This is a genomic window from Shewanella sp. ANA-3, assembly GCF_000203935.1.
Taxonomy (GTDB): Bacteria; Pseudomonadota; Gammaproteobacteria; order Enterobacterales; family Shewanellaceae; genus Shewanella.
The window spans coordinates 1381796-1437203 of the sequence record NC_008577.1 but is presented as its reverse complement, the minus strand read 5'-3'; the positions used below and the strand labels follow the sequence as shown (position 1 = coordinate 1437203).

Here is a 55408-nt window from a genome sequence, read left to right as displayed (position 1 = left end):
TCGATACCGCCGGTATCCACCACGATAAACTCATAGCCGGATAGGAATGCTCGACCATATTTACGGTCACGTGTTAGGCCAGGAAAGTCAGCAACCAGCGCATCACGCGTACGCGTAAGGCGGTTAAATAAAGTGGATTTACCGACGTTCGGCCGACCAACAAGGGCCACTACAGGGATCATGATTTTGCCTCTAAAAAACTTTTCAATAAAAAGCCCCCGGAACACACTTCCAGGGGCTCTACAAGGATAACACTTTTAACTAAGGAAGTGTTACAACAGCTAACTTTCCGCTGCGACCTTGCACGTAGATTTTATCATCCACCACTAATGGCTGGCTGAATAATCCAGAGCTGTCCACTTGGATACGACCGACAATACTGCCTGTGCTGCGGTCAATAAAGTGCAGATAACCTTCAAAATCGCCCACGACCAGATAGTCGCGATATACGGCTGGTGACGTGAGTGTACGGTTTGCCAGCTCAGAGTTGCTCCACAATTCTAAGCCGTTACGTCTGTCCACAGAGTAGATACGGCTGTGATCATCGACTAGGAATAAGCTTAAACCTGCAGACGCTAACTCATTGAAGCTGGAGTACTTACGCGTCCAAATCACACGTCCGGTACGCAGTTCCATCGACACCAAGTTACCGTTGTAGCTCACCGCATAAAGGTTGTCACCTAAGATCAGCGGCGTCATATCCACATCGGCCATACGAGTAAACTCATTGCCGCCAGTTGGATTATAAATCGCTTGTTCCCATGCGGCTTGTCCATTGTTTTTCACCACAACTGCGACTTTGCCATCGGCGGTCCCGATAAAGAAACCACCCGCTTCATAGGCCGCAGAACCTGTGCCACGTAAGGTCAGATTAGGCAACTGCATCTCATAGGCCCACAGCTTAGCGCCCGTATCGACGTTAAAGGCTTCGAGGGCGCCAGAGCTCGTGCTCACCACCACCACATCGTCAGCAACGGTTGGCTTAGAGAGTAACTCCCCCCCAGTCACGACATGCCACAGCACTTGACCATCTTCGGCATTCAGCGCGGCCAAAAGACCACTCTCTCCACCGACAAAGATTTTATTGCGCGCGGCAGTAACACCTGCGGCTAAGCGTGCGCCCTTGTTTTTGGCTAAGGCGTTATCGCGAAACTCTTCACTAAAATCTTTCTTCCAAACGCGCTCACCCGTGGCTTCATCAAAGGCCACGACTTCGCCGTAGCGGTCGGCTGCAAAAATTTTACCGTAACGAACTGCAGGAGTGAGGCGAGAGTAATAATCACCGACACCGTCACCTACAGAGGCGCTCCAACTTACTTCAGGAAACACTGTCGCCTGAATCGCAGTTAACTCACTTACCGGTTCTTCTTCTACATCGCTAGAAGAACAGGCGGATAACATGGCTAGGCTTAACCCAGCGGCTAGCAGGTTCTTGCACCAAGACTTCATCAAGGGATCCCTTATGCTTGATTTAGGTTATCAAGTTTGATTTTAAGTGCAGGGCTGGTCACAACACCGCCATTGTCCATTGCCGCTTGGTAAGCGGTTTTCGCTTTATCCGCTTCACCTTGGCGTACAAAGAAATCGCCTTTGAGTTCTTCACGTTGTGCTAAGAATGCTTTATCCGTCACTTGATCTAAGGTCGCCAGCGCAGTGCCGATTTGGCCTTGCTCTGCTTGAATGCGTGCTAAACGCAGTGTTGCCACTGTGTCTAATCCAGCACCTGGCTTAGCGGCAATCACCTTCTTCAGCGCTTCTTCGGCCTTAGCAAAATCTTTCGCTTCAACTGCGGTTTTCGCAACGATCAGATCCAGCAGGGCTTGATAGCCCTTTTGGTCGTGATTTTTGGAAAACTCAGCAACGCCAGCCAGCATGGCCGCTTCGTCACTTGATTTGGTGGTTAAGGTTTGGAAAGCCTGTGATGCTTCTTCGGCCTTCACGATTTTCATGTCGGAGTAATAGTTCCAACCGTACAGGCCGCCTAAACCAACGACCGCCCCGATAACAATCGAGGTTCCATAGTCTTTCCAGAACTGCTTGATAGCATCAACTTGTTGTTCTTCTGTGCTATAAATTTCCACGCGCACGTCCCCTTATTTGGTAAGTTCAGCTAAAAATGCGCTTAATGCATTTCGAGCGACCCGTTGTTGTTCGTTGTCATTGCGTAAATATTTAACGGTAACCACACCTTCGGCGAGTTCTTCTTCACCGATGAGTAAGGCTACTTGTGCGCCGCTTTTATCGGCACGCTTAATTTGCTTCTTGAAGTTACCGCCGCCACAGTGGCTCATAACACGCAGTGTCGGTAAGGTTGAGCGTAACTCCTGCGCCACTTTAATGGCTTCAACCAAGCAGCTATCCCCCATCGCCGCGACGTAAACATCAACAGCCGCAGGGATATCTTGGGTCAGCTCTAAGGTTTCAAGCAGCAGAACGATGCGCTCTAATCCCATCGCAAAACCGACGGCTGGCGTATCTTTACCGCCCAATTGAGCGACTAAACCATCGTAGCGACCGCCCGCAAGTACAGTGCCTTGAGAGCCTAAGCTATTGGTAACCCATTCAAAAACCGTACGATTATAATAATCCAAACCACGGACTAAGCGCGGGTTAACTCGGTATTGGATGCCAACCGCGTCGAGGAGTTCACGCAATTGTGCAAAATGTTGTGAAGATTCTTCACCTAAGTAATCCATCAGCGCAGGCGCATCAGCTAAAATGCTTTGCACTTGAGGATCTTTTGAGTCCAGTACGCGCAGCGGATTGCTGTACATACGGCGCTGGCTATCTTCGTCTAATTTGTCTTTGTGTTGCTCTAAGAAGGCAATCAAGGCTTCACGGTAAGCGGCGCGCTCAGCAGGGTCACCTAAGGTGTTCAGCTCAAGCGTCACATGCTCGCTAATGCCGAGTTTTTCCCATAGACGTGCCGATAACATCAACACTTCAGCGTCGATATCGGCGCTACCAATGCCGTAAACTTCCACACCGAACTGGTGGAATTGACGATAACGACCTTTTTGAGGACGTTCGTGGCGGAACATTGGGCCCATGTACCACAGGCGTTGTTCTTGGTTATAGAGCAGACCATGCTCATTACCCGCACGCACGGTTGAGGCGGTGCCTTCAGGACGTAGGGTTAAACTGTCACCGTTACGGTCCTCGAAGGTATACATTTCTTTTTCAACAATATCAGTCACTTCACCGATAGAGCGTTTAAAAAGATCGGTATTTTCCACTATTGGAGTGCGGATCTCACTGTAACCATAAGCAGCCACGCTCGCACGTAGTACCGCTTCCACTTTTTGCCATAGAGGACTTTGAGTTGGCAGAATGTCGTTCATTCCGCGAATCGCTTGGATCTGTTTTGCCACTGTATCGACTCGTCCGATTTTCGCTAAATTAATAAAAAATGTCAGGCATTATAGGCTGTTCAACACTAAACGTAAAATGACCCCGTCGGTTTCGGGGTCTAGCTCAAGGCTTGAGTGTTTTTATAACGCTTAACCTATGGGTTGATTCGGCTGTGTCTGTTACTCAGTCGTGTCTTTCACTTGGATGCGATTGGCCATTTGGCTCGCCTTAGCGCGAATTTTCGCCTCGAGGGAATCGACTAAGTTGTCATTGTCGAAACGCTCTTTTTGACGCTCGCCTTCATCGTAGTAACCACTCTTACGATGTCCACCCGTTAAGCCAATGTGTGACACTAAGGCTTCGCCTGGACCATTGACCACACAGCCGATGATAGACACATCCATCGCGGTCGTCACATCTTCGAGGCGGCGCTCTAATTCATTTACCGTGCTGATCACATCGAACTCTTGGCGCGAGCAAGAAGGACAGGCAATAAAGTTAATACCACGGCTACGGATACGCAGTGACTTTAGGATATCAAAGCCAACTTTGATTTCTTCCACCGGGTCGGCCGCCAAGGAAATACGCAGCGTATCACCAATGCCTTCAGCAAGCAGCATACCTAAGCCAACGGCTGATTTCACCGCCCCCGCACGGGCACCACCCGCTTCGGTAATACCTAAATGCAATGGTTGGCGAATTTGTTTGGCCAATAAACGATAAGATTCTACAGCTAAGAACACATCGGAGGCTTTTACGCTGACCTTAAATTGGTCGAAGTTCAAACGGTCGAGAATATCCACATGGCGCATGGCCGATTCGAGTAAGGCTTCTGGCGTGGGCTCTTTGTATTTGTCCATCAGATCTTTTTCTAATGAACCGCCGTTCACCCCAATACGGATAGGAATGTTTTTGTCGCGGGCGCACTCCACCACACTGCGGATACGCTCTTCGTTACCAATATTGCCGGGGTTGATACGCAAACAGTCCACACCATATTCCGCCACTTTTAAGGCGATACGGTAATCGAAATGGATATCCGCAACCAAGGGCACAGATACCGATTGCTTAATCACTTTAAAAGCTTCGGCGGCGTCCATGGTCGGCACAGAGACACGCACAATATCGGCACCCACTTTTTCTAGGGCACGGATTTGGGCAACGGTTGCCTCAACATCTGTGGTCTTAGTGTTAGTCATCGACTGTACGGCAATCGGCGCACCATCACCAATCGGCACATTGCCCACATAAATGCGAGTTGAAGGACGTCTCTTTATGGGTGTTTCGTTATACATACTCAATACGCTCTTTTCGGTACTCTGCGTCAGGCGCCAGACTTAAACCTGTGGGATAGTCAAACGCGCAACACGACCCTTAGGAAATTCAGCAAGGCTGATGGCTTTACCATCGACCGTAAACGTGGACACAACAGTGGGAGCGCCTAGGATCACTTTAAACGGAGGCACACCACTGGCTTGAATATTCGCACCAGCCCCACGGACACCGTCGACAATCGCTTTGCCCTTGGCATCGACTATGTTGATCCAGCAATCGCCCGTGAGCTCAATAGTAATGCTCGACTGCCCTGCGGCTACTGGCATGGCTTGCGCTGTCGACGCAGTATTGGTTGCTGGTGCATTCGATGCGGATGGGTTCTGCTCTGGGGCGGTATTGGTCGCTGCGTTTTGTGTAACGTTTGGAATCGCAACGGCATTACTCGCTGCAGAGCTCGGTGCTGTGTTAGAAGCATTGTTCGTCAGAGCGTTGTTAGATCCGCTCGGATTCACAGCCGAATTGGCAGGCGTCTGCTCTACTTCCATCGCCGCCGTATCGTTCATATTCGGGTCGATAGTGCTCTCATCGGTATCTTTTATCGGACCATCGGTCGCCATTGAGCCATTGACCGCAATCTCGCTTAAGCGCTCGCTCGCGTCAGTTTCCGTCAGCAAAACATCCCCCGGCAAGGTTTGATTCGCCGCAGCTAACTCTTCCGCCGTCGGTTGAGACACATCAACATGGGTCACTAGCGTGGTTCGTTGCATCCACCACAGGACGAACAGGCCCAATAACACGATGACAATAAAAAAGCTCAGCCACTTTAATTTAGTGTCACGAGCTTGATAGGTCGTCTTGCGGGAAAAGCTTTGCATGGCAGGCTGCGTCACTAACGGCACCTGCCGCGCTAGGCATGCCTCAATCAGGGCGTTATCCACCCCCAGCATGCGGGCATAGTTTTTGACGTATCCGCGAACATAAGTCGAAGAAGAAATATTGGAAAAATCGTCGGCTTCGAGATTTTCAACAATCCCTGGGCGCAGATGTAACTTCACCGCGGTATCCGCAATGCTTAAGCCCATCTGCTCACGAGCCGTTCTGAGTACAGTGCCGAGCGTTACATCAGGCGTCGATTCAGCTTCACTCGCGGCTACTGGTTCTACTGACGCGTTTATTTCGTTATCTTTCATTGATGCAAATTAACTCTGTATTGCTTGGCTTGAGGCGATGCTGGGAATTTGGCGAGCAATAAAATGCCAAATCGCTTCATAGCAGCATCATCATTCAACGCCTGCTCAATTTTTATTCCGAGCGTTAAACTCTCTGGAGTTTGGGCTGCCACTTGGTGATAACGCGCTAATTGGTTTTGCGCATCGACATAATCACCTTTCTCTACCCCAAGCTCAGCCAGCTCCAGTAAAGACACCGAGCGTCTCGGGTCATACTTTAACGCCATCTGAAAATACTGTCGTGCCTTTTCTGTTTGTCCCGCGTCTCGGCTGCAAATGCCTAAGTTTTCATAACTGGACGCGGTACGCGTATATTTGGGCATTTCTATCGCGGCCAAAAACATTTTTTCAGCTTTGTCGTATCGCTTTTGTTGGCACAAAAACACCCCAAAGTTGTTCATGGAATCGCCAGAGGCGTCCTTAGTATTGATAGCGTCTTGATACGCCTGTTCGGTACGTACTAAATCGCCAACGGTTTGATAGTAATAGGCCATGGCCACATGCACATCTTCGAGCTCTGGCGCATATTCAACGGCTTTATCAAGATTGTATTTGGCTTGTTCCGAGTTACCTCGATTAAGGTAGGTTAAACCGAGCTGCATACGCTCCCGTGCGGCGGCAACTTTATCGAGTTTTCGCTCCGACACGGGAATATCAGTCCCTGAATAGGTACGCTCAGTTACGCATCCTGTCACTAATAATGACAGGGCAATTGCTAATGATAACCCTGACAATCCATGCTTCATGGGCAAGCCTATAAATCTGTGCAAACAAAGAGTTAATTCATTGTGACCGAAATCTGATTTTCTTGCATGCGTTTTTTTGCTAAACGCTTGGTTCGATCGCGAATATCACCCGCTAACTGTCCACAGGCCGCGTCAATATCATCACCACGGGTTTTGCGTACAATCACGGTTAAGCCATATTCCATCAATACCTTAGAAAAACGGTCGATGCGCGAGTTTGACGAGCGACCATAGGGCGAGCCTGGGTATGGGTTGAACGGGATCAGGTTAACCTTGCAGGGCGTATCCTTCATTAATTGTGCTAATTCATGGGCTTGTTCAGTACTGTCGTTGATGTGATCGAGCATCACATACTCCACAGTCACGCGGCCACGGTTAGCGTTAGATTTAGCGATATAACGGCGAATTCCCGCGAGGAATTCCTGCAGCGGATACTTTTTATTTACGGGAACCAGAATATCGCGCAGTTCATCGTTTGGCGCATGGATACTCACGGCCAGCGCCACATCGAGGGCATCACCGAGTTTATCTAATGCTGGCACTACGCCCGAAGTTGACAGGGTCACACGGCGTTTTGACAGGCTAAAGCCGAAGTCGTCCAGCATGATATCCATCGCAGGGATCACGTTGGCAAGGTTAAGCAGCGGTTCACCCATGCCCATCATCACCACGTTGGTGATTGGGCGCTCGCCGGTTTCTTTGGCGAACCCTAAGAAGTGGGAAACACGCCAAATTTGACCGACAATTTCAGAGACAGTTAAGTTGCGGTTAAAGCCTTGCTGTGCGGTCGAGCAGAAAGTACATTCGAGGGCGCAGCCCACTTGAGACGACACACACAGGGTGGCGCGGTCATCTTCAGGAATATATACGGTTTCAACTTCTTGGCCTTCGCCGACATGGATGGCGAACTTAATTGTGCCATCGGTGGATTTTTGATAGCTAGAAATCTCAGGCGCCACAATCTCACAGCGCGCCGCCAGTTTTTGGCGTAACACTTTGTTGATGTTAGTCATCTCTTCGAAGTCACTGACACCGAAATGATAGATCCATTTCATCAGCTGATCGGCACGGAAAGGCTTCTCACCCAGATCCGCAAATAATGCGCGCATCGCCTTACGATCAAGGTCTAATAAATTGATCTTTTTTTCACTCATAGGACTAACCTCAACACCAAAACCTGCAACAGGGCGGCGAATTATACAGACGCAGAAAAATTTTAGCCAGCAACTCCACACTCCTATGCTAGAATCGGCGTGGGTCAATGTTGGCCTAAATTATGGAGTTGTAATACCACCTATATGTTAACCCTCATCATTATAGTGCTTGTCGCTGTCGGAGTTTCTTTTCTGTGCAGTGTATTCGAAGCAGTGTTGCTCTCGGTTACCCCTAGTTATATCGCCTCGCTCGAACAAACTGACAGTGCCGCGGCCGCCCGGTTGCGTAAACTAAAAGAAAACATCGAAGCGCCTCTCGTGTCTATTTTGACCCTAAACACCATTGCCCACACTGTGGGTGCCGCCGTTGCAGGTGCGCAAGCGGCCAAGGTCTTTGGTGATGACATGCTCGGCGTGTTCTCCGGAGTGTTAACTTTTATCATCCTATTCTTCTCAGAGATTATTCCGAAATCTGTGGGAGCCAATCACTGGCGCCGTTTAGCCCCGAGTGTATCGATTGCCATCACTTGGATGAAGCGTGTCACTAAGCCGCTGATTTGGATGTCGCAACAGGTGACTCGCCTGCTAGGTAAAGGGGAAGAAGGTCAGTACATTCGCCAAGAAATGAGCGCCATGGCCAAGATTGGTCACGAATCCGGTGAGTTAGACGAGCAAGAGTCTAAAATTTTGACCCAAATGCTCAAGGTGCGTGACGTGCCTGTGACGGCGATTATGACGCCGCGTACCGTGATGTTCTCGTTACCCGTTTCACTGACGCAAAATGAGTTTGTGCAAGAATATCGCGACAAACCTTTTACCCGTATTCCGGTATACGATCAGGACCACGACGACATTATCGGTTACATCACCCGTACCGATGTTTTGCTGGCTGAGCGTTACACCCCTGATGCACCGATTGGTGAACTCAAGCGCAGCCTATTTGTGGTGCCCGAGACGGCTAAAATCCTGCCGTTATTCGAGCGGATGATTAAACGCAATACCCAAATTGCGATGGTGGTTGACGAATACGGCAGTAGCCAAGGTATTGTGACCCAAGAAGACATTATCGAATCGCTACTTGGCTTAGAGATTGTCGATGTGAATGACCCTGCGACCGATATGCAGCAATTGGCCCGTAAACTCTGGACCAAACGCATGAAGCAAAAAGGCATTCGTCTCTCCGATGATGGCGACTTCGAAGCCGCCGCCGAAGATGACGAGGCGCGCTCGGGTTAATGACATTATTTAGTCATTGTTAAAGTAAAGGGAGCTTGGCTCCCTTTCTTGTTTTTGGGGAGAAGGTTATAATCTCCCGCCGTAAAAGAGGTAGGTTATGACACAGGGATACACACTCTCACTCGCGCACATCAACGATACCCATTCGAATTTTGAGCCCAGCCGCGTACAATTTTCCTTCAATCTCGGGCTTAAAGCCTTAGATATCACCAGTCACAGCGGTGGCTATGCGCGCCTGGGGTATCAGATTAGTCAGGCACGTGACCGAGCCGCACAAAGCCAAATGCCGTTTTTATTTTTGCATGGGGGTGACAGTTTCCAAGGCACGCTGTATTTCAGCCATTTTAAGGGTAAGGCCAACGCCCATTTGCTGAATTTACTCTCACCCGATGCCATGGTGATTGGTAATCACGATATTGATGAAGGCAATGCGCGGCTCGCCGAATTTGCTAAGCAAATCGATTTTCCGCTGCTGGCAGGCAATATGGACTTAAGCCAAGAGGATATCCGCAAGCCGGGTAACCTGCGTACTGTGGCGAATATTCTGGCCTATGATGAAAAAAACCAACTTGCCAGCTACCTCGAAAAGCCCTTCTACGACAAAAAGCTCGCTATCATCGGCATTACTCTGGATCAGATGAAAAACATCGCCAGACCCGATCCCGACACTCACTTTGTCGATGCGATTGCGACCACGGCGCGCACAGTCGCGCATCTGCATGCCAAAGGCATCAAGCACATTATCGTACTGAGTCACTTAGGTTTAGATCAGGACAAAAGGCTTGCAGAACAAGTCGATGGCATCAGCCTTATCGTCGGTGGCCATACCCATACATTGCAGGGCGATTTTAGTGCCTTGGGGTTAAGCAATATACCCTATGGTGAAACCATCCATGGCACTCCTATCGTTCATGCGGGGAAATACGCCGAAACCTTAGGCTTGGCCGAGATTGAATTTGATGCAGCGGGCCGCGCGATAAGCCTAAAAGGTGGCAACTATTTTATGCTCGATAAGCAGTTTATGTTGAGTTCGAGTGAGCAAGTGGATGACACTGACTATCGAGCCGTGCAGCAACGCTTTAATGAGCATCCCTATGTATTGTGGGATGATGCCGATGAAGACATTCACGGTGTGATCCAAGATATCTATCGCCCCGCGATTGCCGAGATGGAAAACAAAGTCTTAGCCCTTGTGCCTAAGAATCTAGTGCATACCAGGCTGCCTTCTAAGGCATTACCCCATGGCAGCGAAATCGCCCCTTGGGTGAGCCGCAGTATGTTCCAAGAGGCCAAACTTGAAGATCCTCGCATCCACTTTGCCCTGCATAACGCGGGCGGAGTGAGACAATCTGTCGCCCAAGGCAGGCTCACCCTCGCCGATGTGTTGGGCCAATTGCTCCCCTTCGAATTGCCATTAGTCAAATACGAAATCCAAGGCCAGTATTTATACCAAGCGCTGGAATCGGCGATTAACGCCGCGACAAACAACAGTGTGCGCGGCACCGGTGCGGGCAGCTTCCCCTATACCTACGGATTGCGTTATTACTACGATGGTAGACGCCCATTAGGGGAGCGTTTGTTCAAGCTTGAAATGATGCAGCAGGATGGCTTATCGCTCTGGTATCCAGTGCAACCCAATGCACTCTATGTGGGGGTTTCTACCTCTTATACCGCTGCGGGGAAAGAAGGCTATCACCCACTGTTACAGGCGCGCTGGCAGGAATCGATTGAGACGCTCACCCTACCCCAGGCCTTTATTCGCTTCCTCAATCGAGCGCCCAACCCCAATTTAGCGGATTTGCTCTCGCCCCATGTGCATTACACCAGCCATGTAAAGCGCTCGGTGTAAGCGCACTGCCGCGAAGCTCTGTCCTCTTAACTCTGTCCTCTTAATTAATCACAGTACTTAGCCAATGGGTTAAGTACTGTGATTAATTCAATCCACATCAACATGTGCTCTTTACATCTCACTAAAACAACCAGTCGCAATGGGGTAAACGTTCGGCAAACCACGCCTGCGCTTTGCCTTGATTTCCCTTGCGCCACGCGAGAAACACTGGCTGCGCCGGTCTTGGGATCTCAACCTTGCACGCAACTAATGCGCCTGAAGCGAGTTCTTCGCGGATCAAATGCTTGGGAAGATAACCCACACCCAGTCCAAGTTGCTGGGCTTTAATCTTGGTCTGCATGTTCGGCACACGAATAACTTGGCGACTATCAAATAATCCACTGGAGCGCTGCGCGAGCGCCGTCGAGCTATCGGCCACCACCACGGAGGGAAATTGCAACAAGGCTTCGGTCGGGATGGGATGGTCAAACTGTGCTAAGGGATGGTGAGGCGCTAGGGCAAACACGAATTCAAGCATGCCGATTTCGACTAAGTGATATTGCCCCTTTGGTAACTCTCCGGTGACCCCAATGGCAATATCGGCGCGGCCCGAATACAGCGCATCCCAACCGCCACCTAATGACTCCTCAGTGATATTAATAGTCACCTGTTTACCTAACTCGGTAAATTCAGCAATCAGTTTTAACAGTGGCAAATCGGGCACCACAGTATCAATCGCTAAGGTTAACGCCGACTCCCAGCCCGTTTCGAGTTGCCGAACCGCCTCTTCAAGCCTTGCGGTGGCGGCTAAAATCTCCCGCCCTTGGCGTAATACCAACTGGCCAACTAAGGTTAGCTCGGCGCGCTGGCCCTTACGTTCAAATAATTTTACCCCTAAGTCGCTCTCTAATTTCTGCACTGTGTAGGTCAACGCCGATGGTACTCGGAATAAGGACTCGGCCGCTGCCGAAAAACTGCCTTTCTTATCAATAGCATCGAGCACTATCAATCCATCGAGACTCATCACAGGTAACATAGCCACCTCTTGTTCAATTTTTTTGAAATAAACCTTGAAAAGGTTCCGATTTTCTTTCAGCAAGGTCAAGACTAAACTTTAAACCAATGGAGAAATTAACGCTAAGCCTCCACCGACTAACCCATTAACGACATAGTTAAAAAATTTGAATTAAGGAACATCCCATGAAAGCACTTATCACAAAATTACTGACCTCTGCCCCAAGCTTCGCCCCATTGGCCCTGCGTATTCCTATCGGGATCATCCTCATGGCCCACGGTTCACAAAAACTCTTCGGCTGGTTTGGTGGCTACGGCCTAGAAGGCACAGGACAATGGATGGCCTCCATCGGCTTAACCCCTGGCTACTTAATGGCACTGATGGCGGGCTCGAGCGAATTCTTTGGTGGCTTGCTGATCATTATCGGTTTACTGACTCGCCCAACGGCACTGGTATTGTCCTTTACTATGGTGGTCGCGATTTTCTCGGTCCACATTGGTAACGGTCTGTTCCTCAGCAATAACGGTTATGAGTTTGGTTTAGCCCTGTTAGCTGCCACTGTGTCTCTGGCTGTATCAGGTGCAGGTAAACTGAGCGCCGACAACCTATTAGCCGCACGCTTAAAATAAGGAGGAAATGATGATCCGTATACGTAAAGCGCAGGACCGTGGGCAGGCTGATTTAGGCTGGTTAAAGAGCCAACATACCTTCTCGTTTGCCAGCTACTACGATCCACAGCATATGGGCGTGTCTTCCCTACGAGTGATTAACGATGACAGAGTCGCGCCGGGCGCTGGGTTTGAAACCCATGGTCATAAAGACATGGAAATCATCAGTTATGTGATTTCAGGCACCATAGCCCATAAGGACAGCTTTGGTAATGTTAAGACCTTACCAGCGGGAGAGTTCCAGCTAATGTCCGCCGGTAAAGGGATTTACCACAGCGAGTTTAATGCATCAAACACTGAGTCACTGCACTTTTTGCAGGTCTGGATCCAACCAGATACCTTAGGCATTGATGCGGGTTATCAGCAAAAGGCCTTCGAGCAAACCTCGGCGCTGACCGCAGTAGTCACCCCAACGGGTGAAAATGGCACCTTAAAAGTGCAGCAAGATGCAACCTTGTATCGCTTAATGCTGACACCGCAAGAGCAAGTGCATATGCCGCAGCTTAAGCCACAGCGTCAGCTCTATGTGCAATTGGTGGAAGGTACACTTAAGGTCAATGACCAAGTGCTCACCCCAGGGGATGGCGCACATATCACCGCCGAAGAAGTGGTTCGATTTAGCGCCGCCGACAGCTATGTCACCGCACTGGTGTTTGACTTAGCCTGATGAATATTGTGACCAATAAAAAAACCGCCGAGGAAACGAGGCGGTTTTTTTATTGGTCTGCGTATGCCTAAAGGGATCCCCTTCGAGCGCAAACCTATGTTAAGGACATAATCAAACTAAAGTTCACTAACACCTGCGCCCTGTCGTTTTGTTTATCTTCGGCGGTCAGATAGCGACGTAGTTCATTACGGCGAATGCAATTAAAACCCTGTTTCTCAAAGAAAGGACGCGCCTGGTAGGAGGCCTCAACGGTAAGCCGTTTAAGATTACGGCTTTTAGCCTCTTCGAGTAAGGCTAAATAGAGATGCGTCGCCACTCCGGCACGGCTGTATTCTGGGTGGACAAACAGACAATCGACTTCGCCGACCATACAATTGAGTTCTTTATCGGGACAGAGCCTTAAGTTGGTAAAGCCAACCAACTTACTGCCTTCCTGCGCCACCCAAGTAGTGGTGTCTTCTAACTTAGCCAGCCAGTAGGCATCACTTCGCGCCTCACCTTGGTTTTGCGCCCAAGCTAAACGTTCGGTAAGCGAGTAATATTCCTGCGCGCCCTCCATAACACTGGCATTAAATACCGCCGCCACCTGTGCCACATCCGGAGGTGAAAATAAGCGTATCTGCATTGGAGTCCACTCCTATGGGTTAATCATGACCAATGGGCACACAGGCAATGTATTCCCATTCAGTTACAGTTTTTTAGTCATATAAAAACTCGGCAACACTTGGCCCAGTTTTTGTTGATAGCTGCGCTGCTGTTGGACAAATCCGAGCTTAATAAACAGCCCGCGGGAAAGATAAGATGCATCGGCACTCAATTGACAATAGCCCTGCTCTTTTGCCCACTGTTCGAGCTGTCGATAAGCTCGCTCCCCCAGCCCTTGCCGTTGCCAATCTGGATGAATATAGAGGCTATCTATATATCCTCTATGGTGAAAATCCGTTTCGACATTGATAAAACCTGCACAAATCTTAGATAAGCTCGCGGCATCTGTCACCAAAATAATCCAAGCTTGGGAACGACTTAAGCGTAAATGCCAATGCTGACTCGAGCGGGGCGCCTGCGACCAAGCCTTGAGCTGCGCGGCGTTATAACGCTCATGTTGTATTTGATGCACGCACTGATGAAAGAGTTCACTCACCGCACGCGCATAACAGCGCTGATAGGGGACGACTTCGACTGGCTTTTCGATTGAATTAGCGGCGAACACGAGTAATCAACCAAGAGTGTAAATAATCGCTATATTCTGCCGTGATTTAGATTCGAGCGATAGCATCAGAACGATAAGAAAAGGTTTGCCGCTGTAAACAAAACCGCCTCGAACAAGGCGAGGCGGTTTAGGAACTCATCGCAACATGAATGTTGCTAAGACATCGATTATTTCTTCTCGATTTGGCCAACAAACAGCAGCTTGTCGAAGGTGCGGTTTAAGGTTTTGCTGGTGAATTGATTCATCCACATTTGCTCAACCACGGCCACTTTGTCGCCTTTCTTGACTTCAGCTTCTGGGCCGGCTGCCCAAAACGTGTTGTCAGCTTCTTTAATTTGAACATAGGTGTAGCCGCCACCATTCATGGTATCCACAACTGTACCTTCATGAACGACGCCCTGTGCCCAAGCACTTGACATACCTAACGCTAATGTTGCTACAGCCGCTAATTTTACCAATTTTGCCATCATGCCTTTTGTTCCTTGTGTTTTACTAATATGCGGCATTAAAACATGCCATAGGTAATAAATCGCCAATCTCTATCACGAAATACAACACTTATCGCAAAAGTAGGATTTTTATCGCTCACTGGGGAACTCATTTCAACAGTGGTTTTAACATGCCCTCGAGGCCGTTGAGTTTGACCTCATAAATCAGCGCTAACTGCTCCCCTAACTTTCCCTTCGGAAAACCCTGTTGATGAAACCACACTAGATAGGGTTCGGGCAATTCGAGTAAGCGGCGACCGGCATATTTACCAAAGGGCATCACCTGATTCACGGCATCGATAAACTGTTGTTGATCCATTGCATTACCACTTCAAACAAAAAACACACTAATAGGTGGATGCTACGCTATTGACAGACAAATGCCTAAAGTTAACGAGTTGATTTAATCATGAGGTCATACTGCAAGCTAAGTGACTTGTGAAGCAAAACGATATGACTATTATCCTGCAAGTATCCGGCAAGCGTACTCAGGATAAGCCATCCACTTACCCTGAGTCAGGAAATAAAGATTAAGAATAGATTTTACGCATGTTCGGCCCAAGGTTGGCGCAGGGAGAATAGACAAAACCATAATCGCCGCAGAGTCGCTCCTCTTCGCCATGCACATTGATGCTGACACAGGTGCCTGGGGCGGCATGTTCATCAATATAAGTCATCACCCGCTCTAACATGATGCTAGCCAAGCCTAAATGACGATACTCAGGTAAAACAATAAAGTCCTCAATCGCCAAATGGTTAGCCTTATCGCCATACACGCAGCTGGTCGCGATGATTGACGGCGAGTTTTTTTCTTGTTCCCCCGTCACCCGAATCGACACCCAATATAAAGGCTGTAACGGATGACCCTCCCCCATTTCCACACCGATAGAGGGATGCCCCGCAGCATCACGTAGATTCAGCAGCTCATGAAATAAAGGTGCAGATTCAACCAACTCAAATTCAATAGGCATAAGCATTTTAATATCCATTTTGGCATCCCTTCACGAATGGTAGAAAAATCAAGGTGATTAGACGGCATAATAGGAAAATCCTAACTGAATTAGGTGGCAATTTGATGACATACAGAACAGAGACAAGACAACTTTCGACTGAAAATCATAAAGCAAACAACAAGGTTTCAATAATATTTAAGAATAAATACCAAAAATTATATTCATAAAAGAAATATAAGAATTAAGACTGAGGCAATCGTTGCACTCGACTCAAGTAGTGACGCTGACTTAAATACGCCCAAAAGAATCACAAAAGCATTTTAAATCATGTAATTAATCACAAATCAGCCTCATTTATCTTTGCTCGATATAAGAGTCAAATAAACGGCACACGTCACTGTAACGTCAAATAATAATCGCGCGACATTTTATAAAAAAACGTCAAAAATCAGCTAATTGACCTCAATTAACATAGGGTTTACATTCATTTATGACAACAAGGTGCGGTAAAAGCTCGACACTTATAACAGCCGCCCAAGTGATACCCTAAGCATTGAGGAATTCGTCATGATAGTGTTAGTCGGCGGCGAAAAAGGCGGCAGCGGTAAGAGTTGCCTCGCACAAAATATCGCAGTATTTCTCACCACTGAATGTGGTGCCTCTGTCATCATGGTGGATTGCGATCCACAACGCACCACATCCGATTGGATCCAAGCCAGAAACAACAATCCAAAACTTGCTAGCATCAACTGTGTGCAACTTTATGGCAAAATCCGTAATGACTTGCTGAGTTTAGAGCAGCACTATGACTTCGTTCTCGTAGATTGTGGTGGACAGGATAACCTCGCATTAAGGGCGACTATGTCAGTGGCATCCCATATTTTAATGCCACTGCGACCAAAACGCCGCGACTTAAAAACCGTGAGTCATATGGATGATATCGTCGCAACTTGTAAGATGATTAACCCCAAGCTGCACGCCTCCTTCGTTATCACCCAATGCCCTAACCTGCCGAATCAAGCGAACCGTATTTTAGAGGCCAAAGAGGTCTGCAAAACCTACGATATCAATGTATTAGATGCGATTACCTATAGCCGTAATATCTATGATGACAGCGAAGAGTCAGGGTTATCTGTTATCGAGATAGAACCTAAGGGTAAAGCCGCCACCGAAATTCGTGCTATCGCCTGTGAAATGTTCCAAGTGGACTGCGCCGCCTCATTAACGGCCTTACTCAGACCAAGCACACCAATGGCCGCGCATCGTGCCGCGATGAATCAACCTCAGCCGAATCATCTGAGAGGACAATATGGGACTCAGCGACCTCAAGAAAAACGCTATGCCATCTAGGGGAGGCGCACAGCCCCTCTCCCTCGATGAGTTTATTGACGCCGCGACCCTCTATGCCATGGGAGAAAACCGTCTCCCAAGTACCGGCGGCTCATTGGCGGCGATGGAATTAGTGAAAGAATTACCGCTTCAAGCGGCGCCGCTTGAAGTCGCACCACTTGAAGTCGCACCATTTGAAGTCAAGTTAGATACTTCCAATGTGGTGACTTTGCATCGGCCTAAAACGGCATCGATGCAGCAGGATGCGAACCATGAAGAGGAAAGGCCGCATTATCGTAAAGCCACGTTTTCGTTGAGTGAAGCGGCAATCAGCCATTTAGCCAAGCTCTCTGAAGAAAGTGACATTTCCAAATCTAAATTGATCCGTTTTTTAATTGAACAACACTATGCTTTGCCAACCGCCTTGCGGCAGATGCGCGAGCAACAGATAAAAAAATCTTAGTACCGCGCCATCTCCCACCCTTTTCCGGTGATCCACATTGATTAGGTCACCGGTTTTTTTTGCCTCAAAAAAACCTTACAAAAATTAAGTTATAATTTGTATCAAGCCTATCCTTAATGTACAGCTAAGTTTATTAATGCTATTTATTAGCATGTTAACCCTTGTATCTGAGGAGTCATTCTTGTTTAGACCTTTATCGCTCCTATTTATTGGACTTGGATTAACGCTAACAAAACCCTCTTTAGCGGAATTTTCCTTGGCTCAAATTCCCCCGCTATCGAATAAAACCCCCATCACCTTAGTCGCCGAAAAAGGCTTTTGGACCGACTATCTGACCCGCGAAATGCTGCCTAAATTCACCGAAAAAACCGGTGTCAAAGTCAATGTGGTTAGCACCGAGCTTGAGAGCATGTTTGAGCTTCAGACCCAAGCGTTGCTGCAAGGTGAAGGTAAGTACGATTTGCTCACTATGGAGGCGGGTTGGGCCAAAGAGTGGGCTGCCAATGGCTATACCGTGCCGCTACCAGAATTAGCCAAACTATACGATCCCGATGGCGAAAAAGCGATGGAAAGGTATCTCGAACCTTACTATCCATCACTTCTTAACATTTTGTCTTATCACGGCGAGTTACACGCCATCCCCTACAATAACTATGTGATGGGCAGCCACTACCGTGCCGATCTGTTTGAAAATAAGACCGAGCAAACCCACTTTCAGCAACGTTTCGGTTATCCACTCAAACCTGCGACCAATTTTGATGAACTGCAGGATCAAGCGGTATTTTTTACTCGAAAGAGCGGTGAACTCCTCGCCGATAAACAGCTAAGCCACAACTTTTATGGTCTTGCCTTAATGTCAGGCAATAAGCCCCATATTAACGATGAGTTTTCTAGCATTATCTGGAGCTTAGGTGGTGCTTGGATGTGGCCCATCTATAATCAACAAAAACAGTTGACGCATTTTGAGGTGCCCGCTGTCAATCAAGAGGCGCTAAAAGCGGCCATTATTTACCGTAAGCTGATGCCCTACGCTATCCCTGCGGATGACAAATTTGCCTTTAACGAAGCGGCCAATGCAATGGCTTCAGGGCAAGTGGCTATTTGGCCTTTTGCTTACAACAATCTATGGTCGGCCTCCTTTAAAGTCGAGGCCAATGTGCCGGGTGCTCGACTTGGCGTAGCTCAAGTGCCAGGCGGTACCCCCTATAACGGCGCCTACGCCTTTGCAGTGAGCTACGACAGTAAAAATCCGCAAGCCGCCTATTGGTTACTTAAATACATGGGCACCTATGAAGCCCAATACGCCTATGCCCTCGGTGGCGGCAATCCCTGCAGAATGGACGTAGTAACGGCGCCCGAATTTAACCAAGCCTCAAAAAGAGCCATTGCTGGCGCATTCGAGGCGAGCCATATCGCAAATTTATTTTGGTCAACTAAAGTCTTGGATGTCGGGCACTTTACCACGACCGCCATGGGACAAATTTACCCAGAATTAAGCCATGCGTGTTACGCCGCAAGCCGGCATGAAGCGGACAGCGCCGATATTTTTATTGAATTGAGTGCCAAAATTAAGCATCTGCAGAATACCTATGGGGAAGTGCCTGCAATTGATAAGAACAATAGCCAATGAATGCTAAACGACTCACAAGTCTAAAACATAAAATTACGCTGGCCTTTTATATCATTCTGGGCATGGCGTTGCTTAATGGCGTTATCGCTATCCTATTGTCACAACAGCTAAGGTCGGAAATCGAACTCTTGGTTAATAGCGATGTGGTGAAAGTGACAACCGCGCTGCAACTGGCAAAAAACAGTGAAAGACTGCAAATCATCACCACTGAGTTAAACCATTATGATACCGAGGAGCAGCGCCTACGTTTGTTGCAAGAACTCACAAGCCAATGGGAACACTTGCTTAGGGATACCAAAACCCTCGCCAGCATGGAAACCTCGCCGCATATGCATGAGGCGCTTAACCACGCCATAGACACTCAACTTTATTATCAGCAGCAATTACCCCTGCTCAACACTTTGACCGACACAGCGCTGCAAGCCAAATTCCAAGCCCAGAATATTCAGGCGAATCTCTCGGGGATGGCAATAGCATTTTCCGATAGCATGCAAACTCAGTTGCAGCAAATTCATGGCCACTATAACCGCTTAATCGCCCAAAAGCAGTTGAATGCAATTGCAGAGAATCTATCAGAAGATCAAAAACTTTCAGCATTTCTTCATCAGGGCGAGCATCTGTTTGTGCTCCTCGATAACGTAAAAAATGTGACAAGCCTTGTCGAGCTTAACCAATTACAACGGGATGGGATGCGCCGACTGATAACCATGGACAACATCTCGCGCTCCTTTAATCAAGACAGCGCCATTTATATCGACTGGTTATCGCAAATCAGGCAAAACATGGTGGGTAAAGACAACCTTTTTGACCTCTCCCGTAACGCGCTAAAAAGCACCCAAATTGCCAATGCACATTTTGGCTATCAAGCTGGTGCGGCGCAGGAAATCGCCTCCTTTACCCAAGAATTAGTCAACCATGTAGAAGAAGAAATTCAACTCGCGGGCGCAAATCTTAAGAGTGACAGCACATCCTTCGTGATTTTGATCTTTTGTGGCGGCATTCTCTATTGCTTCTTTATCTGGCTCACCAGTTGGCATTTTATCGCTAAAGGCATCATTAAGCCTGTTATCGCCACCCGTGATGCCATGAATGCCATCGCCAATGAAAAACTCGACACCCAAATGCCCATTACCGATAACCTCGAGCTACAACAGATGGTGAGCTCGCTCGAAACCCTTAAAACCTATGCGGCTCAGGTTAAAGCCATGGCCGAAACCGACGGATTAACCGGCTGTTATAATCGCCGCTATTTAGACAGCCAAATTCAGAAGGAATTGATTTACGCTAACGATCATAATATGCCCCTCAGCATTGTGATGTTCGATATCGATAACTTTAAGCAATTTAACGACAGATACGGCCATGTACTGGGCGATCAATGCTTAAAGCAAATCGTCAATGCCGCCAAATCGATTCTGCAACGGCCGACGGATATTCTTGCCCGCTATGGGGGGGAGGAATTTATGCTGTTACTGCCCTCAAGCCATCTAGAGGATGCCTACAAAATTGCCGAACGTTTGCGCAAAGCCATCATCGCCCTGCACATTCCCCATGAGGACTCCTCCCATTCGGGATTAGTGACCATCAGCTTAGGTGTAGCCTGCTGGCAACCGTCACAATTAATCGACACCAATAGACTCCTTTGCCAGGCCGATGAAGCACTTTATCAAGCCAAACAACAGGGCCGAAACCGCACCGAAGTTTTGCTCAACACCCCCTCACTTTATCCGTAAGAAGCACATCCTAGAGCGTTTTATTTTTAGCCAAAGCATTGAGTTAGCCTCGCTGAATCCCCATTAGCTAATATACCTAAGGAAATAGTGCACTGAGGAATTCATGCTCGCAGTTTTCATTACCCTAACGCTTGGCCTCGGTGCGATCGCTTGGTTAGCGTCGAGCCGCTGGCGCAAGACGCTCCACCGCAAGCGCGTAATGGCCAGCGCCTTTCCTAAGGCTTGGCGAACAATTTTGAAGAAAAGATTGCCTTATTTCCACGCCTTGCCAGCGGATCTTCAGCTGCAACTCAAACGCCATATCCAAGTCTTTTTGGATGAGAAACGATTCGTCGGCTGCGACGGTTTGCAAATAACCGACGAAATTCGCGTCACCATCGCCGCCCAAGCATGCTTGCTTCTGCTAAACCGCAATACCGATTTTTACCCCAATCTAAGGCAGATATTGGTCTATCCCGATGCTTTTATTGTCGATAGCCAACACCAAGATCCCGCGGGTTTGATCTGGGAGCAACGCAATGTGCTGGCAGGGGAATCCTGGGAGCAAGGCCAAGTGATACTGTCGTGGAAGAATACTTTAGAGGGCGCTGCCAATCCCCACGATGGCAACAACGTGGTGATCCACGAGTTTGCCCATCAATTAGATCAAGAAGATGGCCACGCCAATGGCGCGCCGATTTTACAGCGCCGCCAAGATTATCTGTCGTGGTCGAGCGTATTTAGTCAGGCCTTTAATGAGTTAGTTCAAGCTGCCGCCCTTGGCCGCCCGTCCCTGTTTAATTACTATGGTGCCACCAATCCAGCAGAATTTTTTGCCGTAGTGACTGAGGTCTTTTTTGAAAAGCCAGAAGCACTTAATCTAGAGCATCCAGCCCTTTACCGCGAGTTGAGCCATTTTTATCAACTCGATCCGATAAACTGGCATTGATCTAATTAGCATCTGTTCTAGAAACCATCAGACCGAATAACCATAACGATAAGGAATCCACGATGACAATTTTCACTCGCACGGAGCGTAGCTCCAATTTGGCTCGCACTCGCCAACGTCTTGCACTGTTCAGCGCTAGCCTGTTAATGCTTGGCGCCCTATGTTTTCATCCACAAACCGTCATTGCTAACGAACAAGTTGCAACAACGCTTAGCGATGAGCAAGCGGCCGCTCAAGTGCTGGATAAATTGAATCAATATTCGAGTAGTGCCGATTGGGACAAGTATTTTGCCCTCTATCGTCAGGATGGTATTTTTATTGGAACCGATGCGACAGAGCGTTGGGGCATGGCCGAGTTTGAACGCTATTCACGCCCGACCAAAGGTTGGCGCTACGATTTAACCAGCCGCCATTTAGTGCAGCATGGTGATGTGATCCTGTTCGATGAACTGCTCAACAGCCCTAGTTATGGCGTGAGTCGAGGGACAGGCACCCTAATTAAAACCAATGGGGAATGGAAAATTGCCCAATATCATTTGAGCTTTCCCATCCCAAATTCGATTGCCAAACAGATTACCGCTGAAATTAAAAACGCTCAGTAAACTATTTTAACGACACGGTAAAACACACATTGGCCAGCTGCGAGAAGTGGATAAAAGCTTGAAAGTCCACTTCGCTAAAACTTCTTTCCGATGGCCCGCGGTCAGCATAATAAAAGCCTATCACTTTGCTATCGACCAAGAGTGGCGCCATCAAAAAACCCGACTCAGGCAGCTGAGTCTTGAGTTCTTTGCATTGCTCGAGCCACTTTTTAGCATTGGGGTTATCAATCCACTGGCATTCCTTATGCTCCATCGCCAGTGAAAATAAGCCCTTTTTATCGCCAAGATCGATAATAAACAGTTGCTTCATCTCTTCAGCATCTCGACCGAGCATAATCCTAGGTTGCAGCTGTTTACGACTGGGCGACAGGAGTAACACCCCACAGCGATCCACGCCGACGCCTTCTAAAATCCCTTCGAGCACGGTCTGCATGATTTGGTTAAAATCGGCTTTATTGATCGCAAAGGCGGTGAGCTCACGCAGTTTGGCCAGTTGCACATTCAAGTTGGCCTCAAATACGGGCAGCTCAACCGCAGGTACGCTGGGCTCAAGCTTATTAATGCGCTTAGGATCGGGCAGATAATCAATCAACACTTTAGCGCCATAGGCTTCGGCTAGTTTATGGGTCGCCTTAGTGCAGCGCTGCATTCTCAGGGTTAATTCTTTCTCATCCAGCCCAGTAAAATTAGCGGCTTGGCTGATACGCTTATCCAGCTCGCTTTTATCAATCACCTCTTGGGAGAGAATCTCACAGAGCTTATCGGCGAGAAAGATAGAGCGAATTTCAGGGCGTTGATCATCGGGATAATTCACCGCTTGGATCAATAACTCCCCTAATCCCCAGTGGCGCGCAATACTCTGCGTCAGTTGCGAGAATGAGGTACCTAAAGCTTCACGAATGACGCTACGCTCCTCGACGGAGTTTTCACACTCGGTTAATTGGCTGTCTAAGGTTTCGGTAAACTCACCGCCAATACTCCAAAATGCACTCTCACCAATGTGATAAAGCAAAGAGGCGATAAAGGCTTCTTCTTGAATATCATCATCGTAATCACTGAGCATCATCCGCGCTAACATGGCGGCTTGGAATGCCTTCGCCATTAATTTGATGAGGCGCTGATAAACGGCGGGGGCAAGATTTTTGCTCTCTAACAGACTCGATAACAACTGAGCCGTGATACAAATATTACGCACCGCATCAAACCCTAGCACAATGGCGGCTCGGCTGACGGTCGAAATTTGGGTACTGCCCTTATGGTAAATCGCGCTGTTAGCGACACGTAAGATACGGGATGTGAGGGCGTTATCGTGCATCACGCTTCGCCCGAGTAAGGCGAGAGACGATACGTCATCCTTGGCAAGCTTTTCTAACGTTTGGACGGTGGAACAGAGCGCTGGCATTTCCAATTCACTGATCCGTTTTGTCCAATAATCGACCCCTTTATTAGTATTATTGTTAGGTTTCAACCCTGCTCGACCTCAATGATGTGAACTTATTGTTTTTAGTATAGATAGGCTTAAAAAAATTCGCCTAGCATCTGGCTCACAATTCGACTTTTGATTTTAAAATCGGCGATATAGTAAGCAAGATGTATAAAAAAGCCCAAGTTTTCACTTGGGCTCAACGCCGATTATGCCTGCAAATGTAATTTAAACACTTGTAGCACTTTATCAATATCCTGACGCGACACATCTTTATGGGTCACAAAGCGTAGCGTGCGGCCAGGGCTGATGATAATGCCCGCCTCACGGCAACGTTTCGCCAGCGCTTTCTCATCGACATTGGTCGCGAGGTTTGCAAACACCATATTGGTTTGAACGGCGGCTAAATCGATTTCAAACTCACTCAACTGACTCAATTGCTGGGCAAGATACGCAGCATTTTCATGGTCTTCCCCAAGTCTCTCAACCTGCTCTATGAGCGCTAATTTACCCGCCGCCGCTAAAATCCCCGCCTGGCGCATGCCGCCGCCAAGCATTTTACGCCAGCGCGTGGCCTTTTTAATTAGGCGCTCATCACCTAGGAGCAGCGAGCCAACAGGCGCGCATAATCCCTTGGATAAACAGATGGAGACCGAATCAAAATGCCCCGCAATATCGGCAATCCCTATCCCCTGCGCCACGGCGGCATTGGCCACCCTAGCGCCATCTAAATGAATTTTTAAGCCACGCTGAAATGCCAGTGCCTGCGCATTGGCAAGATAAGTCTGGGGCAAGACTTTACCGCCGATAGTGTTTTCTAGGCTCAGTAAGCGCGTGCGCGCAAAGTGAATGTCATCGGGTTTAATCGCCGCTTCAATATCGGTCAAGGCGATAGTGCCATCCAGCTGATTGGTCAGCGGTTGTGGCTGAATGCTGCCGAGAACCGCAGCGCCACCGCCCTCAAATTTATAGTTATGCGCCTGCTGGCCGCACAGGTATTCATCCCCGCGCTCACAATGTGCCATCAATGCGAGTAAATTGGCCTGAGTGCCCGATGCCGTAAACAGCGCACTCTCAAAACCAAACATCTCTGCGGCCATATCTTGCAAACTGTTGACGGTCGGATCATCACCATAAACATCATCACCCACTTCAGCCCTCGACATGGCTAAGCGCATCGCCTCTGTTGGCTGGGTCACGGTATCACTGCGTAAATCTATCATCTTGTCCTCGACTTCTTCTGCCTATCCCCGACGCGGATATTCATCGCGTAAGTGCGACTCTAGCCTCAAAGGAAAAATTTGTATAGTTTGCCTTTATGTCTGCCGATAAAATCAACAAGGAGCCGATGTTATCTATGCTGATGCAATTGATTTGCATCAAATAACGGGCAAAACTTGGCGTTAGGCCGATAAAAAAGATAGAATACCAGACTAAGATGCTCATGCTAATGCAGTGCAAATCTCTTAGTGGTTTTAGCTACTCAAGATAAAATACAAGGTGATTTGTGGTGAAAATATCCGTAATGCAATGGATTAAATTAACGTGTTTAGCGCTGAGCCTAAGCCAGATGTTACCAGCGTATGCATGGCAAGATACAGATCAAGACGGCGTCCCGGATATTAAAGATGCCTGTCCAAACACACCAGCAAACACCACTGTGATGGCCAATGGCTGTGTTTACCAAGCCGAAGTAAAATCCAGCAGTATTCAATGTGATCTCAATGACCCCAGTACTTATTCAGCCGCTGATTGTCATAATATTGAGACCGCGATTGTGTATTTTGAGTTTGCGATTGCCGAAGTAGATTTATCGCAATGGAAAGCTTTAGCCTTAGTGAAAGCTTTTTTAGACGCGAATACTGAGACTCGATTAACTTTAGTTGGGCATACGGACATTGTCGGTACGCCAGAGTTTAATTATCAGTTATCACTACGACGGGCTCAAAATGTGAAACGTATTTTGGTTGAAGACTATGGCTTCAATCCAAATCGCTTTACCGTTGTCGGTAAAGGTATATCTGAACCTGTTGCGGATAATCATTCCAGCGAAGGTCGCAGATTAAATCGACGAGTACAATTTATCGTCAATAATAACTAGTTTTGTTAGCGTATTTTTAGGGAGTAATTTAATGGAAAACCTCGAAGGTTTATTAAAGCAGGCGCCTGATTTGGTCATGACCTATGGCTTAAAAATCTTATTTGCCCTCATTATTTTCTTCGTCGGTAAATATTTTTCTGGCGTCGCACAAAAGTTAGTACGTAAGGTACTCAACAGCCGCAAGATTGACCCAACAGTGGTGTCTTTTGTGGCTAACTTAGCTTGGGCAGTGGTGTTTGTGTTCACCATTATCGCCACCTTAGGCCAAATTGGCGTACAAACCGCCTCTTTAGTCGCCGTTATCGGTGCCGCGGGTTTAGCCGTTGGTTTAGCACTACAAGGTTCTCTGTCTAACTTTGCCTCAGGCGTATTAATGGTGCTATTCCGTCCATGCCGCGTAGGTGATTATATTGAAGCGGCGGGTATTGCCGGTACTGTTGATGAAATCACCATTTTCTCAACCAAATTACGCACCCCAGATAATAAAGTGATTGTGGCGCCAAACTCTTCAATCATGAATGGCACTATCACAAACTACTCTGCCTCTGAAAATCGTCGTATCGATTTAGTGATTGGTGTGTCTTATTCTGCGGATATTGCGCAAACCAAAAAAGTATTAACAGAGATTTTAGATAACAACCAATACGTGCTGAAAGAGCCTGGTTACACCATAGGTCTTTCTGAATTGGCAAACTCTTCAATCAACTTTGTGGTTCGTCCTTGGGTTAAAACCGCCGATTACTGGACTGCGCGTTTCCAAATTTTAGAACAAATCAAAAATGCACTCGATGCAGCGAACATTGAAATTCCATTCCCACAAATGGATATTCATGTGAAGCAATTGCCTGAGAGCAAATAATCAGCAAGCATATTAAAAGGCCGGTGAATACCGGCCTTTTTTATGGTGATAGTTTAGGTTTTGTCGTACCTTAAGCCAATGTGCACAACATACCTGAGTAAGGGAGAGAAAATGCAAAAGTATGTTTCATTTCTAGCCGCTGGCTGTGTTTTTAGTTTAATGGTTCTCAGCCCCACCGCTATCGCCAATGATAAAACCCAAGTGATGATGGGCGACAAGACTGTCACTCTCGCAGGGAAATTACCCAAGCTTGAGCAAATGGCGCCACGGTTTAAAGTTGTCGACGAAAAATTTACCCCTATCAGCCTGAGTGACTTTAAAGGCAAAACCGTGCTGATCAGTGCCGTGCCCAGCTTAGATACGGGTGTCTGTGCGCTGCAAACTAAGCGCTTTAACAGTGAAGTCAGTCACTTCTCCGATGATGTCGTCATGCTGACCATCAGTACAGATTTGCCCTTCGCGCAAAAACGCTTCTGTAAGGTGGAGAACGTCGACAAAATCAAAGTGCTTTCCGACTCAGTGTGGCGTGATTTTGGTGAGAAATACGGTTTATTGATTGAGGATTACGGCTTACTCGCTCGGGCCATCTTTATTATCGATGCCGAAGGTCAGCTTAAGTACCAGGAGCTAGTCCCCAATATTACCGAACACCCCAATTACGACGCCGCGCTTGAAGCGTTAAAAACCATTCAAGCACAGCAATAAGCATAAAAAATGGGGCATTAAATGCCCCATTTTTATTAGTGCGTATGTTGGTCGCCATTGGCTTGATAGTCAAAGGTCGGCATAGACCAATGATAACGCAGCGCTAACATTCGTAAGCTAAAGCCAAGCGTTAAACAGACCACTAGGTTTATCCACTCAGCCAATTGATAAGCGTTGAGGGTGATATATAAGCCTGCGGTAAAGAGCGAAATCACCGCATAGAGTTCTTTCTTAAAAATCAAAGGCACTTGATTACAGAGAATATCGCGGATCACCCCGCCAAAGACCCCTGTGACGAGCCCCATCACCACCGCAATCGTTGGACTAAAGCCTAACATTAGGGTTTTTTGGGCGCCAACAATCGAGAATACGGCTAGGCCTAAGGCATCAATGGCCAAGAATAACTTAGACAGGTAACGCATCACAGGCGCAATGGCGACCGTTAGTAAAGACGCAAATGCAATCGCGAGCAGGTAATGGACATTCTCGACCCAAATCAAAGGGTAATTTCCGAGCAGCATGTCTCTTAGGGTGCCACCACCAATTGCCGTCGCGCAGCCAATGATAACCACGCCGAATAGGTCCATCTGCTTACGACCCGCCGCTAATGCCCCTGTCATGGCCTCGGCTAAAATCCCAATCAGCCATAATAATCCGATAAATTGCGCTTCTTGCATTTAAACTACTTATTACCCATGCATAAAGAACGGATTTTGCCTGATAATGCACGGACTGGATAATGAGATTATTTAAATTTTGTCATTAGAATATTTCATCTATTGATAGTTTTTGCGCATTAGCTATTTCTACTTTTCTATATTACGTTACACTACAGCCCTTCAATAACAATGCATTAACCAACAGACGACAGTTCCTCTCATTCAATTAAGCTTATTTTTTGATAAGTTTTAATAAAGCATAATCAATTAAAATTTTAAAATTTTTAGAAAATTCATCTTAATACCACTCAAGCCTAAATTTTAGCCACAAAAAAGCGGCCAAAGGGCCGCTTTTTTAGACTAAAAGTAAATTATTTGTTTTCAGGCTTTGGCGGGAAATTCGCCATCAGACTGCCGACCGCTTCGTTGATCAGCTGTACTCTTTCCGAAGGGGTATTTTTATCACGGATAGTGTCAGCCACTGAGCCGCGCCAAATTAACTTAGCGGTTTTATTATCAACTAAATCAATGATCAGGGTGCCGACTTCATATTCTCTGACTGTGGTCTGGGTTTGCATGTTACCGCCCCAGCCCCAACCTGGGCCATAGTAAGGGTTATAACCAAAATTGGTATTGAAGGTATCTACATTAATCTTCTTATCGATTTTGGTCAGATAGTTCACTAATACATCGGCATCCTTTGCATCGACCAAGGTCATGCCCTTAGATGAAAGCTGAGAATTCACCGCATCCCGCACGCGCTGATCCATTAAACCATCGAGGTGATAACCCGAAGCATCGGTCTTTTGCGCGACCCACGCATAGGTCTTGTACTGAGTAAAATTGGCGCTTGGGTCAAAATCCCAACCCGACTTAAGGGAACTACAGGCACTCAATGCCAGTACGGCTAAACCTACAATTATATTTTTCATGGTGATTTCCTTGGTCGTTCTTATCGAACACAAATAAGCCGAAAATAAATTTAGCTTACAGAGCAATGGACGGTTCTACAACTCAATATGATGAAAAAGCAGTGTGTTATTCAGCTTGACTTCAGCAATCGCTTTAAATGATAATGATTATCACTTAAAGCGATTAAGGGATAACTAACATGTACTGGTTCATTAGCGCATTGATTGTGGCATCGGCGATTTTCTGGTTCGCACCGCAAAAAGTCTCTGCTGATACCCATAACAGTAAGCTCACACCTCATCTCCCCATGATGTTGCTGTTTTTACCTTTAGTCGTATTGAGTTGGCTCGTGTTTGAGACTGTGTCGAACGGGGTGAATTACACCACGGTTGCCGCCTTTGGGTTTGTTGCCACCGCTTGCTTAATCGCCCTCCCTAAATTGCATCGTTTTATCATGCCCTGCGCCCTACTCACCGCATTGGCATTAATCGCTATGGTATTGCAGCATCTCTAAGTCTGCTTTTTAAACATGCTACTTCCCTGCAAAGAGCTAGCATTGACCTTCGGCCACTTTCAGTCTCTGTCAGTGGCCTTTTTTTACCTCCCCGAAAGACGTTGAGTTTGGTAAACTTAAGCGGCGTATATTCAGATAAAAGATGACTTATGAGAGTAGATCCCAACGTTTCCTTAGTGTACAGCACAGATAAAGGCCGCATTACTGCCGAGCCAGAAGCCAAAGCTATCCCCGCATCCGATGGGATTGTGCGTATCCACAGAGACAGCAAAGGCCGCAAAGGTAAAGGTGTCTCGGTCATTTCAGGCCTAGGGCTTGATGAAGCGGGCTTAAAAGCCCTGGCACAAACCCTTAAAAAACAATGTGGTTGTGGTGGCACAGTCAAAGATTTCACTATCGAAGTGCAAACCGATAATCGTGAACAACTAAAACAACTGCTTGAAAAACAAAACTACAAAGTCAAATTAGCCGGCGGTTGATACGCCACCAGCCTAAGCCGCTGGATTTAATCTATTGGTCAACGCCTGTGGGCTGAACGGAGCATTTAATGGAGAGTTTGCAGAACCATTTTTTAATCGCCATGCCGTCGCTCGATGACACTTTTTTTGAACGCACCGTCATCTATCTATGCGAACACGATGAAAAAGGCGCCATGGGGCTCGTGATTAATAAACCATTGGGCATTGAAGTGAACTCATTGCTCGAACAGATGGATTTGCCCGCTGAGCAAGTGTCGACCGACCTCGCATTAGGCGCGCAGGTTTTAATGGGCGGCCCCGTGTCCCAAGATAGAGGCTTTGTCTTGCATACATCCCAGCCCTATTGGGCCAACAGTACAGAATTAAGCTCTGGCCTCATGCTCACCACCTCAAGGGATGTATTAACGGCGATTGGCAGCGAGCGCTCGCCAGAAAAATTTATCGTGGCATTAGGTTATGCGGGTTGGAGCAAAAACCAGCTGGAGCAAGAACTGGCCGATAACTCATGGCTGACTATCCCTGCCGATCAGGCCCTACTCTTCGATGTCAAACACGAGGATAGATGGCAACAAGCGAGCCGCGCGCTCGGCTTTGATGCTTGGCAATTGTCATCACAGGCGGGCCACGCCTAGCCGATTTTATTGTGACGAGTGAATATAGATGAACGCAAAAACCGTTTTAGGTTTTGATTTTGGAACAAAAAGTATTGGTGTCGCCATAGGGCAACAAATCACCGCCAGCGCCACGCCACTATTATCCCTAAAAGCCGTCGATGGTATTCCCAATTGGGATGAAATCGGCAAGCTCATTAAAGAGTGGCAACCCGATTTAGTCGTCGTAGGTTTACCGCTCAATATGGATGGTACAGAGCAAGAGATGACCCACAGGGCGAGAAAATTTGCCAACCGCCTGAACGCTAAGTTTGGGGTTAAAATTGTCACTCAAGATGAAAGACTGACCACCACAGATGCAAAAGCTCGGTTATTTGAACTCGGTGGCTTTAAAGCCCTCACCAAAGGTCAAGTCGATGCCGTGTCTGCCGTATTGATTGTCGAAAGCTATTTTGAAAATCATTTCGGTGAATGATAAGTCGTAAAAACAAAAGGATAGCCTGAGCTATCCTTTTTTATTTCTACGGTTATAAAGCTTACAGATGGGGCTTAACCAAGTTAGCCATCATGCTGATATGGTCATCATTATCGTTCAGCGCAGGAATGTAACGGAACTTCTCCCCGCCGGCATTAGCAAAGATATGACCGTTTTCACCGACAATCTCTTCTAAGGTCTCTAAGCAATCGGCACTAAACGCTGGGCACACAATCGCCACGTCACGTACACCTTCACTCGGCAACGCATGCATAGTGGCATCCGTATAAGGTTGTAACCATTTAGCCTTACCAAACCGTGATTGAAATGTCATCACAAACTCATCCGCTGTAAGCCCTAATTGCTCAGCCACCAGACGGGTCGTCTTCATGCAAAAGCAATAGTAAGGATCGCCTAAGTGCAGATTACGCTCGGGCATACCATGGTAAGAAAGCACTAACTTTTGTGGCTTACCGTGTTGCTCAAAGTCGGCGCGAATCGAGTTCACCAATGCGGTAATAAAGTCGGGGTTATCATGATAAGTGTGAATAAAATGCAGCGATGGCAGAAAGCGCCACTGGGTTAATTCCCTTGCAATAGCGTCAAAAGCCGAGCCCGTTGTCGGCGCCGCATATTGCGGATAGAGCGGTAACACCACCAACTTATCAATCCCCTGCTGATGCATCGTTTGTAAGGTGCTCGCCACCGAAGGATTGCCATAACGCATGGCTAAATGTACTGATACTTGATGCCCACCGGCTGTTAACTTGTCCGATAATTTAGCGGTTTGGCGCAAGCTGATATCCATCAGCGGTGAACCCGCCTCAGTCCAGACCTTCTGATAGAGCGCCGCAGACTTAGCCGGGCGAACGCGCAGCACTATGCCATGTAAAATCAGCATCCACAGGAGTTTTGGAATTTCGACCACCCGAGGGTCGGATAAAAACTCAGCAAGGTAACGCCTTACCGCCGATGCCGTTGGCGCATCTGGAGTGCCAAGGTTGAGTAGCAACACGCCCACTTTGCCACGCTTTGCGTGACCCATCTCTTTTGATAATCCTGAAAACCTAGCCAAAGTAGCCTCTTAACATGAGTAAAATGAATAAATTGGGCATTAAAGCACTGATTCTATTGCCTGCTTAAGCTCGGCGCTATCGGGTTTAACCTTAGAATTAAACTGCTGCACAGTATTGCCATCGCCACTGACGACATACTTGTAGAAGTTCCACTTAGGCGAGTCGGCTTTATCTCCTAAGTATTTGAAGACACTGTTAGCATCGCTGCCTCTCACGGGCGATGTAGCGAGCATAGTAAAGGTGACACCATAGTTGATGTAGCACACCTTAGCCGTGTCTTTTTCATCATTTTCTTCTTGGAAAAAGTCATCGGAAGGGAAACCAATCACCACTAAGCCTTTGTCTTTGTATTCTTTATGGAGCGCTTCGAGGGCCTTAAATTGCGGAGTGTAACCACAGTTACTCGCGGTGTTGACCAGTAACACTGGCTTGCCCTGAGTCAATTCACACAGATTAATCTTCTCATCCGAGTGTAATTTACGCACTTCAACATCAAGATAACTCGGGCAAGTTGCCGCAAATGCGCTAGTGCTTAACAGGCTGGCAAAGATAACTAAGGGGAGTTTCATCATAATGTCCTTCTCATTGGGCGCGCCAAGATTGGCAAACTCGTTATTCTCTATTACGTCACTCACTAATATAGAGATCATATTGAATAAAAAAATAAAAGCTACAGCGAGTTATCGATTGTCTTAAGCGATAAAAAAAGCAGCTCAAGGGAGCTGCTTTCACATCACCGCGGACAGGATTAATCCATATCCAAGGTCACGCCTTCCATAAAGCTTGAACTGGTAGGCTCTTTATTTTGCAATTTGATCATTAAACGTAAGTCGTTTGGCGAGTCAGCATGGTGAAGCGCATCGGCATAGCTGATTTCCCCATCGATATAGAGTTGCAGCAAGGCTTGGTCGAAGGTCTGCATCCCCTGCTCATTCGATTTAGCCATAGTTTCTTTAAGCAAATGCAGCTCGTTTTTAGCAATCAAGCTCGCGACACGTGGCGTATTGATCAAGACTTCAATCGCTGCCCGTCGTCCTGTACCATCAACCTTAGGCACCAGTTGCTGCGCCACAATGCCGCGCAGGTTGAGTGACAAGTCGAATAGCAACTGCTGGTGTTTACTCTCAGGCACTAAGTGCATGATCCGGTCTAACGCTTGGTTAGCGTTGTTTGCGTGCAATGTCGCCATACAGAGGTGACCCGTTTCGGCGAAGGAGAGCGCAAACTCCATGGTTTCTTGAGTACGGATCTCACCAATCAAAATCACATCGGGCGCCTGACGCAGCGAACTCTTCAACGCCGCATCAAAGGATTCTGTATCTATACCCACTTCGCGTTGAGTGATGATACTTTTGCGATGATCGTGCACAAATTCCACTGGGTCTTCGATGGTGAGGATATGACCACGGGCATGGGCGTTACGATAACCCACTAACGCCGCCAAGGAGGTCGACTTACCGGTTCCCGTCCCCCCGACCATGATGATAAGACCCCGTTTACTCATCACCAGATCTTTTAAAATCGGTGGCAGTTTTAAGTCCTCTACCTCAGGGATCTTGGTCTCAATCCGGCGCATAACGCATCCCGGAGATTCACGCTGCCAGAATGCGCTGACGCGGAAACGCCCTAAATCCTTAACCGCAAAAGCAAAGTTACACTCGCGAGTGCTGTGAAACTCCTTCTTTTGCGCCTCAGTCATTACAGATTCGACAAAATCCAAAGACTGCGCGGGCGTGAAGGCACTCTCGGCTAATGGGCGTAACTCGCCATCGATTTTGGCGCTTGGCGGAAAACCTGCGGTAATAAACAAGTCCGAGGCTTTACGCTCCACCATGACTTTTAAAAACGGACGGACATCCATCATAAATCCTTAAAACGTCGCTTGTTTGTTTGAACTCTTCGACATGGCATCCTCACGGGTGATGAGGCCACGGTTCACTAAGTTTTGCAGACACTGTTCGAGCGTTTGCATGCCATGGGCCATCCCCGTTTGAATGGCCGAGTACATCTGCGCTACTTTATCTTCACGGATAAGGTTACGGATAGCGGGCGTACCCATCATGATTTCGTGGGCAGCCACACGGCCACCACCGATTTTCTTAATCAGGGTTTGCGAAATAACCGCCTGTAATGATTCAGATAACATGGTACGCACCATGTCCTTTTCACCGGCAGGGAAAACGTCAACCACACGGTCGATGGTCTTAGCCGCCGAGGTGGTATGCAAGGTACCAAAAACTAAGTGACCCGTTTCAGCCGCCGTCATAGCCAGACGAATGGTTTCAAGGTCACGCATCTCACCGACGAGAATAACGTCAGGGTCTTCACGCAGTGCGCTACGTAGCGCCGCGTTAAAGCTGTGGGTATGGCGATGCACTTCCCGTTGGTTAATCAAACATTGCTTATTCTGGTGAACGAATTCAATAGGATCTTCAATGGTTAAGATATGGTCGTGGCGGTTCTCATTGATGTAATCCACCATGGCCGCAAGTGTGGTACTCTTACCCGAACCAGTAGGCCCAGTAACAAGCACTAAGCCGCGGGGAAAGCTGGAAATTTTTTTAAAAATCTCTGGCGCCCCTAACTGCTCGAGTGACAAAATTTCGCTGGGAATGGTACGAAATACCGCCGCCGCGCCGCGGGATTGGTTAAAGGCGTTCACACGGAAACGCGCTAAATTAGGGACTTCGAACGAAAAGTCGATTTCTAAATGCTCTTCAAAGTCCTTACGCTGTTTATCATTCATAATGTCGTACACAAGGCTGTGTACACCCTGATGATCGAGCGCGGGCAGGTTAATTTTTCTCACTTCACCGTCGACACGGATCATGGGAGATATCCCTGCAGAGAGGTGTAGATCCGAGGCTTTGTGTTTTACACTAAAGGCTAATAACTCAGTGATTTCCATAGTTTGGGATATCCTTGCAACCAGATAATTACATCATGACAACAATAGCAGACAGACTCGCAGTCGCCCAGAGCAGGATCGCGCAAGCGGCGCAAAAATGCGCACGCCTACCTCACAGTATTCGCTTACTTGCCGTCAGTAAGACTAAACCCATGGAAGATATTATAGCAGCCTATAATGCGGGCCAGCGTTGCTTTGGCGAGAACTATGTTCAAGAAGGTGTGACAAAAATTGAGGCGCTAAAGGCCACGCACCCTGATATTGAATGGCATTTTATTGGGCCACTGCAATCCAATAAAACCGCTTTAGTCGCCCAGCACTTCGATTGGATGCATACCCTCTCGCGGGAGAAAATTGCCCAGCGCCTCAATGAGCAGCGCCCAGCACACCTTGCGCCGCTCAAGGTGTGTATTCAAATCAACATCAGTGATGAATACACAAAATCCGGTATCGATGCCGAGCAGATGCTGCCACTGGCCGATAGCATCAGCCAATTACCCCATTTACAACTGCGGGGCTTAATGGCGATTCCCAGTGCCACCAATGACATCGCGCAGCAGACCGACGAACTCAGCAAGCTTAAGCAGTTATTCGATACATTAAAACAGCATTATCCCGCGGTAGATACTCTCTCCATGGGCATGAGTAATGACTTAGACGTCGCTGTTGAGTGCGGCTCAACCATGGTGCGTATCGGCAGCGCCATCTTTGGTGAACGGGATTATGGTGTAAAAGACACCACCAGCAATTAATCGGTACGGATTAAACCGTCATCACTGATGCTAAGGGAAATGACAGAGATAGCCAAAGGTGCGCCAGCAAAATCGGCTTTAGCCTTGTTTTTAGTGGCTAAAGCCCAAATACTGTTAGAGAACATTAAATAGAAATTTTTATCCGGCCTAATAACGCTAATTCAATGATATTAATGCTGAATGTTATCCACTCAGCCTAGGCCAGACATTATGGGGTACACATGAGTCAACAAAAAATCTGCTTTATCGGTGCGGGCAATATGACCCGTAGTATTATCAGCGGCTTAATTCGTAGCGGCTATCCTGCTGCGCTAGTGCAAGCTACCAATCCTAGCCAAGGTAAACTCGATGCCCTCGCCGCCGACTTTGGTGTGCGTGTATCCCAAGACAATTTCAGCGCCGCCCAAGATGCCGATGTCATCGTATTATCCGTCAAGCCGCAGTTGATGGAGCAAGTCTGCCAAGCACTGCAAGGCATTGATATGTCTAACAAGCTGGTCATTACCATTGCCGCAGGGATTAAAGCAGAGCGCTACAGCCAATATTTAGCGCAATCCATTACACTGGTTCGCACTATGCCAAACACGCCCATGCAAATCGGTGTTGGTATGACAGGTCTCTACGCGCCGCAGCCCCTCTCTGATGCCCAACAAGCCATTGCCGAACGCTTGATGTCCAGCGGCGGAGAAATTGTGTGGGTGAATGAGGAGTCAGAGATTAATCAAGTGATTGCCCTTGCGGGTAGTTCACCTGCCTATTTCTTCCTGCTGATGGAATCTATGATTGATGCTGGCAAGCAAATGGGCATGGATGAAGCCAAAGCCAGAAGCTTAGTACAGCAAGCGGCCCTCGGTGCTGCTATGATGGCAAAGCAAAATCCTGAGCTTACGCTGGGTAATTTACGGGAGAATGTCACCTCGAAGGGCGGCACAACAGCGCAAGCCATCGCCACATTTGAAGCGGCGGATCTCCGTGGTGTGGTCAAAAATGCGATGGAAAACTGCATCAAACGTGCAGAGGAAATGGCCAATACTTTTTGATCCAGCAATGGCTGGGTGACTCACTCACTTTTAACGCGGGCGTTTTTAATCGGACTCATATAGGCAGAAATCTCGATGAATGCATTAACCTTTTTGATCAGCACACTCTTCGATTTGTATTTGATGGTGGTGATATTACGGATCTGGCTCCCCTTGGCCCGTGCCGATTTTTATAATCCCTTCAGTCAGTTTGTGGTCAAAGCCACTCACCCGTTGATCGCACCTATGCGTCGATTAATTCCTTCAATGGGAAGATTCGACACTTCTTCATTTGTGCTCGCCCTATTAGTGGTGATGGTCAAAGTGCTGCTGATAAGTCTTATTGCCGGCGGCGGTATTGATATAGTGCTGTTCTTTGTGTTTGCGCTTGTTACTGTCATCAAGCAGGCGGGCATTTTGCTCTTCTGGATGCTGATCATTCGTGCAATTTTAAGCTGGTTCAATCAAGGCTATAACCCCATTGTGATGATCATGGGACAACTAACAGAGCCCATTTTAGCACCAGTGCGCCGCATTATTCCGCCCATTGGTGGCTTAGATCTGTCGGTGATGTTAGTGATTATCGGCATGAACTTTATCAACATGCTGTTGGCGCAATACGTACCATTTTGGGCCGTGATTTAATGAGCGCAGTCATTATGCAGCAAGGTGACTTGCTGCTTAATTTGTATATTCAACCCAAAGCGAGTCGCGATCAGATAGTTGGGCTACACGGTGATGAGTTAAAAGTCGCCATCACAGCACCGCCTATCGATGGCAAGGCCAACGCCCATTTAAGCAAGTATTTAGCCAAGGCCTTTAAAGTCCCTAAAAGCGATGTTCACATCCTTAAGGGCGAATTAGGACGTCATAAGCAGGTACGCATTAGCCCCCCCAAAAACGTCCCCGCAGAAATCGCGACACTGCTCGAATAAACACAGCGTTGGAAGTCTCCTTCCTGCGACCTATACTCAAGTAATCCCTCATATGAAGGTACAACATCATGTTACGTAATCTCCTTATTATGCTCGCCTTAACCGCAAGCCTGTGCGGTATCGCTAATGCCGAGCAAAAAGAAACCGTCGGTAATTTCGACATTCATTACATGGCGCTGGGCAGCACTTTTTTAACGCCTAGTATTGCGAAATCCTATGGCATCGAACGCAGTAGCTACAGAGGCATCATTAACATTGCCGTATTAGATATGAGTGAAGAAGGCTCACCCGCAGTGCCCGTGGAAATCACTGGCGTAGCCAATAACCTACTCGATGCACGTATCGATTTGAAATTTAGAGAGATCCGTGAGGGTAAGGCGATTTACTACATCGCCGAAGTACCTTACCGCGACGATCAAGAAATCAATTTCAACATCGCCATCAAACACGGCAACCAACTCAACACCAATCTGCAGTTTAAGCAAAAGTTCTACGTCGAATAATCTCAACCTCACAAGGCAGGACGATACTAAGGATACTAAGTTTCGTCCTGCCTTTTTCTGTCCTTTACCGCCAAGCTTGGGTATCATTGCCGCATACAGTCCAATGACATCGCTCAATGTTCACACTCAGTGACATACAGCCAAGAGCGCCCAATCCAATAGGTATTCCATGCAACAAATCGTCCTCGCCAGTGGCAATAAAGGTAAACTTGCCGAATTCGATCAAATGCTCGCCGCCTATGGCGTAAAAGTGCTGCCACAAAGCCAATTTAACGTTAGCGAAGTGGCTGAAACGGGCACCACCTTTGTCGAAAACGCCATTATCAAAGCCAGACATGCGGCGCAAATTACCGGACTTGCCGCCATTGCCGATGACTCGGGATTAGAAGTCGATTTACTCCAAGGTGCACCGGGCATCTACTCTGCGCGCTATGCGGGGGAAAATGCCAAGGATCAAGACAATGTGTTAAAACTCTTAGACACATTAAAGGATAATCCTGCGCCGCGTACGGCCAGATTCCAATGCGTTTTAGTCTATATGCGCCATGCGAAGGACCCAACGCCCATCATTTGCCAAGCCTCTTGGGAAGGCCAGATCGATTTCGTGCAACGGGGTGACAACGGCCATGGTTACGATCCGATTTTTATTCCAGAGCACCACGATTGCAGCGCCGCGCAAATGAGCAGTGACGAAAAAAATGCCTTGAGTCACCGTGGTAAAGCTTTAGTGCAACTGATTGCTGCCATGCAGGAAAAAGGCGTATTTACCGACGGGAACGCCCAATAATGTCAGTGAATGTGTCACCTCAGTTAACCCTGCCGCCGTTGAGCCTGTACATCCATATCCCTTGGTGTGTACAAAAATGCCCTTACTGCGACTTTAACTCCCATGGGCAAAACGGTGAATTACCCCAAAAGGCCTATGTGGATACGCTGCTAGCGGACTTACGCCAAGACTTGCACTTAGTACAAGGCCGTAAGTTACACACCATTTTTATTGGTGGTGGAACGCCGTCTCTGTTTGATGCTAATCAAATCAAACGGATATTGGATGGCGCCAATGCGCTCATTCCCTTCAGTGACGATATTGAAATCACCATGGAGGCCAACCCTGGCACCCTAGAGCACGATGACTTTAGTGCCTACCGCGCCGCAGGGGTCACCCGATTATCCATTGGGGTGCAGAGTTTCTCTAAGGATAAGCTCAATCTGCTGGGGCGGATCCACGATCAAAACGAAGCCCAAACCGCCGCCCAAAAAGCCAGCCAAGCGGGTTATTTAAGTTTTAACTTGGATTTGATGCACGGACTTCCGAATCAAAGTTTTGCTGAGGCCATGGCGGATATAGATACCGCTGCGGCGCTCAATCCGCCGCATTTGTCTTGGTACCAACTGACGATTGAGCCCAATACCCTGTTCCACTCAAAACCGCCGCAGCTGCCCGACGATGAAGATCTCTGGCAGATCTACGAACAAGGGCAACAAAAGTTAGCGGCACTCGGTTATGAACAGTATGAAATCTCGGCCTATGCCAAACCCGGTTATCAATGCAGGCATAACCTTAACTATTGGCAGTTTGGTGATTACTTAGGCATTGGCTGTGGCGCCCATGGCAAAGTGACCTTGCCCGAAGAAAATCGCATTATTCGCACGGTAAAAATCAAACACCCTAAGGGGTATTTAGCTGCCGACAACTATCACTTCGAGCAGACTGAGGTCGCCGAAGAAGATCGCGCCCTCGAATACTTGATGAATCGTCTGCGCTTAATGACACCTATCCCTAAGCAAGAGTTTGAAGACAGAACCGGTTTACACCGAGATTCTTTGAAAGAGGGAATGGAAAAGGCCAAACAACGGGGTTTACTCACCGAATCTGCTGAACATTGGCAATTAACCAGTAAAGGTCACATGTTTGTGAACGATTTACTGACGCAATTTTGTTAATTCACCAATTAAATTTCCCATATAAATAATGTGTTAGCCTAGGTTTCTCGATGAGACATCTTTTATGGCTAACACATTTTCTAACATTTATATTCATACATTTTCCCCCTGCTTCTTTAGAATTACCTGAACATTGTTAAGGAAGCCTGATCATGCCAATAAAAACGAACATCAGCTTAGTCGCATTTACCCTCTCCGCCCTGCTAGCACTGCCTTCCTATGCGGTGCCGACCTTAAGTGACTCACATAATGTGGCCAGTGCAAGTGTTGCAGCCCAAAGCGAGTCAGAAAAAGCCAACGCCTTGTTTGAAGCCATCTTCATGGAAAACATCATGGCAAGCCCCATTGCGCAAACCTATATGGGCATTAAGCAGGACTATGATAAGTGGGACGACATTGGCGATGAAGCGGATGCCCGTGAGTTGGCGCGTACCAAGAAACAGCTAACCGAAGTGAATCAACTGGATGCGAGTAAGCTTGATCCACAAACTCGCCTAAGCCTGACGTTACTCACTCAAAACCTGAATAACGATATCAAAGACTATCAGTGGCGTTACCATAACTACCCAGTAAATCAGATGCATGGTGGCCACTCGATGATCGCCTCCTTCCTGATTAATCAGCACCAGATCACCGATGTCAGCGATGCTAAGGCCTATATCAGCCGCTTAAATGGCGTGCCCAAACGCCTAAGCCAACTGCAACAGGCGCTAGAAGTGCGCGCTGATAAAGGCATTATTGCCCCTAAATTTGTGTTTGGTTACGTGATATCTGACAGCCAAAACATCATTAAAGGCGCCCCCTTCGATAAAGGCGAAGACAGTGCCTTGTTAGCGGATTTTCGCAAAAAAGTGAGCGCACTCAGCATCACTGAAGCAGAAAAAGCCCAACTTATTGCCGATGCAGAAAAAGCACTGGTTTCGCAAGTTGAGCCTGCATACAAGACGCTTATCGCCTATATCAAAACCTTAGAAGCCAAGGCCGATACCCGCGATGGGGTTTGGAAACTCCCCGACGGCGAGGCGTTTTATAACAATGCCCTTGCGCGCACCACGACTACCCAAATGACGGCGGATGAAATCCATCAACTTGGTCTTGCCGAAGTGGAGCGCATCCATAATGAAATGCGCGCCATCATGAAAAAGGTGAATTTTAACGGCACCTTGCAAGAGTTCTTCGCCTTTATGCGCGATGATCCGCAGTTCTATTATCCAAATACCGCCGAAGGCAAAGCGGCATATTTAGCAGATGCAACCAAGCTTATCGATAATATGCGCTCACGCTTGGATGAAGTCTTTAAGGTCAAGCCTAAGGCGGCCATGATAGTCAAACAGGTTGAAGCCTTTAGGGAAAAATCCGCGGGTAAAGCCTTCTATGAGCAACCTGCGCCCGATGGATCTCGCCCTGGTAGCTACTATGCCAACCTCTACGATATGAAAGCCATGCCCAAATACCAGATGGAAGCACTGGCTTACCATGAGGGGATCCCAGGCCACCATATGCAAATCGCTATCTCGCAGGAGCTAAAGGATATTCCTAAGTTCCGTAAGTTTGGTGGCTATACCGCTTATATCGAAGGTTGGGGGCTCTACAGTGAGTCTTTCCCGAAGGAGATGGGCTTATATGCTGACCCTTACTCCGATTTTGGTCGACTGGCGATGGAGTTATGGCGAGCTTGTCGTTTAGTGGTCGATACAGGGATCCACGCCAAGAAATGGACCCGCGAACAAGGGATAGCTTATTACGTCGATAATACCCCTAACGCAAAATCCGATGCGAAGAAAATGGTCGAACGTCATATCGTTATGCCATCGCAAGCTACTGCCTATAAAGTTGGGATGATTAAGTTACTCGAACTGAGACACAAGGCGGAAAAACAACTGGGTGATAAGTTTGATATCCGGGATTTCCATACTTTAGTCTTGGCAAATGGCGCGCTGCCTTTAGATGTACTGGAAGAGCAAGTCGATCAATGGATTGCTAGTGTTAACAAAGCCTAAGCTTGAAACCGTGGGAGGCTAACGCTAGCCTCCCTTGAACGCCTTGCCAATAAAATCGTTAAATCGCAGCCAATAAAAAAGCCACTATTAAGTGGCTTTTTTATTGGATTTATCACCGGCTAGGTCATAAAACCCTATCTCACTGTGGGTCACTATATTTGATGTATTAAGCAAGTAGCTAACACTCGGTGTGACTTTAGGGTACAGAGAGACAAAACTCGTTTCCCGCACTCAACCATCAGAAAAAAATTACCTCAGCCTAATGAGCTGAGGTAAACCAAAAACTAGGATGATGGTTTAAAAGCCAACATTGTTTTAGTTCGCAAACTTCTGCTGGCTGTGATCCGAAACTGCATTGCTGCCAACCTGTACGCTAATACCAAAAGGGGTCATTTCCAGTAAAAGTGTAGGACTCAGGTCATTCCGAATCATCTGGCAACCATTGTATTCATTTAAGAACAGACTTCAATACGCCTACTAAAAAGCTGTTTTAGATAACCCTAAAAAACCAAACTAAAATACAAACTAATCTCGACGCAAATAATTGATTTTAAATGAATTTCAAAACCATCAAACTCTCTAGAAATGCATTAACCGCATTTTAAGAACAATGTTTCCAAAATTACTGACGTTCACTGAAGAGTTCCGCATAGGGAATGTCCCAATAAGGCGGATTACCAATGTGGTCTTTAATAAACTCAATGAAAGCACTCACCTTAGGCGCTAAGTGTTTACGGCGTGGGTAAACGGCCTGTAGCGGTAAATGATGAGTCAGTTGCCAATCCCTCAGCAGCGGCACTAAGGTGCCCTTAGCGATTTCATCTTCCATCAAGTAGCTGGCAAGATATACAACCCCTAAGCCACTGATTGCGGCTGATTTTAAAGCAGGAGCGTTATCCACTCTAAAGTTACCAGAGACACCTATCTCACAGTAATCATCGCCCTTTTTAAACTGCCACATGCTGTGCTCATGCCACTCGCCTTGATACACCAAGCAGTTATGGTCGACCAATTGTTCAGGGCGCGACGGTTCGCCATGTTTCGCAATGTAATCGGGGGAGGCAACGAGGAGGAACTGACACTTCATCAAAGGGCGCGCCACCATACCGAGAGGAAGCTGCTCAGACATAGTCAACAATAGGTCTAAACCTTCGCTGACCACATCCACCTTATGATCTAATAAGCTGACTTGCAGCTCTAGCTCAGGGTGTTTTGCCATAAATGATGGCAGTGCGGGAATGATATGCATAGCGCCAAAGGACTGGGAAATCCCCACCTTTAACACGCCGCGGGTGGCATCGTTTAAGTTATGCACGCTAGCAATGGCCTGTTCGGCATCGCGGAGCAACTCTTCACCTTGCAGATATAACAAATGTCCAGCTTCAGTCAGACTTAAGCTTCGGGTGGTACGCTGGATCAGTTGAACACCGAGTCTATGCTCGAGATCGGCGACCTGCGTACTGACCTTAGATTTAGAGATCCCAAGCCTTCTTGCGGCGGCACTAAAACTACCAGCTCTGGCCACATGAGTAAAAATCGCAATAGGTTCTAACAGTTCTAACATGGAAAGTCGCCTTAAGCAGTTTCGACAGTGATATTAACTTTCGGAATAGCATAGGAATGCAGCACAAATGCCTCAAAGCATCCCTCAATGCCTTAATATCTCACAGCAATTGGGTTAGTTGTAGAGATTTAGCCCGAAAAAGTCCGCTAAAGTAGAGTGTTCTATCTGACTGAATTGCCAGCTTTTCATTATATTTTAAGAGTATACCAAACATTAGTCTTTAGAATGTAATATTCCATAGTAAATAGCCGCAAGCAATCAGATTAATATCAATCCGTTTGGCTAAAATGAATCAAGAAAAAGCCCCAGACACTTAACGTACTGGGGCTTTTTCATTTATATCACGGCATTGATAGTGTCAGTTAGGTCGACTTTACCTGGTTCAAACCCGTTTAGGCCTTAACTACCCTTGCGAGCATTATTCACGTAATTCACGGTGCGTGTTTTGCGTCAACACATAGGGTGCTAACTCAGGCACTTCTTTACGCAGTTGATTTTCAAGCACGAGCAGGTTTTCAAAACGGTCACACAAACGGTCGGCTTTCGCTTCAATCCCCTTAGACTGGGACTCAATTTGCTGCTCAATATCGTCGCCTAATCTATCCATTTTTTGTGAGAATGCGTCCATCTTGGCTTCGAAGGATTCACCGTCGCCGGCAAGAATTTGGCCGCCGATATTCATCATCAGAGTGCCAATGGAGTTTTGCACGATTTGCTCCATTTCCCGTTCAAATTCATCGTTAAAGGTGTTTTGCATCGACTCTTCGGTCGCGCCAAGGTAAAAACTATCGCCTTGCTTGTAGGCTACGGTATCGACACGCTTCTGCACGCCCGCCATCATCTCATCAAACTTGGCGCCTGCGGCATCACCCATCAGTGGCGTTAATGCCATACTCACAGCTTGAGAGGCCAGTGCAACCGCTTCATTCACTAATTCAATGACTTCAGGAACCTGAGTCGATACCTCATCGGCATATTGGCTCACGAGCTTTTTCTGTTTGTCGGTTAAGGTGACCTGTTTGCCTTCAACATATAACTTGTCGACCTCGATGCGATACTTCTCGGCGCCCTTCTCGCTCATCACTAATTTTTTAGGCTCGACTCTCACATCATAATTAAGGGAAACCTCACAGCGCTCATCAATTTGCGGCTCGGTTTTCGCTTGTGCTGATTGCCAGCCTGAAGCGCCTAAAATAACGCCCGATAATGCCACTCCAGTTAATAGCGTATTTATCTTCATTGTTGTTCATCCTTTAATCTGAGGGATTCGACTAAGCTAACATGCTAAAAGACGAATAGCAGAAGACATGCCAACTTTGTAACAATATGATTAGTATGGAGTTATAAAAATTAGCACCGATAGCAGATTAGTGAATTTCACTAATAGTTAGCCTAACAGTGCTAATAGAAGAGTTAAATCAGAAGATTGAACGTCCGAGGCGCTGGCTAAGATGCTCAAGCATCGCCGTCCCCGCGAGGGAGTTACCTTGATTATCTAATTCGGGTGACCAAACGCAGACCGAGAGTTCCCCAGGGATCACCGCAATAATGCCGCCACCGACACCGCTTTTACCCGGCATACCAACACGATAGGCAAACTCACCGGCGCCGTCGTACAAGCCTGAGGTTGCTAACAGGGCATTTAACTGCCGAGTCTGCACCTGCGAAATAAGCTCAGTGCCATCTAAGGTTTTACCGCGATTGGCTAAATACAGCATCGCCCGCGATAGGTCGGCGCAATTCATTTTTAAGGCGCAATAATGAAAATAAGTGCGCAGCACTGTATCGACATCGCCTTGAAAATTGCCGAAGGATTTCATCAGATAAGCGATGGCCGCATTACGTGCACTGTGCTGATATTCAGAATCCGCGACTTGCTTATCGAAACAGACTTTATCGTTTTGGCTCAGCGCCCTGACCAATTCCAACATCCGATGCTTAGGTGCCCCTAAACGGCTCTGTAATAAGTCAGCGATGACTAATGCGCCAGCATTAATAAAGGGATTGCGAGGTTTACCCCGCTCGAGTTCAACTTGGACTAATGAATTGAAGGAGTGTCCCGAGGGTTCTTTGCCGACGCGGCTCCAAATTTCGGTTTCTTCATATAAAGTTAGCGCTAAGGTTAAGCTGAAAACTTTAGAAATACTTTGAATTGAAAATGGCTCAAGGTAATCGCCTGCGCCTATGGTTTCACCGTCGATTGTGGTCACGGCAATGCCCAATTTACCAGCATCAACATTGGCGAGCGCAGGGATGTAATTAGCAACCTTTCCTTGGCCGAGCAAGGGTCGAACTTTGTCGACCACTTCCTCTAATAACGCCTGTTCTGGCATTAACTCCACCAGATATCGTACAGATCGCTAACTTCGAGTTGAGTCACTTTTTGACCCGCCCAGAATGCCTTCACTGCAGCAACATCTTCCTCGGTGCACTTACCGATAGTTTGGGTAGCAATAATACCTTCCCACTCGATATGACCACCGCCGTGGAAACCTAACTTACGGGCTTCAATGACTTCATCGATAAACTTATCGACCGTTGCATCAATATCGGCTTCAGAGACAGATGCATCGAAGGTCCAAGTAATGTCAAAACCTAACTCTTGGAATTCATCAACGCGCATTTTCTTACGTAAACGACGGCTACGATTCTTTGCCATAGTGATTTTCCCCGTTGTGTTAAAAAATAAAATCAATAAAAGATGTTAAGCGATACGCTCAAACATCAGATCCCACACGCCATGGCCGAGGCGATGGCCGCGAGCTTCAAATTTAGTCAGTGGACGATGATCTGGACGCGGCACCACGGTACCATCGGCGGATTGGTTTTTGTAACCATTGGCCGCATTCATCACTTCCAGCATATGTTCGCTGTAGTTTTCCCAGTCGGTCGCCATATGGAACACGCCGCCAATCTTCAGTTTACGGCGAATAAGCTCAGCAAACTCCGCCTGCACGATACGGCGCTTGTGGTGGCGCTTTTTATGCCACGGATCAGGGAAGAACAATTGCACGCGCGCAAGGCTGCCATCGGCGATAGCATGTTCTAACACTTCCATTGCATCATGGTGATACACGCGAAGATTAGTCACCCCAGCAGCGGCAGCGTCACTTAAGCATGAACCCACGCCAGGCTTATGGACTTCAATACCGATAAAGTTCTGTTCTGGAGCTTCTTGTGCCATTTGTACTAAAGAGGCGCCCATGCCGAAACCGATTTCCAGTACGGTATCGGCTTCGCGACCAAATACTTCGGTCAGGTTTAATGGTGTTGGGCTGTAATCTAAGCCCATTGTTGGCCACTGAGTCTCAATGGCTTGCGCTTGACCTTTAGTCAAACGACCTTCTCTTAGGACAAAGCTTCTGATCTTACGCAGATACTTGCCTTCTTCATTAAATTCAGCGGTAGTGACTTCGCTCATTTTTGCCTCGTCTCGTGGACAACACCATCTAAAAAGAAGGGCATTATCCAAAGTTCAACTTACAGTGCAAGCACTAATGGAGGCGAAGTATAACAAGATTATCCTAGAGAGCGAATCTAGGCCGATTTTTCGATGGGGTGTTACTTGTTTGCCAACCAATCTCCCGCTACACTGCGCCGATGAAATCTACAGCCTCCTTTGCTACACGTATCGTTAATTGGTACGACACCCACGGTCGTAAAACCCTCCCTTGGCAGCAAGATAAAACCCCATATCGAGTATGGGTTTCTGAGATTATGTTGCAACAAACTCAGGTAGCGACTGTAATCCCCTATTACCAGCGTTTTATGGCACGTTTCCCCGATGTGTTAGCCCTCGCTAACGCGCCGGATGATGAAGTACTGCATCATTGGACTGGGCTTGGTTATTACGCCAGAGCTCGCAATCTACATAAAGCCGCTAAGATGGTTCGCGATCTGTATCAGGGGCAATTTCCAACAGACTTTGAGCAAGTGTTAGCGCTGCCAGGTATTGGCCGCTCGACAGCAGGTGCAGTGTTATCCCTATCACTTGGGCAACATCATCCGATCCTTGATGGCAATGTTAAGCGCGTATTAGCAAGACATGGCGCGATTGCGGGCTGGCCCGGTCAAAAACCTGTGGAAGAACAACTCTGGCAATTAACCGAGCAGTTAACGCCAGAGCAGGATATTCAAAAATATAACCAAGCCATGATGGATATTGGTGCCAGTATTTGTACTCGCAGCAAACCCAATTGTGCCGCTTGCCCAGTGGCTATTGATTGCAAAGCTCAATTAATGGGAAGACAAACTGAGTTCCCCGGTAAAAAGCCTAAGAAAACTATCCCAGAGAAAGCCGCTTGGATGTTGGTTTTACTCAAAGATAACCAAGTCTTCTTGGCTAAGCGCCCTCCTGCCGGCATTTGGGGCGGACTCTGGTGCTTCCCCGAATTTAGTACTCAAGCCGCACTCAATGCAGAGCTTGAGGCCCAGGGTTATCACGCCGCACAACTCGAACCATTAATCGGTTTTAGGCATACCTTTAGCCATTTCCATTTAGATATTCAGCCCATGCTACTGAATTTAGATAGCCAAGCAAATGGCTACGACAAGCAAACCTTGGGTATGCAGAGCGTGGGCGCAGTCATGGAACAAAACCAGTCTCTCTGGTATAACATCAATCAACCTTCCAAAGTGGGACTCGCCTCCGCAACCGAGCGCGTGTTGGCCAACTTGGGATCACTCGTAGCTATTGCTAGCAACCTCGACAGTCAGTAAGGAATAATCATGGCGCGTACAGTCAATTGCGTATATTTAAACAAAGAAGCCGACGGCCTAGACTTTCAACTGTATCCAGGTGATTTAGGTAAACGTATTTTCGATAACGTCAGTAAAGAAGCTTGGGGCCTATGGCAGAAAAAGCAGACCATGCTGATCAACGAAAAGAAGCTCAACATGATGAATGTTGATGATCGTAAATTTTTGGAAGAACAAATGACCTCTTTCCTCTTCGAAGGTAAAGACGTGGAAATTGAAGGTTTTGTGCCTGAAAAGGGTCAGGAATAAGCCTAAGCGCCTATCCATAAAAGCAAAAAAGCGCCCAAAGGCGCTTTTTTATTCGCTGATAAATGCAGCTCAGTAGCGTTAAGCTTACTTACGCACGCCTTCTACCACTAAATCTAACTCAACATTGGCAGACGCTGGGCCTAAATCCATCTTGATACCGTAATCTTTCATCGCAAACGTGGTAGTACCGGTAAAACCTGCACGGTATCCGCCCCAAGGATCTTGACCTTCGCCCACAGCATGCGCTTGGATTGCCAACGGTTTAGTCACACCGTTTAGCGTGAAGTTACCTGTGATAACCATATCGCCATTGCCTTTGTCTTCAACCGAGGTCGAAACGAAAGTCGCTTCTGCAAATTTAGCAGTATTCAAAAAATCGCCACTACGGATGTGCTTATCACGCTCGGCATGGTTAGAGTCAACGCTTAAGGTGTTCACTTTAACATTCACTTTAGCTGCCGTTGGATTTTTAGCGTCGTAGCTGAAATCACCGCTGAAATCGTTAAAACGACCGACGACATAGCTATAACCTAAGTGACTTACTTTAAAGGTAATAGATGCATGAGCACCTTCGCGGTCAATTACATAATCGGCGGCAGATGCAGCCATTGGAGCCAGTAAAGACCCACCAATCAAAGCAGCTAATAGTTGTTTTTTCATTATATTATCCTCGGTTAAATTTAATCATCTTGAGTAGTGTTGAATCTTTATCGATAAAATGGTGCTTTAACGCGCCTAACGCATGCAGTAAAACCAGAGCAATCAAGCTGTAGGCGGCATATTGATGAATATCCCCCGCGATATCAGCCTGATTTTCAATCAGTGGCGTTAGGCCGGGTAACTCAAACCAGTCAAACACCATAATTCCACGGCCCTCTGCCGTCGAAATCAAAATACCTGCGGCCATAATCACTAGTAATAAGAGGTAAATCGCGCCATGGGCAATGTGGGCGCTAACCTTTTCCCATGTCTGGTGATTTTGCTCAGGAGCGGGCTTTGGATTAACCAAACGCCAAACTAAACGAAACAGGGTTACCGCCAGCAGCAAAACTCCAATGCTTTTATGCCAATGTGGCGCCGTTTTGTACCATGCACTGTAGTAGGTCAATTCCACCATCCACACACCGACGGCAAAGAGTCCAATCACCACAACCGCACTTAGCCAATGGCTGGCAATAGCAATAAGTCCATAATTCAACTTAGTATTTCTAAACATATAGCTACCCCACACCTCTGCACTTAAGTCGCACAATCAAATAATAGTCATTATCATAAAACGAAAATTAAAAACTAAAATCAGTAAAAATCGCTCATATCTTTCTAAAATTCAGAAAGATTAACGCTATTATGGTATTAACGCTGATTGTGGGGCTTAAACGGGTCACTCACGCGGCTGGAAATACAACTTTGAGGCATCAAAAAGGCTCATTCCCAACTGGTTTATAGATAAAAAACAGCCAAAGTGCACATTAAACAGTCGAACACATCATTTATCAGGAAAAAGCACTTGCAGAGGATAAACACCCTCGTTAATATAGCCGCACTTCGAACGAGGCAGCATTAAGTTGTCGGTTTAAAGTAGTCAACTAACGCTTAGTTTAGTTGCCCGAATAGCTCAGTCGGTAGAGCAGAGGATTGAAAATCCTCGTGTCCCTGGTTCGATTCCGGGTTCGGGCACCACCATTCGCCGGCATAGCTCAGTTGGTAGAGCAACTGACTTGTAATCAGTAGGTCCCGAGTTCGACTCTTGGTGCCGGCACCATAAAAAACAAAAAAGCCACTCACTGAGTGGCTTTTTTGTTTCTGGGATTTGGATGAGTTCAAACTCCTTCAATGTTCGATGTTCAATGCAACTACGTTACGACTAACCAGCTATCAATCATTTAAACAGTGCTTAAGTTCGGTTCTTGGGCATGACGTCATATAAACAAAATACTGATTAACAGCTTAGTACTTAGCACTGCGAATATTTAAAATTCCCAGTCATCCACAGCCGTTTTACTCATTTATCCCACGACTAAATCGAATTAACCCATTGGAATTAACCCATTGATAGTTCGGCCAAGTAAACCATTCGCATCTCTATAAAGCCTTAAATAAGGCGCTTTTTGTTTAATACTTGGTCAGTCGAATTAAAAGGACTTGCACAGTGAAAGCGAGCACTATATGATACGCGCACTTCGAACGAATGGGGTGTTAAACACTCGGTTTGAAGTAGTTAACTAACGCTTAGTTTAGTTGCCCGAATAGCTCAGTCGGTAGAGCAGAGGATTGAAAATCCTCGTGTCCCTGGTTCGATTCCGGGTTCGGGCACCACCATTCGCCGGCATAGCTCAGTTGGTAGAGCAACTGACTTGTAATCAGTAGGTCCCGAGTTCGACTCTTGGTGCCGGCACCATAAAAAACAAACAAGCCACTCAATGAGTGGCTTTTTTGTATCTGTGATTTTAGTAATTTACTTAGTCAGCTCATGCACTATCGGCCTATCCCCTGCCTGCACTTGATGTTGCAAATGCCGCCAACCATGGGTCAACTCATTAAGCGGTTCTTTTCGTTCTGGAAACTGTGCAGATAATTTATCAATAATATCAATTTGTTTTTTGCACAATAACGACCAACGGTCTGCATTCGATAGGTACATGGCGTTTTCCTTAACTGAGGGAGTACATTTCCTGAGCAGTTTAAGACTAGGCCAAATTCATTCCATTGCCAAATAAAAATTGCGTGTTAGCGCACTGTTAAAAGCCATAACTCCAGAGTATCTTTGTCCTATAAACATAAGAGAGGAGGCATTATGACAGCCACGATTTTAAAGCTCGTTTTTATCGCTATTGGTTTGTTTCTGGTTTATAAGCTGATTTTTGCAGGTAAGAAAGGACTGACAATTTTTGAAATGCATTTTAAAGATGGCCGCATGACTCAGCATAAAGGCAAAATCCCAGAACGCTTCGAGCGCGAATGCCGCCAACTGGCCAAAGCGGAAAAGTTGACTTGCACTATTCGAGCCGAAAAAAGCTCCGGCGTGCGTCTACATATTTCTGCCAATGTGAATGACAACTTACAACAGCGGATCCGTAACCAATTTCCCTTTGAGTATTACGATAAAAAGGCGGTCGACAATAGTCGTCAAGCGGGTTAATTTTCAGAATCATCAGCCCTTATGTCAAAGTAAGGGCTGCACAATTCACTTAAACTCTTTTGAGTCACTCAAACTCTGTTCAGATTTATCAACCTTAGAATTTAATCGGATCCTTTGGCTCTAGCTTTCCATCTTCGCGCGCATCACGAACACGGCGCTCATTATCCTGCACCATAGGATCGCTAATGGGTTGATTGGGATCAGCTTGCTTTTCTGAAATATCTTCAAAGCGAAAATCAATATTTGAGCAAGCAGTTAAAGAAAGGTTTGCGAGTACCGCCAATAAAATCCAATGCTTTTTCATCGTAAAACTCATTTAAGATTGATTTATTTCACCCAGTCTAAAGCATGAAACGCTGGATTATTAGCCAAGCTATACCGTTAACTCGACAGCAAAATACTAGCGCTTTTGGATCACTAAGGTCACTTTGGCGACAGTGACGCCCCATTTAATAATATCGCTTTGGTTAATAATGGTATTGTCGTTCACTAAGTACATCCAATCATCAAAGTGTACTTGGTATTCATCACCATCGACGGGTAGTAGCATATCGTAGCGCCAACGCAGCGCACTCCCGCTCGCCTCCCCTTGCGCAGTACCGATAATATCGTCAGCCCTGCCAGTGTATTGCCCTTCCCCTTGGGATTGAATGCGCCAAATGCGAGTTTGGGTTTCGCCATCATCATAGATAAACCACTCTTTGATAATGCCTTCCGTCCCCAGCCAACTCGCCTCCATGGTGACATTAAACCGACGTATCACTTTGCCACTGAAGTTCTCAACAATGCCCGATGCCTTAAGCGGGCCATTAAAGAAGCTTTCTAACACTAAGGGGGGATTAGTGCCTCGATAGTCACTCACATCGACGCTGGAGCAGCTAGTCAAAAGACTGGCCATCAACAAGCCTAAGACAATAGGCTTACCCCAGTTAAGCTTTAGCAATCGCATGATTTTTCTCCCAATAATTGCGCCCTTAAGGTTGGCTGGCTGGTATTGGTCGATAACCAAATCGCCAGAAAAGCTTCGGCTAATTTGGGCTCTTCGATAATCCCAAGCGGCTGTCCATTGAAAAAGAACTGACTGCGCTGCGCATCGATGAGTTTGAAACTTAAATGATCGCCAGGCACAACATTAGGCCAAATTCCCTTGAGTAATTGCAGCCAATTGGCAATTTCATCCTTGGTGTAGCCTAAGTGTCGCCACTGATCCGCAGTCGCCTCTAACAGGTCATTCGCCTCAATATCACGATAATATTCAATGTCTAATAACTGCGGATAAATCCCGCTCTGGTATTTACCCGTAGTAGTCATCAGTGTGGCTTTATAGACATTAAACCAGAGCCAATCCATCTCACCTCGGCCAACCTCAACCAGCCCTGAGGTCATAGTCTTTTCGATGGCCGCTGGCGTGGCGCTATATCCTGCGACTGGCAGCATTAATCCAAACAGGGCGCCGAGATATCGCTTTTTTAACAACATCACTGACAATATGGATGAAGGATGAGACATCAGATTTCTCCAGCAAGACAAGGATTAACGACGATATAACGCGCCTAGATAGTTCATCCCATAGACCTATGGCTGCGCGAGAGTTTGATAAAAAGAGGCAATAACACAGCCCAAATAATCGCGAGAAACACCGCAGACACGCCCTCACCATAGGGAAGGCTCACGGCATGAAATGCGGCCCCAGCCAAGTAACTCAGGCTGCCGAAGATTGCCCCTAGAATGGCTTGCAATAGAATCGCAAAGGCGCGGATAAGCTTAAGGCTATGGTGCAAACTCAACGCAAAATGCAACCAGAGACACGCCAACCAAGCGGGAAAAGCGGAAAATTCAAATACACTAGCCAACGTTAGCAGGCTATCAACCGCCATACCGAGTAACCCAATCTTAAGCATTGCGCTTAAGTCCCGCGGGATAGCGACGGCAGTTTCCACTCGCGGCAGTAATATAAAATGCAGCACTAACAGAGGGATACTCAGTAACAGCGCGCGATTGCCGAACAACACGCCAGTCCACCACACACACTGAAAACTTAAGGCGTTATAGAGTATAAAACCCTGATGCTTTGAGATATTGAGTATATTTCCCGCCATCGAGGACATCTCATCACCACCTTAGTTACCGCTCACCGCATTCGGCAAACGGTAGTCTGGGCGCACCGCAACCAAATGCACAGTGCTCGTGGTGCGCTCTAAAAAGCCTCCTTCGCAATAACTTAAGTAAAACTTCCACATGCGGATAAAATCGTCACCATAGCCAAGGGCTTGCACTTGCTCAATGGCGCGGTCGAAATTGTTATGCCAGTCCCTCAGTGTCTTGGCATAATCGAGGCCCATATCATCAATCGACCACACCTGCATATCGGTGCGCTTGGCCAAGTGTCCAACCATTTGGTGCACAGAAGGTAAGCAACCGCCAGGGAAAATATATCGCTGAATAAAATCAACACCCTTGCGATAACTGTCGTAACGTTGGTCGGCGATGGTGATAGCCTGCAATAACATGCGGCCATGGGGTTTGAGTAAGGATTCGAGCTTTTTAAAGAACCCCGGCAGGTACTCATGGCCAACGGCTTCAATCATCTCGATAGACACTAGTCTGTCGTAGGTGCCACCGAGATTACGGTAATCCTCAGTCAATAAGGTGATGCTATCGCTTAAGCCTTCCCGTTCGACTCGCGCTTTCGCGTAAGCATATTGCGCATCCGAAATCGTTGTGGTCGTCACGTGCACGCCATAATGTTTAGCTGCGTAAATGGCTAAGGCGCCCCACCCCGTACCGATTTCGAGTAAGGTCTGCCCAGGTTGTAGGTCGAGCCGCTCACAAATGGTTTTTAATTTATGTAGCTGCGCCTGTTCCAGACTCGCTTCGCTATCGGGATAAAGAGCGCTGGAGTACAACATTTCGCGATCTAAAAACTGCTCATACAAGGCATTACCTAAGTCGTAATGGGCCAAGATATTACGTTTAGAACCCTGCTGTGAGTTGCGATTCAGCAAATGTTTCATACGGTTAACCGATCCAGTCAGCCAACCGAATTTCGCTTCAATCTTATCGAGCAAGGGGAGATTGCGGGCAAACAGCTGCACCACCTTAGTGAGATCCGGGCTAGTCCAGTGACCTTGGATATAGCTTTCACCGGCGCCAATGGAGCCCGAAAACATCGCTTGGCGATAGAAGCTCGGATGCTTCACCACCAGGGTGGCATGCAAATCACTGTGATGCTCACCAAAGCGATAGCTCTTGTCGCCCTCCACTAAGGTTAAACAGCCGTGGGGGAGATTTTCTAATGCTTTAAGCAGTAGCTTACGG

The 55408-nt window shown here is 47.2% G+C and carries 64 protein-coding genes and 4 tRNA genes (2 of these 68 cut by a window edge); 32 read left to right on the top strand and 36 right to left on the bottom strand.

Annotated elements, in window-relative coordinates; genetic code table 11:
• From der to SHEWANA3_RS06465, 8 genes are all read right to left on the bottom strand, one after another.
• Positions 1-182, bottom strand: partial view of a ribosome biogenesis GTPase Der gene (gene der, locus SHEWANA3_RS06500; RefSeq protein WP_011622020.1) — the beginning only. 1285 nt of this gene lie to the left of the window's left edge; the window shows 182 of its 1467 coding nt (coding positions 1-182); its start codon is at positions 180-182; the stop codon falls past the left edge of the window.
• A 79-nt stretch (positions 183-261) separates the two neighbouring features.
• Positions 262-1449 carry an outer membrane protein assembly factor BamB gene (gene bamB, locus SHEWANA3_RS06495; RefSeq protein ID WP_011716315.1) on the bottom strand — a complete coding sequence of 396 codons (1188 nt, stop codon included), beginning with the start codon at positions 1447-1449 and terminating at the stop codon, positions 262-264.
• An 11-nt stretch (positions 1450-1460) separates the two neighbouring features.
• Positions 1461-2081, bottom strand: a complete 621-nt coding sequence (locus SHEWANA3_RS06490) for a tetratricopeptide repeat protein (protein WP_011716314.1) — start codon at positions 2079-2081, stop codon at positions 1461-1463.
• A 12-nt stretch (positions 2082-2093) separates the two neighbouring features.
• Positions 2094-3371, bottom strand: coding sequence for a histidine--tRNA ligase (gene hisS / locus SHEWANA3_RS06485; RefSeq protein ID WP_011716313.1), 1278 nt, complete (start codon positions 3369-3371; stop codon positions 2094-2096).
• Between the two features lie 159 nt (positions 3372-3530).
• Positions 3531-4646: a flavodoxin-dependent (E)-4-hydroxy-3-methylbut-2-enyl-diphosphate synthase gene (gene ispG, locus SHEWANA3_RS06480; RefSeq protein ID WP_011622016.1), complete on the bottom strand. Its 1116-nt coding sequence runs from the start codon at positions 4644-4646 to the stop codon at positions 3531-3533.
• Positions 4647-4688: 42 nt separating this feature from the next.
• A complete protein-coding gene (locus SHEWANA3_RS06475) occupies positions 4689-5816 on the bottom strand; it encodes a RodZ domain-containing protein (RefSeq protein ID WP_011716312.1) in 1128 nt (375 codons plus the stop codon).
• Positions 5813-6601, bottom strand: a complete 789-nt coding sequence (pilW, locus tag SHEWANA3_RS06470) for a type IV pilus biogenesis/stability protein PilW (protein WP_011716311.1) — start codon at positions 6599-6601, stop codon at positions 5813-5815. Before pilW ends, SHEWANA3_RS06475 begins: the two co-directional genes overlap by 4 nt.
• Before the next feature lie 32 nt (positions 6602-6633).
• Positions 6634-7755: a bifunctional tRNA (adenosine(37)-C2)-methyltransferase TrmG/ribosomal RNA large subunit methyltransferase RlmN gene (locus tag SHEWANA3_RS06465; RefSeq protein WP_011716310.1), complete on the bottom strand. Its 1122-nt coding sequence runs from the start codon at positions 7753-7755 to the stop codon at positions 6634-6636.
• A gap of 144 nt (positions 7756-7899) precedes the next feature.
• On the opposite strand from SHEWANA3_RS06465, the gene SHEWANA3_RS06460 reads away from it, so the two are divergent.
• Positions 7900-8991: a hemolysin family protein gene (locus SHEWANA3_RS06460; RefSeq protein ID WP_011716309.1), complete on the top strand. Its 1092-nt coding sequence runs from the start codon at positions 7900-7902 to the stop codon at positions 8989-8991.
• 97 nt (positions 8992-9088) lie between these two features.
• On the top strand, positions 9089-10840 hold the full coding sequence (locus SHEWANA3_RS06455; protein ID WP_011716308.1) for a bifunctional metallophosphatase/5'-nucleotidase: 1752 nt from the start codon (positions 9089-9091) through the stop codon (positions 10838-10840).
• Positions 10841-10961: 121 nt separating this feature from the next.
• Here SHEWANA3_RS06455 and SHEWANA3_RS06450 read toward each other — a convergent pair whose 3' ends face one another.
• Complete coding sequence (locus tag SHEWANA3_RS06450; protein WP_041412961.1) at positions 10962-11855, bottom strand: LysR substrate-binding domain-containing protein; 894 nt, start codon at positions 11853-11855, stop codon at positions 10962-10964.
• Between the two features lie 164 nt (positions 11856-12019).
• Here SHEWANA3_RS06450 and SHEWANA3_RS06445 point away from each other — a divergent pair, with 164 nt between their 5' ends.
• Positions 12020-12463 carry a DoxX family protein gene (locus SHEWANA3_RS06445; protein WP_011716306.1) on the top strand — a complete coding sequence of 148 codons (444 nt, stop codon included), beginning with the start codon at positions 12020-12022 and terminating at the stop codon, positions 12461-12463.
• A 10-nt stretch (positions 12464-12473) separates the two neighbouring features.
• The gene (locus SHEWANA3_RS06440; RefSeq protein ID WP_011716305.1) at positions 12474-13169 is read left to right on the top strand and encodes a pirin family protein; all 696 of its coding nucleotides are present in this window, start codon (positions 12474-12476) and stop codon (positions 13167-13169) included.
• A 94-nt stretch (positions 13170-13263) separates the two neighbouring features.
• On the opposite strand, the gene SHEWANA3_RS06435 is transcribed toward SHEWANA3_RS06440, so the two are convergent.
• The 5 genes from SHEWANA3_RS06435 to SHEWANA3_RS06415 form a co-directional block, all read right to left on the bottom strand.
• Positions 13264-13794, bottom strand: coding sequence for a GNAT family N-acetyltransferase (locus SHEWANA3_RS06435; protein WP_011716304.1), 531 nt, complete (start codon positions 13792-13794; stop codon positions 13264-13266).
• Between the two features lie 63 nt (positions 13795-13857).
• The gene (locus SHEWANA3_RS06430; protein WP_011716303.1) at positions 13858-14379 is read right to left on the bottom strand and encodes a GNAT family N-acetyltransferase; all 522 of its coding nucleotides are present in this window, start codon (positions 14377-14379) and stop codon (positions 13858-13860) included.
• 167 nt (positions 14380-14546) lie between these two features.
• A complete protein-coding gene (locus SHEWANA3_RS06425; protein WP_011622005.1) occupies positions 14547-14849 on the bottom strand; it encodes a hypothetical protein in 303 nt (100 codons plus the stop codon).
• A 127-nt stretch (positions 14850-14976) separates the two neighbouring features.
• Positions 14977-15186 (bottom strand): DUF3820 family protein, encoded by a 210-nt coding sequence (locus SHEWANA3_RS06420; RefSeq protein WP_011716302.1) that lies wholly within the window; start codon positions 15184-15186, stop codon positions 14977-14979.
• Positions 15187-15397: 211 nt separating this feature from the next.
• Positions 15398-15856 (bottom strand): GNAT family N-acetyltransferase, encoded by a 459-nt coding sequence (locus SHEWANA3_RS06415; protein ID WP_011716301.1) that lies wholly within the window; start codon positions 15854-15856, stop codon positions 15398-15400.
• Between the two features lie 531 nt (positions 15857-16387).
• Between SHEWANA3_RS06415 and SHEWANA3_RS06410 the strand changes: the two genes are divergently transcribed.
• The 6 genes from SHEWANA3_RS06410 (at position 16388) to SHEWANA3_RS06385 (ending at position 22505) form a co-directional block, all read left to right on the top strand.
• Positions 16388-17170, top strand: coding sequence for an AAA family ATPase (locus SHEWANA3_RS06410; RefSeq protein WP_011716300.1), 783 nt, complete (start codon positions 16388-16390; stop codon positions 17168-17170).
• A complete protein-coding gene (locus SHEWANA3_RS06405) occupies positions 17130-17612 on the top strand; it encodes a hypothetical protein (protein WP_011716299.1) in 483 nt (160 codons plus the stop codon). The genes SHEWANA3_RS06410 and SHEWANA3_RS06405 overlap by 41 nt, the downstream gene beginning before the upstream one ends.
• 136 nt (positions 17613-17748) lie before the next feature.
• Positions 17749-19242: an extracellular solute-binding protein gene (locus SHEWANA3_RS06400; RefSeq protein ID WP_011716298.1), complete on the top strand. Its 1494-nt coding sequence runs from the start codon at positions 17749-17751 to the stop codon at positions 19240-19242.
• Complete coding sequence (locus tag SHEWANA3_RS06395; RefSeq protein WP_011716297.1) at positions 19239-20975, top strand: GGDEF domain-containing protein; 1737 nt, start codon at positions 19239-19241, stop codon at positions 20973-20975. Before SHEWANA3_RS06400 ends, SHEWANA3_RS06395 begins: the two co-directional genes overlap by 4 nt.
• A 103-nt stretch (positions 20976-21078) precedes the next feature.
• Positions 21079-21903 carry a M90 family metallopeptidase gene (locus SHEWANA3_RS06390; protein ID WP_011716296.1) on the top strand — a complete coding sequence of 275 codons (825 nt, stop codon included), beginning with the start codon at positions 21079-21081 and terminating at the stop codon, positions 21901-21903.
• Between the two features lie 62 nt (positions 21904-21965).
• Positions 21966-22505 carry a nuclear transport factor 2 family protein gene (locus SHEWANA3_RS06385; RefSeq protein WP_011716295.1) on the top strand — a complete coding sequence of 180 codons (540 nt, stop codon included), beginning with the start codon at positions 21966-21968 and terminating at the stop codon, positions 22503-22505.
• 1 nt (position 22506) lies between these two features.
• Here the strand turns inward: SHEWANA3_RS06385 and SHEWANA3_RS06380 are convergent, their stop codons facing one another.
• Positions 22507-23973 carry an HDOD domain-containing protein gene (locus tag SHEWANA3_RS06380; RefSeq protein ID WP_011716294.1) on the bottom strand — a complete coding sequence of 489 codons (1467 nt, stop codon included), beginning with the start codon at positions 23971-23973 and terminating at the stop codon, positions 22507-22509.
• Between the two features lie 164 nt (positions 23974-24137).
• Complete coding sequence (ltaE, locus tag SHEWANA3_RS06375; RefSeq protein ID WP_011716293.1) at positions 24138-25151, bottom strand: low-specificity L-threonine aldolase; 1014 nt, start codon at positions 25149-25151, stop codon at positions 24138-24140.
• Between the two features lie 287 nt (positions 25152-25438).
• On the opposite strand from ltaE, the gene SHEWANA3_RS06370 reads away from it, so the two are divergent.
• The 3 genes from SHEWANA3_RS06370 to tpx all read left to right on the top strand — a co-directional run bounded on the left by SHEWANA3_RS06370 (position 25439) and on the right by tpx (position 27593).
• A complete protein-coding gene (locus tag SHEWANA3_RS06370) occupies positions 25439-26029 on the top strand; it encodes an OmpA family protein (protein ID WP_041412580.1) in 591 nt (196 codons plus the stop codon).
• A 31-nt stretch (positions 26030-26060) separates the two neighbouring features.
• Entirely contained in the window at positions 26061-26888 is an 828-nt protein-coding gene (locus SHEWANA3_RS06365) for a mechanosensitive ion channel domain-containing protein (protein ID WP_011716291.1), read from the top strand.
• A gap of 111 nt (positions 26889-26999) precedes the next feature.
• Positions 27000-27593, top strand: coding sequence for a thiol peroxidase (gene tpx, locus SHEWANA3_RS06360; protein ID WP_011716290.1), 594 nt, complete (start codon positions 27000-27002; stop codon positions 27591-27593).
• A gap of 35 nt (positions 27594-27628) precedes the next feature.
• On the opposite strand, the gene SHEWANA3_RS06355 is transcribed toward tpx, so the two are convergent.
• Entirely contained in the window at positions 27629-28270 is a 642-nt protein-coding gene (locus SHEWANA3_RS06355; RefSeq protein WP_011716289.1) for a trimeric intracellular cation channel family protein, read from the bottom strand.
• A 353-nt stretch (positions 28271-28623) separates the two neighbouring features.
• Positions 28624-29184 (bottom strand): DUF4136 domain-containing protein, encoded by a 561-nt coding sequence (locus SHEWANA3_RS06350; RefSeq protein WP_011716288.1) that lies wholly within the window; start codon positions 29182-29184, stop codon positions 28624-28626.
• Positions 29185-29363: 179 nt separating this feature from the next.
• On the opposite strand from SHEWANA3_RS06350, the gene SHEWANA3_RS06345 reads away from it, so the two are divergent.
• The 4 genes from SHEWANA3_RS06345 (at position 29364) to ruvX (ending at position 31243) form a co-directional block, all read left to right on the top strand.
• Entirely contained in the window at positions 29364-29678 is a 315-nt protein-coding gene (locus SHEWANA3_RS06345; RefSeq protein WP_011716287.1) for a hypothetical protein, read from the top strand.
• A gap of 149 nt (positions 29679-29827) precedes the next feature.
• Complete coding sequence (gene yciH / locus SHEWANA3_RS06340; protein WP_011716286.1) at positions 29828-30157, top strand: stress response translation initiation inhibitor YciH; 330 nt, start codon at positions 29828-29830, stop codon at positions 30155-30157.
• 68 nt (positions 30158-30225) lie between these two features.
• Positions 30226-30789, top strand: a complete 564-nt coding sequence (locus tag SHEWANA3_RS06335) for a YqgE/AlgH family protein (RefSeq protein WP_011621987.1) — start codon at positions 30226-30228, stop codon at positions 30787-30789.
• A 28-nt stretch (positions 30790-30817) separates the two neighbouring features.
• Positions 30818-31243: a Holliday junction resolvase RuvX gene (ruvX, locus tag SHEWANA3_RS06330; protein ID WP_011621986.1), complete on the top strand. Its 426-nt coding sequence runs from the start codon at positions 30818-30820 to the stop codon at positions 31241-31243.
• 61 nt (positions 31244-31304) lie between these two features.
• On the opposite strand, the gene hemH is transcribed toward ruvX, so the two are convergent.
• From hemH to SHEWANA3_RS06310, 4 genes are all read right to left on the bottom strand, one after another.
• A complete protein-coding gene (hemH, locus tag SHEWANA3_RS06325; protein ID WP_011716285.1) occupies positions 31305-32288 on the bottom strand; it encodes a ferrochelatase in 984 nt (327 codons plus the stop codon).
• 69 nt (positions 32289-32357) lie between these two features.
• Entirely contained in the window at positions 32358-32891 is a 534-nt protein-coding gene (locus SHEWANA3_RS06320; RefSeq protein ID WP_041412578.1) for a glutathione peroxidase, read from the bottom strand.
• A gap of 176 nt (positions 32892-33067) precedes the next feature.
• A complete protein-coding gene (locus SHEWANA3_RS06315; RefSeq protein ID WP_011716283.1) occupies positions 33068-34180 on the bottom strand; it encodes a PilT/PilU family type 4a pilus ATPase in 1113 nt (370 codons plus the stop codon).
• A 9-nt stretch (positions 34181-34189) separates the two neighbouring features.
• Entirely contained in the window at positions 34190-35227 is a 1038-nt protein-coding gene (locus SHEWANA3_RS06310; RefSeq protein WP_011716282.1) for a type IV pilus twitching motility protein PilT, read from the bottom strand.
• Between the two features lie 35 nt (positions 35228-35262).
• Here SHEWANA3_RS06310 and SHEWANA3_RS06305 point away from each other — a divergent pair, with 35 nt between their 5' ends.
• Complete coding sequence (locus tag SHEWANA3_RS06305) at positions 35263-35979, top strand: YggS family pyridoxal phosphate-dependent enzyme (RefSeq protein ID WP_011716281.1); 717 nt, start codon at positions 35263-35265, stop codon at positions 35977-35979.
• Here the strand turns inward: SHEWANA3_RS06305 and SHEWANA3_RS23890 are convergent.
• Complete coding sequence (locus SHEWANA3_RS23890) at positions 35976-36104, bottom strand: hypothetical protein (RefSeq protein WP_276207210.1); 129 nt, start codon at positions 36102-36104, stop codon at positions 35976-35978. The genes SHEWANA3_RS06305 and SHEWANA3_RS23890 overlap by 4 nt on opposite strands.
• Positions 36105-36200: 96 nt before the next feature.
• Between SHEWANA3_RS23890 and proC the strand changes: the two genes are divergently transcribed.
• The 7 genes from proC (at position 36201) to SHEWANA3_RS06270 (ending at position 42380) form a co-directional block, all read left to right on the top strand.
• On the top strand, positions 36201-37019 hold the full coding sequence (gene proC / locus SHEWANA3_RS06300; protein WP_011716280.1) for a pyrroline-5-carboxylate reductase: 819 nt from the start codon (positions 36201-36203) through the stop codon (positions 37017-37019).
• Between the two features lie 75 nt (positions 37020-37094).
• The gene (locus SHEWANA3_RS06295) at positions 37095-37643 is read left to right on the top strand and encodes a YggT family protein (RefSeq protein WP_011716279.1); all 549 of its coding nucleotides are present in this window, start codon (positions 37095-37097) and stop codon (positions 37641-37643) included.
• The gene (gene yggU / locus SHEWANA3_RS06290) at positions 37643-37933 is read left to right on the top strand and encodes a DUF167 family protein YggU (RefSeq protein ID WP_011716278.1); all 291 of its coding nucleotides are present in this window, start codon (positions 37643-37645) and stop codon (positions 37931-37933) included. Before SHEWANA3_RS06295 ends, yggU begins: the two co-directional genes overlap by 1 nt.
• A 68-nt stretch (positions 37934-38001) precedes the next feature.
• Complete coding sequence (locus SHEWANA3_RS06285; RefSeq protein ID WP_011716277.1) at positions 38002-38436, top strand: DUF4426 domain-containing protein; 435 nt, start codon at positions 38002-38004, stop codon at positions 38434-38436.
• A gap of 169 nt (positions 38437-38605) precedes the next feature.
• Positions 38606-39223, top strand: a complete 618-nt coding sequence (gene rdgB, locus SHEWANA3_RS06280) for an RdgB/HAM1 family non-canonical purine NTP pyrophosphatase (RefSeq protein WP_011625625.1) — start codon at positions 38606-38608, stop codon at positions 39221-39223.
• A complete protein-coding gene (gene hemW, locus SHEWANA3_RS06275) occupies positions 39223-40380 on the top strand; it encodes a radical SAM family heme chaperone HemW (RefSeq protein ID WP_011716276.1) in 1158 nt (385 codons plus the stop codon). Before rdgB ends, hemW begins: the two co-directional genes overlap by 1 nt.
• A 152-nt stretch (positions 40381-40532) precedes the next feature.
• On the top strand, positions 40533-42380 hold the full coding sequence (locus SHEWANA3_RS06270; protein WP_011716275.1) for a DUF885 domain-containing protein: 1848 nt from the start codon (positions 40533-40535) through the stop codon (positions 42378-42380).
• A 622-nt stretch (positions 42381-43002) separates the two neighbouring features.
• Here SHEWANA3_RS06270 and SHEWANA3_RS06265 read toward each other — a convergent pair.
• The 5 genes from SHEWANA3_RS06265 to trmB form a co-directional block, all read right to left on the bottom strand.
• Positions 43003-43944: a LysR family transcriptional regulator gene (locus SHEWANA3_RS06265; RefSeq protein ID WP_011625622.1), complete on the bottom strand. Its 942-nt coding sequence runs from the start codon at positions 43942-43944 to the stop codon at positions 43003-43005.
• 418 nt (positions 43945-44362) lie between these two features.
• Positions 44363-45184: a YggN family protein gene (locus SHEWANA3_RS06260; RefSeq protein ID WP_011716274.1), complete on the bottom strand. Its 822-nt coding sequence runs from the start codon at positions 45182-45184 to the stop codon at positions 44363-44365.
• 178 nt (positions 45185-45362) lie between these two features.
• A complete protein-coding gene (glsB, locus tag SHEWANA3_RS06255) occupies positions 45363-46277 on the bottom strand; it encodes a glutaminase B (RefSeq protein WP_011621971.1) in 915 nt (304 codons plus the stop codon).
• Positions 46277-46603, bottom strand: coding sequence for a YggL family protein (locus SHEWANA3_RS06250; protein WP_011621970.1), 327 nt, complete (start codon positions 46601-46603; stop codon positions 46277-46279). The genes glsB and SHEWANA3_RS06250 overlap by 1 nt, the downstream gene beginning before the upstream one ends.
• A gap of 45 nt (positions 46604-46648) precedes the next feature.
• A complete protein-coding gene (trmB, locus tag SHEWANA3_RS06245; RefSeq protein ID WP_011621969.1) occupies positions 46649-47365 on the bottom strand; it encodes a tRNA (guanosine(46)-N7)-methyltransferase TrmB in 717 nt (238 codons plus the stop codon).
• Positions 47366-47544: 179 nt separating this feature from the next.
• On the opposite strand from trmB, the gene mutY reads away from it, so the two are divergent.
• Both mutY and SHEWANA3_RS06235 read left to right on the top strand, forming a co-directional pair.
• Positions 47545-48663 carry an A/G-specific adenine glycosylase gene (gene mutY, locus SHEWANA3_RS06240; RefSeq protein ID WP_011716273.1) on the top strand — a complete coding sequence of 373 codons (1119 nt, stop codon included), beginning with the start codon at positions 47545-47547 and terminating at the stop codon, positions 48661-48663.
• Positions 48664-48672: 9 nt separating this feature from the next.
• Entirely contained in the window at positions 48673-48951 is a 279-nt protein-coding gene (locus SHEWANA3_RS06235; RefSeq protein ID WP_011621967.1) for an oxidative damage protection protein, read from the top strand.
• A gap of 84 nt (positions 48952-49035) precedes the next feature.
• Here SHEWANA3_RS06235 and SHEWANA3_RS06230 read toward each other — a convergent pair whose 3' ends face one another.
• Positions 49036-49611, bottom strand: coding sequence for a YceI family protein (locus SHEWANA3_RS06230; RefSeq protein ID WP_011716272.1), 576 nt, complete (start codon positions 49609-49611; stop codon positions 49036-49038).
• A 4-nt stretch (positions 49612-49615) separates the two neighbouring features.
• Positions 49616-50167, bottom strand: coding sequence for a cytochrome b (locus SHEWANA3_RS06225; RefSeq protein ID WP_011716271.1), 552 nt, complete (start codon positions 50165-50167; stop codon positions 49616-49618).
• Positions 50168-50555: 388 nt separating this feature from the next.
• On the opposite strand from SHEWANA3_RS06225, the gene SHEWANA3_RS06220 reads away from it, so the two are divergent.
• The 4 genes from SHEWANA3_RS06220 to SHEWANA3_RS06205 all read left to right on the top strand — a co-directional run bounded on the left by SHEWANA3_RS06220 (position 50556) and on the right by SHEWANA3_RS06205 (position 51349).
• Positions 50556-50631, top strand: a tRNA-Phe gene (locus SHEWANA3_RS06220).
• 6 nt (positions 50632-50637) lie between these two features.
• Positions 50638-50713, top strand: a tRNA-Thr gene (locus SHEWANA3_RS06215).
• Positions 50714-51191: 478 nt separating this feature from the next.
• Positions 51192-51267, top strand: a tRNA-Phe gene (locus tag SHEWANA3_RS06210).
• Positions 51268-51273: 6 nt separating this feature from the next.
• A tRNA-Thr gene (locus tag SHEWANA3_RS06205) sits at positions 51274-51349 on the top strand.
• Positions 51350-51406: 57 nt separating this feature from the next.
• On the opposite strand, the gene SHEWANA3_RS06200 is transcribed toward SHEWANA3_RS06205, so the two are convergent.
• Positions 51407-51592 carry a hypothetical protein gene (locus tag SHEWANA3_RS06200; protein WP_011716270.1) on the bottom strand — a complete coding sequence of 62 codons (186 nt, stop codon included), beginning with the start codon at positions 51590-51592 and terminating at the stop codon, positions 51407-51409.
• A 153-nt stretch (positions 51593-51745) separates the two neighbouring features.
• On the opposite strand from SHEWANA3_RS06200, the gene SHEWANA3_RS06195 reads away from it, so the two are divergent.
• Positions 51746-52090, top strand: a complete 345-nt coding sequence (locus tag SHEWANA3_RS06195; RefSeq protein WP_011716269.1) for a DUF3634 family protein — start codon at positions 51746-51748, stop codon at positions 52088-52090.
• Between the two features lie 94 nt (positions 52091-52184).
• Here SHEWANA3_RS06195 and SHEWANA3_RS06190 read toward each other — a convergent pair whose 3' ends face one another.
• From SHEWANA3_RS06190 to SHEWANA3_RS06170, 5 genes are all read right to left on the bottom strand, one after another.
• Positions 52185-52394, bottom strand: a complete 210-nt coding sequence (locus tag SHEWANA3_RS06190; protein ID WP_086017243.1) for a hypothetical protein — start codon at positions 52392-52394, stop codon at positions 52185-52187.
• Positions 52395-52490: 96 nt separating this feature from the next.
• On the bottom strand, positions 52491-53039 hold the full coding sequence (locus tag SHEWANA3_RS06185; RefSeq protein ID WP_011716267.1) for a DUF3833 domain-containing protein: 549 nt from the start codon (positions 53037-53039) through the stop codon (positions 52491-52493).
• Positions 53027-53599 carry a chalcone isomerase family protein gene (locus SHEWANA3_RS06180; RefSeq protein WP_011716266.1) on the bottom strand — a complete coding sequence of 191 codons (573 nt, stop codon included), beginning with the start codon at positions 53597-53599 and terminating at the stop codon, positions 53027-53029. The genes SHEWANA3_RS06185 and SHEWANA3_RS06180 overlap by 13 nt, the downstream gene beginning before the upstream one ends.
• 53 nt (positions 53600-53652) lie before the next feature.
• Entirely contained in the window at positions 53653-54189 is a 537-nt protein-coding gene (locus tag SHEWANA3_RS06175; protein WP_240520032.1) for a DUF2878 domain-containing protein, read from the bottom strand.
• A gap of 21 nt (positions 54190-54210) precedes the next feature.
• Positions 54211-55408, bottom strand: the 3' portion of a protein-coding gene (locus tag SHEWANA3_RS06170; protein WP_011716264.1) for a cyclopropane-fatty-acyl-phospholipid synthase family protein. Its footprint extends 59 nt past the window's final position; only the last 1198 of its 1257 coding nucleotides appear in the window; its start codon lies off the right edge, out of view; its stop codon occupies positions 54211-54213.

Coding starts and splice junctions, on each gene's coding strand:
- bamB (WP_011716315.1), bottom strand. CDS start 1,449: ATGAAGTCTTGGTGCAAGAACCTGCTAGCCGCTGGGTTAAGCCTAGCC.
- ispG (WP_011622016.1), bottom strand. CDS start 4,646: ATGTATAACGAAACACCCATAAAGAGACGTCCTTCAACTCGCATTTAT.
- SHEWANA3_RS06475 (WP_011716312.1), bottom strand. CDS start 5,816: ATGAAAGATAACGAAATAAACGCGTCAGTAGAACCAGTAGCCGCGAGT.
- pilW (WP_011716311.1), bottom strand. CDS start 6,601: ATGAAGCATGGATTGTCAGGGTTATCATTAGCAATTGCCCTGTCATTA.
- SHEWANA3_RS06465 (WP_011716310.1), bottom strand. CDS start 7,755: ATGAGTGAAAAAAAGATCAATTTATTAGACCTTGATCGTAAGGCGATG.
- SHEWANA3_RS06460 (WP_011716309.1), top strand. CDS start 7,900: ATGTTAACCCTCATCATTATAGTGCTTGTCGCTGTCGGAGTTTCTTTT.
- SHEWANA3_RS06455 (WP_011716308.1), top strand. CDS start 9,089: ATGACACAGGGATACACACTCTCACTCGCGCACATCAACGATACCCAT.
- SHEWANA3_RS06450 (WP_041412961.1), bottom strand. CDS start 11,855: ATGTTACCTGTGATGAGTCTCGATGGATTGATAGTGCTCGATGCTATT.
- SHEWANA3_RS06445 (WP_011716306.1), top strand. CDS start 12,020: ATGAAAGCACTTATCACAAAATTACTGACCTCTGCCCCAAGCTTCGCC.
- SHEWANA3_RS06440 (WP_011716305.1), top strand. CDS start 12,474: ATGATCCGTATACGTAAAGCGCAGGACCGTGGGCAGGCTGATTTAGGC.
- SHEWANA3_RS06435 (WP_011716304.1), bottom strand. CDS start 13,794: ATGCAGATACGCTTATTTTCACCTCCGGATGTGGCACAGGTGGCGGCG.
- SHEWANA3_RS06425 (WP_011622005.1), bottom strand. CDS start 14,849: ATGATGGCAAAATTGGTAAAATTAGCGGCTGTAGCAACATTAGCGTTA.
- SHEWANA3_RS06420 (WP_011716302.1), bottom strand. CDS start 15,186: ATGGATCAACAACAGTTTATCGATGCCGTGAATCAGGTGATGCCCTTT.
- SHEWANA3_RS06415 (WP_011716301.1), bottom strand. CDS start 15,856: ATGGATATTAAAATGCTTATGCCTATTGAATTTGAGTTGGTTGAATCT.
- SHEWANA3_RS06410 (WP_011716300.1), top strand. CDS start 16,388: ATGATAGTGTTAGTCGGCGGCGAAAAAGGCGGCAGCGGTAAGAGTTGC.
- SHEWANA3_RS06405 (WP_011716299.1), top strand. CDS start 17,130: ATGGGACTCAGCGACCTCAAGAAAAACGCTATGCCATCTAGGGGAGGC.
- SHEWANA3_RS06400 (WP_011716298.1), top strand. CDS start 17,749: ATGCTATTTATTAGCATGTTAACCCTTGTATCTGAGGAGTCATTCTTG.
- SHEWANA3_RS06395 (WP_011716297.1), top strand. CDS start 19,239: ATGAATGCTAAACGACTCACAAGTCTAAAACATAAAATTACGCTGGCC.
- SHEWANA3_RS06390 (WP_011716296.1), top strand. CDS start 21,079: ATGCTCGCAGTTTTCATTACCCTAACGCTTGGCCTCGGTGCGATCGCT.
- SHEWANA3_RS06385 (WP_011716295.1), top strand. CDS start 21,966: ATGACAATTTTCACTCGCACGGAGCGTAGCTCCAATTTGGCTCGCACT.
- ltaE (WP_011716293.1), bottom strand. CDS start 25,151: ATGATAGATTTACGCAGTGATACCGTGACCCAGCCAACAGAGGCGATG.
- SHEWANA3_RS06365 (WP_011716291.1), top strand. CDS start 26,061: ATGGAAAACCTCGAAGGTTTATTAAAGCAGGCGCCTGATTTGGTCATG.
- tpx (WP_011716290.1), top strand. CDS start 27,000: ATGCAAAAGTATGTTTCATTTCTAGCCGCTGGCTGTGTTTTTAGTTTA.
- SHEWANA3_RS06355 (WP_011716289.1), bottom strand. CDS start 28,270: ATGCAAGAAGCGCAATTTATCGGATTATTATGGCTGATTGGGATTTTA.
- SHEWANA3_RS06350 (WP_011716288.1), bottom strand. CDS start 29,184: ATGAAAAATATAATTGTAGGTTTAGCCGTACTGGCATTGAGTGCCTGT.
- SHEWANA3_RS06345 (WP_011716287.1), top strand. CDS start 29,364: ATGTACTGGTTCATTAGCGCATTGATTGTGGCATCGGCGATTTTCTGG.
- yciH (WP_011716286.1), top strand. CDS start 29,828: ATGAGAGTAGATCCCAACGTTTCCTTAGTGTACAGCACAGATAAAGGC.
- SHEWANA3_RS06335 (WP_011621987.1), top strand. CDS start 30,226: ATGGAGAGTTTGCAGAACCATTTTTTAATCGCCATGCCGTCGCTCGAT.
- ruvX (WP_011621986.1), top strand. CDS start 30,818: ATGAACGCAAAAACCGTTTTAGGTTTTGATTTTGGAACAAAAAGTATT.
- hemH (WP_011716285.1), bottom strand. CDS start 32,288: ATGGGTCACGCAAAGCGTGGCAAAGTGGGCGTGTTGCTACTCAACCTT.
- SHEWANA3_RS06320 (WP_041412578.1), bottom strand. CDS start 32,891: ATGATGAAACTCCCCTTAGTTATCTTTGCCAGCCTGTTAAGCACTAGC.
- SHEWANA3_RS06315 (WP_011716283.1), bottom strand. CDS start 34,180: ATGGATGTCCGTCCGTTTTTAAAAGTCATGGTGGAGCGTAAAGCCTCG.
- SHEWANA3_RS06310 (WP_011716282.1), bottom strand. CDS start 35,227: ATGGAAATCACTGAGTTATTAGCCTTTAGTGTAAAACACAAAGCCTCG.
- SHEWANA3_RS06305 (WP_011716281.1), top strand. CDS start 35,263: ATGACAACAATAGCAGACAGACTCGCAGTCGCCCAGAGCAGGATCGCG.
- SHEWANA3_RS23890 (WP_276207210.1), bottom strand. CDS start 36,104: ATGTTCTCTAACAGTATTTGGGCTTTAGCCACTAAAAACAAGGCTAAA.
- proC (WP_011716280.1), top strand. CDS start 36,201: ATGAGTCAACAAAAAATCTGCTTTATCGGTGCGGGCAATATGACCCGT.
- SHEWANA3_RS06295 (WP_011716279.1), top strand. CDS start 37,095: ATGAATGCATTAACCTTTTTGATCAGCACACTCTTCGATTTGTATTTG.
- yggU (WP_011716278.1), top strand. CDS start 37,643: ATGAGCGCAGTCATTATGCAGCAAGGTGACTTGCTGCTTAATTTGTAT.
- SHEWANA3_RS06285 (WP_011716277.1), top strand. CDS start 38,002: ATGTTACGTAATCTCCTTATTATGCTCGCCTTAACCGCAAGCCTGTGC.
- rdgB (WP_011625625.1), top strand. CDS start 38,606: ATGCAACAAATCGTCCTCGCCAGTGGCAATAAAGGTAAACTTGCCGAA.
- hemW (WP_011716276.1), top strand. CDS start 39,223: ATGTCAGTGAATGTGTCACCTCAGTTAACCCTGCCGCCGTTGAGCCTG.
- SHEWANA3_RS06270 (WP_011716275.1), top strand. CDS start 40,533: ATGCCAATAAAAACGAACATCAGCTTAGTCGCATTTACCCTCTCCGCC.
- SHEWANA3_RS06265 (WP_011625622.1), bottom strand. CDS start 43,944: ATGTTAGAACTGTTAGAACCTATTGCGATTTTTACTCATGTGGCCAGA.
- SHEWANA3_RS06260 (WP_011716274.1), bottom strand. CDS start 45,184: ATGAAGATAAATACGCTATTAACTGGAGTGGCATTATCGGGCGTTATT.
- glsB (WP_011621971.1), bottom strand. CDS start 46,277: ATGCCAGAACAGGCGTTATTAGAGGAAGTGGTCGACAAAGTTCGACCC.
- SHEWANA3_RS06250 (WP_011621970.1), bottom strand. CDS start 46,603: ATGGCAAAGAATCGTAGCCGTCGTTTACGTAAGAAAATGCGCGTTGAT.
- trmB (WP_011621969.1), bottom strand. CDS start 47,365: ATGAGCGAAGTCACTACCGCTGAATTTAATGAAGAAGGCAAGTATCTG.
- mutY (WP_011716273.1), top strand. CDS start 47,545: ATGAAATCTACAGCCTCCTTTGCTACACGTATCGTTAATTGGTACGAC.
- SHEWANA3_RS06235 (WP_011621967.1), top strand. CDS start 48,673: ATGGCGCGTACAGTCAATTGCGTATATTTAAACAAAGAAGCCGACGGC.
- SHEWANA3_RS06230 (WP_011716272.1), bottom strand. CDS start 49,611: ATGAAAAAACAACTATTAGCTGCTTTGATTGGTGGGTCTTTACTGGCT.
- SHEWANA3_RS06225 (WP_011716271.1), bottom strand. CDS start 50,167: ATGTTTAGAAATACTAAGTTGAATTATGGACTTATTGCTATTGCCAGC.
- SHEWANA3_RS06200 (WP_011716270.1), bottom strand. CDS start 51,592: ATGTACCTATCGAATGCAGACCGTTGGTCGTTATTGTGCAAAAAACAA.
- SHEWANA3_RS06195 (WP_011716269.1), top strand. CDS start 51,746: ATGACAGCCACGATTTTAAAGCTCGTTTTTATCGCTATTGGTTTGTTT.
- SHEWANA3_RS06190 (WP_086017243.1), bottom strand. CDS start 52,394: ATGAAAAAGCATTGGATTTTATTGGCGGTACTCGCAAACCTTTCTTTA.
- SHEWANA3_RS06185 (WP_011716267.1), bottom strand. CDS start 53,039: ATGCGATTGCTAAAGCTTAACTGGGGTAAGCCTATTGTCTTAGGCTTG.
- SHEWANA3_RS06180 (WP_011716266.1), bottom strand. CDS start 53,599: ATGTCTCATCCTTCATCCATATTGTCAGTGATGTTGTTAAAAAAGCGA.
- SHEWANA3_RS06175 (WP_240520032.1), bottom strand. CDS start 54,189: ATGGCGGGAAATATACTCAATATCTCAAAGCATCAGGGTTTTATACTC.